This is a genomic window from Bradyrhizobium sp. cir1 (assembly GCF_014198245.1).
GTDB lineage: Bacteria > Pseudomonadota > Alphaproteobacteria > Rhizobiales > Xanthobacteraceae > Bradyrhizobium.
Map to the genome: position 1 here is coordinate 1 of NZ_JACIHE010000005.1, position 57,372 is coordinate 57,372.

The 57,372-nt window shown below is 64.5% G+C and carries 49 protein-coding genes (1 of these 49 only partly in view); 24 read left to right on the forward strand and 25 right to left on the reverse strand.

The features are described 5' to 3' along the window. Nucleotides 1-344: 344 nt before the first annotated feature. On the forward strand, nt 345-764 hold the full coding sequence (locus GGD63_RS12730) for a PaaI family thioesterase (RefSeq protein ID WP_183242375.1): 420 nt from the start codon (nt 345-347) through the stop codon (nt 762-764). A gap of 127 nt (nt 765-891) precedes the next feature. On the opposite strand, the gene GGD63_RS12735 is transcribed toward GGD63_RS12730, so the two are convergent. Beyond that, nucleotides 892-1,776, reverse strand: coding sequence for a LysR family transcriptional regulator (locus tag GGD63_RS12735; RefSeq protein ID WP_183243058.1), 885 nt, complete (start codon nt 1,774-1,776; stop codon nt 892-894). A 122-nt stretch (nt 1,777-1,898) separates the two neighbouring features. Here GGD63_RS12735 and GGD63_RS12740 point away from each other — a divergent pair, with 122 nt between their 5' ends. Continuing rightward, entirely contained in the window at nt 1,899-2,516 is a 618-nt protein-coding gene (locus GGD63_RS12740; protein WP_183242377.1) for a pyridoxamine 5'-phosphate oxidase family protein, read from the forward strand. A 294-nt stretch (nt 2,517-2,810) separates the two neighbouring features. Here the strand turns inward: GGD63_RS12740 and GGD63_RS12745 are convergent, their stop codons facing one another. From GGD63_RS12745 to GGD63_RS12755, 3 genes are read right to left on the reverse strand one after another with little or no spacing between them, the layout of a single operon-like run. Further along, complete coding sequence (locus tag GGD63_RS12745) at nt 2,811-3,542, reverse strand: ABC transporter ATP-binding protein (RefSeq protein ID WP_183242379.1); 732 nt, start codon at nt 3,540-3,542, stop codon at nt 2,811-2,813. Next, nucleotides 3,539-5,308: an ABC transporter permease subunit gene (locus GGD63_RS12750; protein ID WP_183242381.1), complete on the reverse strand. Its 1,770-nt coding sequence runs from the start codon at nt 5,306-5,308 to the stop codon at nt 3,539-3,541. Before GGD63_RS12750 ends, GGD63_RS12745 begins: the two co-directional genes overlap by 4 nt. Nucleotides 5,309-5,313: 5 nt before the next feature. After that, entirely contained in the window at nt 5,314-6,354 is a 1,041-nt protein-coding gene (locus tag GGD63_RS12755) for a branched-chain amino acid ABC transporter permease (RefSeq protein WP_183242383.1), read from the reverse strand. 177 nt (nt 6,355-6,531) lie between these two features. Between GGD63_RS12755 and GGD63_RS12760 the strand changes: the two genes are divergently transcribed. From GGD63_RS12760 to GGD63_RS12795, 8 genes are all read left to right on the forward strand, one after another. Further along, nucleotides 6,532-7,053: a MarR family winged helix-turn-helix transcriptional regulator gene (locus GGD63_RS12760; protein ID WP_183242385.1), complete on the forward strand. Its 522-nt coding sequence runs from the start codon at nt 6,532-6,534 to the stop codon at nt 7,051-7,053. A 320-nt stretch (nt 7,054-7,373) separates the two neighbouring features. Further along, on the forward strand, nt 7,374-7,649 hold the full coding sequence (locus tag GGD63_RS12765) for a transcriptional regulator (protein WP_183242387.1): 276 nt from the start codon (nt 7,374-7,376) through the stop codon (nt 7,647-7,649). A gap of 34 nt (nt 7,650-7,683) precedes the next feature. Next, nucleotides 7,684-9,684 (forward strand): hydrogenase 4 subunit B, encoded by a 2,001-nt coding sequence (gene hyfB, locus GGD63_RS12770; protein ID WP_183242389.1) that lies wholly within the window; start codon nt 7,684-7,686, stop codon nt 9,682-9,684. Next, nucleotides 9,681-10,637 carry a respiratory chain complex I subunit 1 family protein gene (locus GGD63_RS12775; protein WP_183242391.1) on the forward strand — a complete coding sequence of 319 codons (957 nt, stop codon included), beginning with the start codon at nt 9,681-9,683 and terminating at the stop codon, nt 10,635-10,637. The genes hyfB and GGD63_RS12775 overlap by 4 nt, the downstream gene beginning before the upstream one ends. 3 nt (nt 10,638-10,640) lie before the next feature. Then, a complete protein-coding gene (locus GGD63_RS12780) occupies nt 10,641-11,303 on the forward strand; it encodes a hydrogenase-4 component E (protein WP_183242393.1) in 663 nt (220 codons plus the stop codon). Then, nucleotides 11,300-12,739: a hydrogenase 4 subunit F gene (locus GGD63_RS12785; RefSeq protein ID WP_183242395.1), complete on the forward strand. Its 1,440-nt coding sequence runs from the start codon at nt 11,300-11,302 to the stop codon at nt 12,737-12,739. The genes GGD63_RS12780 and GGD63_RS12785 overlap by 4 nt, the downstream gene beginning before the upstream one ends. A 3-nt stretch (nt 12,740-12,742) precedes the next feature. Continuing rightward, nucleotides 12,743-14,251, forward strand: a complete 1,509-nt coding sequence (locus GGD63_RS12790; protein ID WP_183242397.1) for an NADH-quinone oxidoreductase subunit C — start codon at nt 12,743-12,745, stop codon at nt 14,249-14,251. A gap of 3 nt (nt 14,252-14,254) precedes the next feature. Then, complete coding sequence (locus GGD63_RS12795) at nt 14,255-14,779, forward strand: NADH-quinone oxidoreductase subunit B family protein (RefSeq protein ID WP_183242399.1); 525 nt, start codon at nt 14,255-14,257, stop codon at nt 14,777-14,779. A gap of 48 nt (nt 14,780-14,827) precedes the next feature. On the opposite strand, the gene GGD63_RS12800 is transcribed toward GGD63_RS12795, so the two are convergent. The 10 genes from GGD63_RS12800 to GGD63_RS12845 all read right to left on the reverse strand — a co-directional run bounded on the left by GGD63_RS12800 (nt 14,828) and on the right by GGD63_RS12845 (nt 26,254). Then, the gene (locus GGD63_RS12800; protein ID WP_183242401.1) at nt 14,828-16,111 is read right to left on the reverse strand and encodes a glycerate kinase; all 1,284 of its coding nucleotides are present in this window, start codon (nt 16,109-16,111) and stop codon (nt 14,828-14,830) included. Nucleotides 16,112-16,402: 291 nt separating this feature from the next. After that, nucleotides 16,403-17,632: an ABC transporter substrate-binding protein gene (locus GGD63_RS12805; RefSeq protein ID WP_183242403.1), complete on the reverse strand. Its 1,230-nt coding sequence runs from the start codon at nt 17,630-17,632 to the stop codon at nt 16,403-16,405. A gap of 166 nt (nt 17,633-17,798) precedes the next feature. Further along, nucleotides 17,799-19,028, reverse strand: a complete 1,230-nt coding sequence (locus GGD63_RS12810; RefSeq protein ID WP_183242405.1) for an ABC transporter substrate-binding protein — start codon at nt 19,026-19,028, stop codon at nt 17,799-17,801. A gap of 257 nt (nt 19,029-19,285) precedes the next feature. Next, nucleotides 19,286-20,512 (reverse strand): ABC transporter substrate-binding protein, encoded by a 1,227-nt coding sequence (locus GGD63_RS12815; protein WP_183242407.1) that lies wholly within the window; start codon nt 20,510-20,512, stop codon nt 19,286-19,288. 120 nt (nt 20,513-20,632) lie between these two features. After that, on the reverse strand, nt 20,633-21,868 hold the full coding sequence (locus GGD63_RS12820; protein WP_183242409.1) for an ABC transporter substrate-binding protein: 1,236 nt from the start codon (nt 21,866-21,868) through the stop codon (nt 20,633-20,635). A 31-nt stretch (nt 21,869-21,899) separates the two neighbouring features. Then, complete coding sequence (locus GGD63_RS12825) at nt 21,900-22,919, reverse strand: branched-chain amino acid ABC transporter permease (protein WP_183242412.1); 1,020 nt, start codon at nt 22,917-22,919, stop codon at nt 21,900-21,902. 2 nt (nt 22,920-22,921) lie between these two features. After that, nucleotides 22,922-23,800: a branched-chain amino acid ABC transporter permease gene (locus GGD63_RS12830; RefSeq protein WP_183242414.1), complete on the reverse strand. Its 879-nt coding sequence runs from the start codon at nt 23,798-23,800 to the stop codon at nt 22,922-22,924. A gap of 13 nt (nt 23,801-23,813) precedes the next feature. Then, a complete protein-coding gene (locus GGD63_RS12835; protein WP_183242416.1) occupies nt 23,814-24,527 on the reverse strand; it encodes an ABC transporter ATP-binding protein in 714 nt (237 codons plus the stop codon). Continuing rightward, nucleotides 24,524-25,321 carry an ABC transporter ATP-binding protein gene (locus tag GGD63_RS12840; protein WP_183242418.1) on the reverse strand — a complete coding sequence of 266 codons (798 nt, stop codon included), beginning with the start codon at nt 25,319-25,321 and terminating at the stop codon, nt 24,524-24,526. The genes GGD63_RS12835 and GGD63_RS12840 overlap by 4 nt, the downstream gene beginning before the upstream one ends. Before the next feature lie 66 nt (nt 25,322-25,387). Beyond that, on the reverse strand, nt 25,388-26,254 hold the full coding sequence (locus GGD63_RS12845) for an IclR family transcriptional regulator (RefSeq protein ID WP_183243060.1): 867 nt from the start codon (nt 26,252-26,254) through the stop codon (nt 25,388-25,390). Nucleotides 26,255-26,384: 130 nt separating this feature from the next. Here GGD63_RS12845 and GGD63_RS12850 point away from each other — a divergent pair, with 130 nt between their 5' ends. The 5 genes from GGD63_RS12850 to pimD all read left to right on the forward strand — a co-directional run bounded on the left by GGD63_RS12850 (nt 26,385) and on the right by pimD (nt 34,128). Continuing rightward, nucleotides 26,385-28,481 carry a 3-hydroxyacyl-CoA dehydrogenase NAD-binding domain-containing protein gene (locus tag GGD63_RS12850; protein WP_183242420.1) on the forward strand — a complete coding sequence of 699 codons (2,097 nt, stop codon included), beginning with the start codon at nt 26,385-26,387 and terminating at the stop codon, nt 28,479-28,481. A gap of 145 nt (nt 28,482-28,626) precedes the next feature. Continuing rightward, nucleotides 28,627-30,309, forward strand: a complete 1,683-nt coding sequence (gene pimA, locus GGD63_RS12855; RefSeq protein WP_183243062.1) for a dicarboxylate--CoA ligase PimA — start codon at nt 28,627-28,629, stop codon at nt 30,307-30,309. Then, complete coding sequence (locus GGD63_RS12860; protein WP_183242422.1) at nt 30,306-31,493, forward strand: acetyl-CoA C-acyltransferase; 1,188 nt, start codon at nt 30,306-30,308, stop codon at nt 31,491-31,493. Before pimA ends, GGD63_RS12860 begins: the two co-directional genes overlap by 4 nt. Nucleotides 31,494-31,631: 138 nt before the next feature. Continuing rightward, nucleotides 31,632-32,822: a pimeloyl-CoA dehydrogenase large subunit gene (gene pimC / locus GGD63_RS12865; RefSeq protein WP_183242424.1), complete on the forward strand. Its 1,191-nt coding sequence runs from the start codon at nt 31,632-31,634 to the stop codon at nt 32,820-32,822. Between the two features lie 163 nt (nt 32,823-32,985). After that, a complete protein-coding gene (gene pimD / locus GGD63_RS12870; RefSeq protein ID WP_183242430.1) occupies nt 32,986-34,128 on the forward strand; it encodes a pimeloyl-CoA dehydrogenase small subunit in 1,143 nt (380 codons plus the stop codon). 327 nt (nt 34,129-34,455) lie between these two features. On the opposite strand, the gene GGD63_RS12875 is transcribed toward pimD, so the two are convergent. The 7 genes from GGD63_RS12875 to GGD63_RS12905 form a co-directional block, all read right to left on the reverse strand. Then, the gene (locus tag GGD63_RS12875) at nt 34,456-35,547 is read right to left on the reverse strand and encodes a TRAP transporter substrate-binding protein (protein ID WP_183242432.1); all 1,092 of its coding nucleotides are present in this window, start codon (nt 35,545-35,547) and stop codon (nt 34,456-34,458) included. 348 nt (nt 35,548-35,895) lie between these two features. After that, nucleotides 35,896-36,984 carry a TRAP transporter substrate-binding protein gene (locus tag GGD63_RS12880; RefSeq protein WP_183242435.1) on the reverse strand — a complete coding sequence of 363 codons (1,089 nt, stop codon included), beginning with the start codon at nt 36,982-36,984 and terminating at the stop codon, nt 35,896-35,898. A 323-nt stretch (nt 36,985-37,307) separates the two neighbouring features. Then, nucleotides 37,308-38,618, reverse strand: a complete 1,311-nt coding sequence (locus tag GGD63_RS12885) for an NAD(P)H-dependent oxidoreductase (RefSeq protein ID WP_183242437.1) — start codon at nt 38,616-38,618, stop codon at nt 37,308-37,310. 157 nt (nt 38,619-38,775) lie between these two features. After that, the gene (locus GGD63_RS12890) at nt 38,776-39,576 is read right to left on the reverse strand and encodes a phytanoyl-CoA dioxygenase family protein (protein ID WP_183242439.1); all 801 of its coding nucleotides are present in this window, start codon (nt 39,574-39,576) and stop codon (nt 38,776-38,778) included. Nucleotides 39,577-39,719: 143 nt separating this feature from the next. Next, the gene (locus GGD63_RS12895; RefSeq protein ID WP_183242441.1) at nt 39,720-40,397 is read right to left on the reverse strand and encodes a GntR family transcriptional regulator; all 678 of its coding nucleotides are present in this window, start codon (nt 40,395-40,397) and stop codon (nt 39,720-39,722) included. Between the two features lie 189 nt (nt 40,398-40,586). Then, on the reverse strand, nt 40,587-41,855 hold the full coding sequence (locus tag GGD63_RS12900) for a M20/M25/M40 family metallo-hydrolase (RefSeq protein WP_183242443.1): 1,269 nt from the start codon (nt 41,853-41,855) through the stop codon (nt 40,587-40,589). 67 nt (nt 41,856-41,922) lie between these two features. Further along, nucleotides 41,923-42,780, reverse strand: coding sequence for a sigma-70 family RNA polymerase sigma factor (locus GGD63_RS12905; RefSeq protein ID WP_183242445.1), 858 nt, complete (start codon nt 42,778-42,780; stop codon nt 41,923-41,925). A 99-nt stretch (nt 42,781-42,879) separates the two neighbouring features. Here GGD63_RS12905 and GGD63_RS12910 point away from each other — a divergent pair, with 99 nt between their 5' ends. Further along, nucleotides 42,880-43,335: a carboxymuconolactone decarboxylase family protein gene (locus GGD63_RS12910; protein WP_183242447.1), complete on the forward strand. Its 456-nt coding sequence runs from the start codon at nt 42,880-42,882 to the stop codon at nt 43,333-43,335. A 176-nt stretch (nt 43,336-43,511) separates the two neighbouring features. Here the strand turns inward: GGD63_RS12910 and GGD63_RS12915 are convergent, their stop codons facing one another. Together GGD63_RS12915 and GGD63_RS12920 are read right to left on the reverse strand one after the other, a co-directional pair. Next, nucleotides 43,512-44,324: an alpha/beta fold hydrolase gene (locus tag GGD63_RS12915; RefSeq protein WP_183242449.1), complete on the reverse strand. Its 813-nt coding sequence runs from the start codon at nt 44,322-44,324 to the stop codon at nt 43,512-43,514. Nucleotides 44,325-44,326: 2 nt separating this feature from the next. After that, nucleotides 44,327-45,145: an alpha/beta fold hydrolase gene (locus tag GGD63_RS12920; RefSeq protein WP_183242451.1), complete on the reverse strand. Its 819-nt coding sequence runs from the start codon at nt 45,143-45,145 to the stop codon at nt 44,327-44,329. A 139-nt stretch (nt 45,146-45,284) separates the two neighbouring features. On the opposite strand from GGD63_RS12920, the gene GGD63_RS12925 reads away from it, so the two are divergent. After that, nucleotides 45,285-45,827 carry a methylated-DNA--[protein]-cysteine S-methyltransferase gene (locus GGD63_RS12925; RefSeq protein ID WP_183242453.1) on the forward strand — a complete coding sequence of 181 codons (543 nt, stop codon included), beginning with the start codon at nt 45,285-45,287 and terminating at the stop codon, nt 45,825-45,827. A 109-nt stretch (nt 45,828-45,936) separates the two neighbouring features. Here GGD63_RS12925 and GGD63_RS12930 read toward each other — a convergent pair whose 3' ends face one another. Together GGD63_RS12930 and GGD63_RS12935 are read right to left on the reverse strand one after the other, a co-directional pair. Continuing rightward, complete coding sequence (locus tag GGD63_RS12930) at nt 45,937-47,481, reverse strand: acyl-CoA synthetase (protein WP_183242455.1); 1,545 nt, start codon at nt 47,479-47,481, stop codon at nt 45,937-45,939. A 207-nt stretch (nt 47,482-47,688) separates the two neighbouring features. Next, a complete protein-coding gene (locus tag GGD63_RS12935) occupies nt 47,689-48,861 on the reverse strand; it encodes an acetyl-CoA C-acetyltransferase (RefSeq protein ID WP_183242456.1) in 1,173 nt (390 codons plus the stop codon). Nucleotides 48,862-49,074: 213 nt separating this feature from the next. On the opposite strand from GGD63_RS12935, the gene GGD63_RS12940 reads away from it, so the two are divergent. The 7 genes from GGD63_RS12940 to GGD63_RS12970 form a co-directional block, all read left to right on the forward strand. Continuing rightward, complete coding sequence (locus GGD63_RS12940; RefSeq protein ID WP_246785475.1) at nt 49,075-49,677, forward strand: TetR family transcriptional regulator; 603 nt, start codon at nt 49,075-49,077, stop codon at nt 49,675-49,677. Between the two features lie 55 nt (nt 49,678-49,732). Beyond that, entirely contained in the window at nt 49,733-50,491 is a 759-nt protein-coding gene (locus GGD63_RS12945; protein WP_145637290.1) for an SDR family NAD(P)-dependent oxidoreductase, read from the forward strand. Between the two features lie 183 nt (nt 50,492-50,674). Further along, a complete protein-coding gene (locus GGD63_RS12950; RefSeq protein WP_183242460.1) occupies nt 50,675-51,481 on the forward strand; it encodes an enoyl-CoA hydratase/isomerase family protein in 807 nt (268 codons plus the stop codon). Between the two features lie 43 nt (nt 51,482-51,524). After that, a complete protein-coding gene (locus GGD63_RS12955) occupies nt 51,525-53,396 on the forward strand; it encodes an AMP-binding protein (RefSeq protein ID WP_183242462.1) in 1,872 nt (623 codons plus the stop codon). Between the two features lie 156 nt (nt 53,397-53,552). After that, nucleotides 53,553-54,680, forward strand: a complete 1,128-nt coding sequence (locus GGD63_RS12960) for an acyl-CoA dehydrogenase family protein (protein ID WP_183242464.1) — start codon at nt 53,553-53,555, stop codon at nt 54,678-54,680. A gap of 141 nt (nt 54,681-54,821) precedes the next feature. Continuing rightward, a complete protein-coding gene (locus tag GGD63_RS12965) occupies nt 54,822-56,066 on the forward strand; it encodes an acyl-CoA dehydrogenase (RefSeq protein ID WP_183242466.1) in 1,245 nt (414 codons plus the stop codon). A 165-nt stretch (nt 56,067-56,231) separates the two neighbouring features. Then, nucleotides 56,232-57,372: the 5' portion of an acyl-CoA dehydrogenase gene (locus GGD63_RS12970; RefSeq protein ID WP_183242468.1), read on the forward strand. The gene runs 104 nt beyond the window's last position; only the first 1,141 of its 1,245 coding nucleotides appear in the window; its start codon is at nt 56,232-56,234; its stop codon lies off the right edge, out of view.

Genomic DNA, 57,372 nt, shown 5'->3' on the forward strand with positions numbered 1-57,372 from the left:
GCGCGCAGCGTCCTGGACTGCATCGAGCACGGCGCTACGATATTGCCCTATTCAAGGACGCTCCCCCTTGACCACGGGTAGGAGGTCCTACGGCACTGCCGATTTGACAAAGACTGTCATGCCCCGCGAAGGCGGGGCATCCAGTACGCTGCGGCTTCTCGGTTCAATCACTACCGTCTCTAGAATACTGGATCACCCGCTTTCGCGGGTGATGACAGTGTAGGTGAGGCGACGGGAGTGCCCATTTCAAACACCCGCGCAAATCCCGTTTAAAACTTTGTAGGCGGTGAAACTGTCATTCACATCGCGTTCAATGGCGGCAGCCAACGACACGCGAGACAGCCATGACCTCCACCGACATTCCCGCCGGCTTCGAGCCGCTCTTTCGCAAGAGCCCGCTCACCGAGCCATGGGAACCACTTTACGCGAAGAAGACCGACAAGGCCGTCATCATCGGCCTGCGGCTGGCAAAACCGCACACCAACGGCCGCGGCCTGATCCATGGCGGCCTCATCACCGCGCTCGCGGACAACGCCATGGGCTATAGCTGCGCGCAGGCGACGGGCTGGACCACGTCGTTCGTGACGGTCTCGCTCACGGTCGATTTCGCCAGCTCTGCGGAGATCGGCCAATGGTGTTCGATCGAGAGCGACGTGATCAAGACCGGCAAGACGATCTGTTTCGCGCAGTGCCTGATCAAGGCCGACGACGTTGTGATCGCGCGGGCGAGCGGCACGTTCCGCGTGGTACCAAAGAAGGGTTAGTTGTCGTTCCGGGGCGGTGCGAAGCACCGAACTATGGTGCGCAGTTGCGCACCTGAGAACCTCGAGATTCTCCGGTGCGCGAGGGCGCACCATAGTTCTTGCTTCGCGAGCCCCGGAATGACAGTGATCAACCGAACCTCCACTCCGCCGTCTCCACGACGAGATCGATGAACGCGCGTACCTTGGCCGAGAGCAGGCGCGAGGTCGGGTAGACGATGTGGATCGGCAGCGCCGGCTGCTCGTATTTCGCCAGCACGATTTTCAGGCGCCCGCGCTTCAGCCCCTCGGCGGCCTGATAGGCCAGCACCCGCGTCACGCCGCCGCCGGCCTCGGCATATTGCAGCGCAGCGTCGGCGCTGTTGCTGGTGAAGCGGGGCGATGGCGTGACCTCGATGTCGCGGCCGTCCTGCACGAAGTGCCAGCTGGCCGATGGGCCGAACTGGATGGTCTGGTGTTCGCGCAGCGCTTCCGGCGCCTTCGGCTCGCCATGGCGCTTCAAATAGCCGGGCGCGGCCACCACGATCCGCCGCATCCCGCCGACTTGGCGCGCGACGAGCGAGGAATCGGCGAGATGGCCGATCCGCACCGCGGCGTCGACGGCGTCTTCCACGAGATTGACGAGGTGGTCCGACAGCCTGAGCTCGGCGGCGACTTCGGGATAGCGCTTGAGATAGGCGGTCATGACCGGCCCGACATGCAGCCGGCCGAAGCCGACCGGGGCCGATACCACGAGGCGCCCGCTCGGCCGGTTGCGCTCCTCGCGCGCGGAGCCGTCGGCCTCCTCGACATCGGCGAGGATGCGCCGCGCGCGCTCCAGGTAGCGCGTGCCGACGTCGGTCAGCGCCACCTGCCGTGTGGTCCGCTGCAGCAGCCGCGCGCCGAGATGTTCCTCCAGCGCCGCGATCAGCCGCGTCACCGCCGAGGGCGACAGCCGCAGTTTTCGCGCGGCCGGCGCGAAGCCGCGCAGATCGGCGACGGTGACGAAGACGTGCATGGCTTCCAGGCGGTCCATAGACATTATTGCATATATCGCAACGATGAAGTGTCAAGGCGATCGATTGTTTTAAGCGCTGAAGGAGCCATCTTGGACCGCGAGAGACGCAGCAATGCGCCGGAATTTCAGGAGATGCTCCGATGACGGCAGTACACACCTATGCCAGCGATGTGGCCTTCTCGCCGGCAGTGAAGGCGATCCAGGCGCGCAAGGGCTCGCGCGAGGCCTACGCGCGTAGCGAGCAGCGCGGCTGGCGCACCGAGGTCGATGAAAACCTCGAAGCCTTCCTGGCTGACGCCAACAGCTTCTACTTCGCCACCGCCTCGGCCGACGACCAGCCCTACATCCAGCACCGCGGCGGCCCGAAGGGATTTCTCAAAGTGCTGGACAAGCAGGCGCTCGCCTTCGCCGACTATGCCGGCAACCAGCAATTCATCACCCAGGGCAATCTCTCGGAGAATCCCAAGGCGTACATCTTCGTGATGGACTACGCCCATCGCCGCCGGGTCAAGATCTGGGGCGAGGCGCGCGTGGTCGAGGACGACGAGGCGCTGACGACGTCGCTGATGCCAAAGGGTTACCGCGCTCGGCCGGAGCAGGTCATCCTGTTCAAGATCACGGCCTGGGACACCAACTGCCCGCAGCACATCCCGCAGAAGTTCGATGCGGGCGATGTCGCGGCAGCACTGGCGGCGAGGGATCAGCGCATCGCGGAGCTCGAGGCAGAGGTGGCGGTGTTGAAGGGGGAGACGACTTGAGCGGCCGTCTTCGCCTCTCCCCGCGTGCGGGGAGAGGCCGGATCGCATCGCAGATGCGATCCGGGTGAGGGGAGCCTCCGCGAATCGATCTGCTTGATATAGCGCCTGCTCTATCCACACCGTCATTGCGAGCGCAGCGAAGCAATCCAGTGTCTCCGCGGAAAGATTCTGGATTGCTTCGCTGCGCTCGCAATGACGAGGAGAGATTGCGAGCCCGGCTATCACCATCTGCGCGGAGGCAGCCCCTCACCCCGACCCTCTCCCCGTAAGAACGGGGAGAGGGAAAGGAGAGACCTAAATCACACTCGCGCCTTCATGCTGGAAGCCGAGATAGCTCGCCGCCACCCGCTCGTTCGCGGCGATGTCGCTGGCCTTGCCGCTGAGCACGAACTCGCCGAGCTCCATCACATAGGCCTGGTCCGCGATCTTCAGCGCGGCCTGTGCGTTCTGCTCGACCAGCAGCACGGAGACGCCGCCGGCGCGGAGCTCGGTGATGATGCGGAAGATGTCGGCGACGATGATCGGGGCGAGGCCGAGGCTCGGCTCGTCCAGCATCAAGAGCTTCGGCTCGCCCATCAGTGCGCGGCCCATTGCGAGCATCTGCTGCTCGCCGCCGGACAAGGTGCCGGCGAGCTGCTTGCGTCGCTCCTTCAGTCGCGGAAACAGCGTGTAGACCCGCTCGATCGAGGACTTCGCCCGGCTCCGCTCGATGCGGAAGGCACCAAGTTCGAGATTATCCTCGACATTCATGGTCACGAACAATTCGCGGTGCTCGGGGACGAGGCCGAGCCCCATCGCGACGCGGTCCTCGATGTCGAGCCGGGCGAGATCCTGCCCGGCAAAGGCGACGCGGCCTTTCAGCGGCAGGATGCCCATGATGGCCGACAAGAGCGTGGTCTTGCCGGCGCCGTTGGCGCCGACGATGGTGACGATCTGGTTGGTGCCGACCTCGAGCGAGACCGAACGTACGGCCTCGACCTTGCCATAGGCGACATGAGCATCGGTGACGGACAACAGCGCGCTCATGCCGCCACTCCGAGATAGGCCTTGATCACTTCGGGATTGGTCTTGATCGTGGCGGGCGTGCCTTCCGCGATCTTGGTGCCGAAATCGAGCACCACGATGCGGTCGGCGAGGTTCATGACGAAGCCCATGTCGTGCTCGACCAAGAGCACGCTCATGCCGCCGTCGCGCAGCTCGCGGAGCAGGGTAGCGAGGCGCTGCTTCTCCATGTGGCGGAGGCCCGCCGCCGGCTCGTCGAGCAGCAGCAGCATCGGATCGACGCACAGCGCGCGGGCGATCTCGACGATGCGCTGCTGGCCGAGCGAGAGCGAGCCCGCGAGCTGGTGCATCTGCTCGGTGAGGCCGACGCGCTCGATCTGGCGGGCGGCTTCCGCCAGCAGCCTGGCCTCGTCAGCGCGATCGAGCCGCAACATCGAGGAGATCGGGCCGGAATGGCCGCGCAGATGCGCGCCGATCGCGACATTCTCCAGCACGGTCATGTCAGGGACCAGCTTCACATGCTGGAAGGTCCTGCTGATGCCGAGCTTGACGATCTCCTGTGGCGGCGCCTTGTCGACCTTCTTGCCCAGCACCGAGATCGAGCCCGAGGTCGCCGACAGCACGCCGGTGATCAGGTTGAAGGTGGTGCTCTTGCCGGCGCCGTTCGGGCCGATCAGCGCGACGATCTCCTTTGCCTGGACGTCGAAGGAGACGTTGTTGACCGCGACCACGCCGCCGAATTGCTTGCGCGCTTTCTCGACCTGGAGCAGCACGCCGGCCTCGGCGGGCGCGCGGCTGCGCTGCTCCAGCTTCAGCGAGGTGTCCGGCTTCTTTCCGCTCGTGCGCTCGGGCAGGAAGGACATCAGCCAGGGCCAGAGGCCGCCGGGGGCGAGCTGCAGCAGCGCCACCAGCATGATGCCGAACACGATGGTCTCGACCTGGCCGGAGCCTGGCAGGATCAGCGGCAGGTAGCTTTGCAGCACCTCTTTCAGCACCACCACGATCGCCGCGCCCAGCACGCCGCCCCAGACATAGCCGGCGCCGCCGACCACCGCGATGAAGAGATATTCGATGCCGGCCTGGGCGCCGAACGGCGTCGGGTTCACCGCGCGCTGAAGGTGCGCGTAGAGCCACCCCGAAAGGCCAGCCAGCACCGCGGCATGGATGAACACCAGGAGCTTGGCCCGCGGCGTGTGTATGCCAAAAGCCTCGGCCGCGACATGGCCGCGCCGCAGCGCGCGGATGGCGCGTCCGGTGCGGGAGTCCAGGAGGTTCATCGTCAGCAGCGCCGAGAGGATCACGGCGACCCAGATCGCGTAATAGATCGAGCCGGGCGAAAGCATCTTGAACGCGCCGATCGACAGCGGCGGGATCGCCGAGATGCCGTCATTGCGGCCCAGAAACTCCAGCTTGCTGAAGAGGTAGAACAGCCCGAGCCCCCAGGCGAGCGTGCCGAGCGGCAGATAGTGGCCCGAAAGGCGGACCGTGATCAGCCCGAGCAGCACCGCCAGCGATCCGCTGACCAGCAGCGACAGCGGCAGCGTCAGCCACGGCGACAGGCCGTAGGCCGTCGACAGCACGGCGGTGGTGTAGGCGCCGAAGCCGACGAAGGCTGCCTGCCCGAACGAGGTGAGGCCGCCGACGCCGGTCAGCAGGACGAGGCCCATGGCGACCAGCGCGGCAAGGCCGATATTGTCGAGCAGCACGATCCAGAACGGCGGCATGCCCGGAACAAACGGGATCGCCGCCATGACAGCTGCGAAGATGAAGATGGGAAGCCGGCTCTGCATGCGCCTCAGTCCTTCTCTTCCTCGACCGCGGGCGCGGCGAGCGAGCGTAGCAGCAGCACGGGGATCAGCAGCATGAAGACGATCACTTCCTTGTAGTTGGAGGCATAGAAGGACGAGAACGCCTCGACGATGCCGACGACCAGCGCCGCGACGGCGGTGAGGGGATAGCTGACGAGCCCGCCGATGATGGCGGCGACGAAGCCTTTCAGGCCGATCAGGAAGCCCGAGTCGTAGTAGAGCGTCGTGATCGGCACGATCATGATGCCCGACAGCGCGCCGATGACGGAGGCCAGCAGGAAGGCGATCTGCCCCGACAGCGTGGTGCGGATGCCGGCCAGCCGCGCTCCCAACCGGTTCACGGCGGTTGCGCGCAGCGCCTTGCCGTAGAGCGTCAGGCCGAAGAACAGCCGGAGCCCGACGATGAAGGCGATGGTGATGGCGTAGACGGTGATGCTCTGTCCGGTGAAGCGCAGCGCGCCGGCGGTGAAGGCGCCGGACAGCACGGCAGGCCCGCGCTGGCCCTCGGCGCCGAAGAACAAGAGGCCGAGGCCCTGCAGCGCAAGGTGAACGCCGACGGATGCGATCAGCAGCACCAGCACGGAGGTGTGCGCCAGGGGCTGGAACGCGACGCGGTAGAGATAGAGGCCGATCATCGCTACGATCAGCAGTGACAGCGCGATGCAGACCGCCACCGGCGGCTTCTGAGCGGCGAAATAGATGGTCAGGGCCAGCACGATCGCCGGCAGCACAATGTTGGTGATGAAGCTGCGCACGACCAACCGCCCATGCAGCGCCTTGCGCGCCACGAACAGGTCGAACGCGAAGGCGCCGATGCCAAGCGCGAGCGCAAGCTTGGCCGTGCCCGGCATCTGGCCCGCGGCCAGCGAGGCGTAGGTCAGCGCGCCGTAGGTGACGAATTCGCCCTGGGGAATCAGGATCACCCGGGTGACGGCGAACACCAGCACCAGCGCCAGGCCGAGCAGCGCGTAGATTGCGCCATTGGTGATGCCGTCCTGCAGCAGGAACAGCATGATAGTGGTGTTCAAGACCGGACGCTCCCCCTCAAGATCGAGGACCGGCCTCCGCAATTGCGGTGGATGGTCCCCTCACAGCCATTGAAATACGCTGACGATATTTGATATGGTCCATAACAATTATCAAATATAACATCAAGGGCGGGGAGCGACCCGCCCCGAATTTAGCGGGATTACGAGCACGAGGCGATGACCGTTTCCAAAACCGCTGAAAAGTCTTCCGAAAAGCCTGCCGACGCGGCCAAGGGCCGCAAGGACGCGGGCGAGCCGCAGGCGGAAGCCCTCCAGCTCGGCGAACTTTCCGAGCAGCTCGGCTATGTCCTGAAGCGTGCGCAGCTCAAGGTGTTCGAGAACTTTTTGCGCTGCATGGCCTCGCTCCAGCTGACGCCGGCGCAGTTCTCGGTGCTGCTGCTGGTCGAGAAGAACCCGGGCCGTAACCAGACCGAGATCGCCTCCACGCTCGGCATCCTGCGCCCGAACTTCGTGGCCATGCTCGACAATCTCGAGAGCCGCGATCTTTGCGCGCGGATCCGCTCCACCAACGACCGCCGCTCGCATATCCTGGTGCTGACCGACAAGGGCAAGGCCGTGCTGGCGCGGGCGAAGAAGCTCGTCGCCAGCAAGCACGAGGCGCGGCTGAACGATCTGCTTGGCCAGGCCAACCGTGAAGCCCTGATCGAGATGCTCTCGAAGATCGCCAACGACTTTTGAGGCGGACAGGCATTCCTGGGTGCGCGCGAGCGCGCCCCCGGCAGCTCGAGCCGCATTTGCGCGGTCGTCATGCCCGGGCTTGACCAGGTTTTGTCCCCGGCATCCGCGTCGCTCCGTCATTCCGGGATGGCCGCAGGGCCAGATGTAGATCCGCAATTGCGCATTGGGTGGGGTTCGCGCGACACGCGCCCGGAGGGTACGAGCTCCGAGGACGTCGAGCGGTATGATGCGCCGCATATAGAAAATGATGCTTGAAACGTCATTCTGCGCACCCTAAGCTTGGTTAATCAATCACCGTAACTGCCACGGATATCCTGCCCGTGATCACCGCCGCGCAGCTTCGAGCCGCCCGTGCCTTGCTCAGGATTGACCAGCGCGAACTCGCGCAGCGCTGTTCGCTGTCATTGCCGACGATCCAGCGCATGGAGGCCTCCGAAGGGGTGATCCGCGGCAATGTCGATTCCCTGGTGAAGCTGGTTGAGGCGCTGTCGCTTGCCGGCATCGAGCTGATCGCCGAGGGGGCGGTGTCGAGCGCCGGGGGCCGCGGTGTGCGGCTGAGGTCTCCACCTCCGAGTGCGGGCGGCCAAGAGCGATGACGACGCGCGCGCAAATCATGACCCAGGAGCGGCCATGATCGCCGTGGCGCTATGGTCAGTGGCGGCTCTGCTCGCTCTGGCGCCTGCGGGGGTCGTGCTGTCGACGCGCCCGCGCGGCTCGATCATCCTTTACGGCGGATGCCTGATCGCCACATCGACGCTATGTGTCACGGCGCTGTCCGATCTGCTCTATGTCCCTCAACTGACGCCGAGCGCGACACTGCCGATCGGCCTGCCCTGGCTCGGTGCCCATTTCCGGCTCGATGCGCTGTCCGCCTTCTTCCTCGTCGTCATCAATCTTGGCGGCGTCGCTGCGAGCCTTTTCGCGCTCGGTTACGGCCGGCACGAGGACTCCCCCGGCCGCGTGCTGCCGTTCTATCCTGCCTATCTCGCAGCGATGAACATCGTCGTGCTGGCGAACGATGCCTTCAGCTTCCTGGTCGCCTGGGAATTCATGTCGCTGACCTCCTGGGCGCTGGTGGTGTCGCATCACCGGGAGGCCGAGAATATCCGCGCCGGCTACGTCTATCTTCTGATGGCGAGTTTCGGCACGCTGGCGCTGCTGCTCGCGTTCGGCCTGCTCGCGAGCGGCGCCGGTTACGATTTCGATGCGATCCGAGCCTCGCATCCTTCTGCTGCAGTGACCGGAATGGTGGTGATCCTCGCGCTGCTGGGCGCCGGCTCCAAGGCTGGCCTGGTACCGCTGCACGCCTGGCTGCCGCTCGCCCATCCCGCCGCACCCAGCCACGTCTCCGGCCTCATGAGCGGCGTCATGACCAAGGTCGCCGTCTACGGCTTCGTGCGCATCGTCTTTGACCTTCTGCCCGAACCGGTGTGGTGGTGGAGCATGGTGGTGTTGCTGGTCGGCGGTCCGACGGCGACGCTGGGCGTGCTCTATGCGCTGATGCAGCGCGATATCAAGCGCGTGCTCGCCTATTCAACGATTGAGAACATCGGCATCATCTTCACCGGCCTCGGGCTGGCACTGGCTTTCAAGGCGGAAGGGCTCGACTGGGTGGCGGCGCTGGCTTTCACCGCGGCGATGCTGCACGTCTTCAATCATGCGCTGTTCAAAAGCCTGCTGTTCTTCGGCGCCGGCGCGGTGCTGGGAGCAACAGGCGAGCGCGACATGGAGAAGCTCGGCGGGCTGATCCATCGCATGCCGAAGACGGCGTTCGCGATGCTGATCGGCTGCGTCGCGATCTCGGCATTGCCGCCGTTCAACGGCTTCGTTTCGGAATGGCTGACCTTCCAGGCGATCCTGCTCTCACCGCAACTGCCCTCCTGGGGCCTCAAGCTGGTGATTCCGGCGGTCGGCGGCTTGCTGGCGCTCGCGGCCGCCTTTGCCGCGGCCTGCTTCGTCAAGCTCTATGGCATCAGCTTCCTCGGCCGGCCGCGTTCGGATGTCGCGGCGTCAGCGCATGAGACCGACCGCTTCTCGCTGACCGCGATGCTCGTGCTTGCCGCCTTCTGCCTCATTGCCGGTATTCTGCCCGGGCTGTTCATCGATGCGCTGGCGCCGGTGAGCAAGGCTATGGTCGGCAACATCATGCCGCATCAGGTCGGATTGCAGTGGCTCACCATCGTGCCGATTGCGGAAAGCCGCAGCTCCTATAACGGCCTTCTGGTGTTCGTGTTCGCAGCACTCTGCGGCACGGCGGCGGCATCGGCCATTCACCGTCTCGCCTCCGATCGCTTGCGCCGCGCACCGGCCTGGGATTGCGGCTATCCCGATCCAAACCCGGCGATCCAGTACTCGGCTTCCAGCTTCTCGCAGCCGATCCGGCGCGTGTTCGGCAGCGTCATCTTTGCCGCGCGCGAGATCGGCGAGATGCCGCCGCCGTCCTCGCCGCGTCCTGCGCGGCTCCGGGTCGAGCTGCGCGATCTGATCTGGGATGCGCTGTACGCGCCGATTGCGATGGTCGTCGGCTTTGCGACGGACCGCATCAATATCCTCCAGTTCCTCACCATCCGCCGCTACCTGACGCTGGTCTTCGTGGCGCTGATCGTGCTGCTGCTGGTGGTGGCGCTATGAACGAGCTGCGCGACATCCTCTCCCAGGGCGCCCAGATGTCGCTGGTGCTGGGGCTCGCGCCGCTGCTGACGGGTTTCGTGCGCAAGGTGAAGGCGCGGCTGCTGCGCCGGCGCGGGCCGCCGCTGCTTCAGCCCTATCGCGACCTCATTCGCCTGATGCGCAAGGACGTCGTGCTCGCGGACAATGCATCATGGCTGTTCCGCGTCATTCCCTATCTGATCTTCTCGGGCACCTGGGTCGCCGCCTCGCTGGTGCCGACTTTCGGCAATGGTCTGTTGTTTTCCTGGACCGCCGACCTCATCGCCATCATTGCGCTGCTCGGCAGCGCCCGTTTCTTCCAGGCGCTCGCCGGCATGGATGTCGGCACCGCCTTCGGCGGCATCGGCTCCAGCCGCGAGGTCATGATCGCCTCCCTCGCCGAGCCCGCGATGCTGATTACGGTATTCTCGGTTGCGATGATCGCCGGCTCGACCCAACTCGCCAACGTGGCCGAGTTCATGGGCTCGGACGCGGTCGGCTTGCGCGTGTCGCTGGGCATGGCATTCGTGGCACTGACTATCATGGCGCTGGCGGAGAATGCCCGTATTCCCGTCGACAACCCCGCCACCCATCTCGAGCTGACCATGGTGCACGAGGCCATGGTGCTGGAATATTCGGGGCGGCATCTCGCGCTGATCGATCTGTCGTCACAGCTCAAGCTCCTGCTCTATGTCTCGCTGATCGCCTGCGTGTTCCTGCCATGGGGGATGGCGACCGCGGACGCGAGCGTTGCGAGGCTGGTCTTTGGCGCGCTGCTCTATCTCGGCAAGCTGACGCTTCTTGGCTTTTTGCTCGCCGTGTTCGAGACGTCGATCGCCAAGATGCGCGTGTTCCGGATTCCCGAGTTCCTGGGCGCGGCGCTGATGCTGGCGTTGCTCGCCACCCTGGTGCGCTTCGTGTCGGGGAGCCTCTGACAGATGAGCAGCCTGCAATTCGATATCGCCCACCTGCTCGCCGGCTCCCTCGTGCTGGCGAGCTTCATGATGCTCTACCAGGACCGGCTCTATGCGCTGCTCAACGTCTATGCGGTGCATGCCGGCGTGCTGGCGCTGTCGGTGGCCTGGCAGGCCTATGTGCAACAGGCGCCGCATCTCTATGTCACGGCGCTGATCGCGCTGGTGTTCAAGGCCATCATCATCCCGGTGGCGCTGCACCGGATCATCAAGCGGCTCGGTATCCACCGCGAGATCGAGAACGTGATCGGGATCGGGCTGACCATGATGGCCGGCATCGGCCTCGTCGCACTGTCGATGGTGGTGATGCTGCGGGTGACGCCGGGCGCAGATGCGCTCGCGCGCGAGGACCTCGCCTTCGCGCTGTCGGTGGTGCTGCTGGGGCTCCTGATCATGGTGACGCGGCGCAACGCGGTGAGCCAGGTCGTCGGCTTCATGTCGCTGGAGAACGGGCTGGTGCTGGCGGCAACCGGCGCCAAGGGCATGCCGCTGGTGGTCGAGATCAGCGTCGCCTTCTCGGTGCTGATCGCCTTCATCGTGATCGGCATCTTCCTGTTCCGCATCCGCGAGCGCTTTGACAGCGTGGACATGCAGGCGCTCGATCGTTTCCGCGGAGAGCGGCGATGAGCATCGACGTCCTCAGCGCCATCCTCGTGATCCCGGCCGTCTCGGCGGCGCTGCTGGTGATTTTGCCGGGCTATAGGCAGACGGCGAAGCTGAACGTGGTGGCAGCGTTCGCGACCTTCCTGACCTCGCTCTCGCTGTTCGTGGTCGAGCCGGTGTCAGGGCAGTATCTGCTGGTGGACGACCTCAACAAGGTCTTCATCGTATTGACCACCTTCGTCAGCTTCACCACATCGGTGTTCAGCGCGAGCTATATCCAGCACGAGATCGAGATCGGACGCCTGACGCCGACGTTCCTGCGCTTCTATCACGCGATGTATCAGACGCTGATGTTCGCGATGAACCTCGCGCTCGTCGCCAACAATATCGGCCTGATGTGGGTGGCAGTTGAAGTGGCGACGCTGACGACCGTGCTGATGGTCGGCATCTACCGCACCCACGAGGCGCTGGAAGCGGCCTGGAAATACTTCATCCTCGGCAGCGTCGGCATCGCGCTGGCGCTGTTCGGAACCATCCTGGTCTACATGGCGGCGCGCCCCGTGGTCGGCGAGGGGCTCGATGGCATGGTGTGGACGGTACTGGTGAAGCACGCCGCACAGTTCGACCCGGCGCTGCTCAACGTCGCCTTCGTCTTCCTGCTGCTCGGCTACGGCACCAAGGTCGGCCTCGCGCCGCTGCACGCCTGGCTGCCCGATGCCCATGCGGAGGGCCCGACGCCGATCTCGGCGGTGCTCTCGGGCCTCCTGCTCAACGTGGCGCTCTACGCGCTGTTGCGCTTCAAGATGATGCTCGCGGTCAATCTCGCGGCCATCGCGCCGGGGCCGTTGATGGTGACGATGGGCCTGATCTCGGTGATCTTCGCTTCGCTGATGCTCTACCGCCGCCGCGACATCAAGCGGATGTTCGCCTACTCCTCGATCGAGCATATGGGCATCATCGTCTTCGCCTTCGGCATGGGCGGGCCGCTCGCGAATTTTGCCGGCCTGCTGCACATGACCATGCATTCCCTGACCAAGTCGGCGATCTTCTTCGCCGTCGGTCACATCGCGCAGGTCAAGGGCACGCAGAAGATCGCCGACATCGGTGGACTTACGGTGACCAATCCCGTGCTCGGCTGGGGATTGATGCTCGGCGTCATCGCCATCGTCGGGTTGCCGCCGCTCGGCATCTTCATGAGCGAGTTCCTGGTGGTGAGCTCGACTTTCGCCCGCGCGCCCTGGCTGACGGTGATCCTGGTGCTCGGCATCATCATCGCGCTCGGCGGCCTCCTGCTGCGCATCGGCTCTGTGATGTTCGGCGAACCCAAGGGACCTACCGCGCCGGCGGAGGCGTCCTATGTGCCAATGTTTACGCATCTCGCGCTGGTGCTGATGGCCGGCCTTTATCTGCCGCCGGTGCTGGTCACCGGCTTCCAGAACGTCGCGAAGCTGCTGGGGTAGGCCATGGGCATCCTCGACGGCATCCCCCATGTCAATGCGGTGCTGTCGCACCGGCCCTGGCCGCGCGCGGTCGTGACGGAGGCGGGCTGGCAGGCGGCGATCGATCGACTGGTCGAGGGAGGCCTCACACTGCTTGGCTTCTGGGGCGAGCCGGCGGCGGTGCATATGGCGCTGTTCGACGGAGGCTCGGCCGAGATCGTGGTCGTCACCTACGCGTGTACCGCCGGCACGTTTCCAAGCGTCGCCAGCCGTCATCCGCCCGCGCTTCGGCTGGAACGGACCATCCATGATCTCTTCGGGCTTGTTCCAACTGCCGCTGACGATCTGCGGCCATGGCTCGATCACTACGTCTGGGGCAAATCCTATCCGCTCTCGGGCCGCAATGCATCGCGCGACGTGCAGCCGTACCAGTTCCTTCCGGCCGAGGGCGAGGCGTTGCATCAGGTGGCGGTCGGCCCCGTCCATGCCGGGATCATCGAGCCCGGCCATTTCCGCTTCACCGCCAATGGCGAGCATGTGGTGCGACTGGAGCAGTGGCTCGGCTACACCCACAAGGGCATCGAGTCGCTGATGCAGGGCGCGAGCCTCGAGGCGGCGGCAAAGCTCGCCAACCGCACCTCCGGCGACAGCGCGGTGGCCTACGCTTTCGCCTTTGCCCGCGCGGCGGAAGCCGCGCTCGACATCGAGGTGCCGCGGCGCGCGACGTACTTGCGGGCGCTGATGGCGGAATTGGAGCGGCTCGCCAATCATTTCGGCGACATCGGCGCGATCTGCAACGATGCGTCGTTCGCGCTGATGCATGCCCAGACCGGCATTTTGCGCGAGCGGACCCTGCGCGCTGCGGATGCTGCGTTCGGCCATCGCCTGATGATGGACGTCGTCGTGCCCGGTGGCGTGGCGCGCGACATCGCGCCGGACGGTATCCCGGCGCTGCGAACGCTGCTTGCTGAAATCAAGAAGGTATTCCCGCGCCTGATCGAGCTTTACGACAACACCGCATCCTTGCAGGACCGCACCGTCACCACGGGCATCGTGAAGGCGGACTATGTGCGGCAGTTCGGCGCCGGCGGCTATGTCGGCCGCGCCTCGGGCCGCAATTTCGATGCACGACGCACGCTCGCTTACGCGCCGTACGATCAATTGTCGTTCGAGGTGCCGGTGCTGGAAGGCGGCGATGTCAACGCACGGGTCTGGATCCGCATCCGCGAGGTCGAGCAGAGCGTCGAGCTGATCGCGCAGATCCTCGACCTGATGGAGCCGGGCGAGATCAGGAGCGCGCCGCCGGCCGGGCGGGGCGCATGCGAAGGCCTGGCGCTGACGGAAGCGTTCCGCGGCGACGTGCTGGTCTGGCTGCGGCTCGATGGTGAGTTGCGCGTCGAACGCTGCCACCTGCGCGACGCCTCGTGGTTCCAGTGGCCGCTGCTGGAAACTGCGATCGAGGGCAACATTATTGCCGATTTCCCGCTCTGCAATAAATCGTTCAATTGTTCCTATTCGGGCGCGGACCTCTAAGCCATGCGCAAGACCCTGCTCGAAAGCCTCACCCATGGCTCGCTGACGGAGCCCGCGCCGGCGCCGGACGAGGCGGCGCTGGCGGAGCTTGCAGCCAAAGTCGACCGCGCCGCCCAGGCCAGGCTTGGGCGTTCTCTCGCCATTCGCGAGGTCGATGCCGGGTCCTGCAACGGCTGCGAGCTCGAGATCCACGCGCTGTCCAACGCCTTCTACGACATCGAACGTTTCGGCCTGCGCTTCGTCGCCTCGCCGCGGCACGCCGACGTGCTGCTGGTCACGGGTCCGGTGACGAAGAACATGCGAGAGGCGCTGGAGCGGACCTACAACGCGACGCCCGATCCGAAATGGGTCGTCGCGGTCGGCGGCTGCGCGATCGATGGCGGTATTTTCAGAGGCAGCTACGCCTGCGTCGGCGGCGTGTCCGAGACCGTTCCGGTGGATATGCACATCAAGGGCTGCCCGCCGTCGCCGACGGACTTGTTGAAGGGCCTGCTCGCGCTGCTGGAGCACGTCAGCGGCAAGCGGTAAGCCGCGTACTGGAATCCGCGCCCGCGATGGCATCGAACAAAGCGAGTCCTAATCCACCAGGATCACCCTGATGTCGTTGACGTTCGTCAGCGTCGGGCCCGGCTGCAGCAGATCGCCCGTCGCTTCGAAGAACGTCGTCGCGTCGTTGTTGTCCAGATACGCCTGCGGCTGCAGCCCTTGCGCCTTCATCTTCGCGAAGGTCGCAGCATCGATCAGCGCGCCGGCGGGGTCGGTCGGGTTGCCGGCGCCGCCGTCGGCGCCGTCGGTGTCGCCGGCGAGCGCCGAAATGTTCGGCGTGTCCTTGAACAAGGAGGCGAGCGCCAGCGCGTATTCCTGGTTCGGACCACCGCGCCCGTTGCCGCGCACGGTGACCGTGAGCTCGCCGCCGGAGAGGATCGCGATGCGCTTGCCTTGCGCGCGCGCCTCAAGCGCCAGCTTCGCATGATTGGCCGCGACCTCGCGCGCCTCGCCCTCGAGATCGGCGCCGAGATCGATGGTCTCGTAGCCGGCGTCCTCGGCCAGCTTCACCGCGGCGTCCAGCGATTGCTTGGGCCGCGCGATCAGCTCGAACGACGCGTGTGCGAAGGCGGCATCGCCGGGCTTGCAGCTTTCGTTGTTGGGGTCGTCGAGCGCGCGGCGCACGGCGTCGTCGATATTGAGCCTGTACTTCGCGACGATCGCGCGCGCGTCCGCCAGCGTGGTCGGATCCGGCACGGTGGGGCCGGAGGCGATGGCGGAGGGATCGTCATGCGGCACGTCGGAGATCGCGAGCGTGACGATCTCGGCCGCGTTCCTGCCGGCGCGCGCGAGCCGCCCGCCCTTGATGCGCGACAGATGTTTCCTGACGACGTTCATCTCGCCGATCGGCGCGCCTGAGCGCAGCAGCGCCTTGTTGACCGCCTGCTTCTGCGCAAAGCTGATGCCGTCCACGGGCGCGATCCAGTTCGCCGAGCCGCCGCCGGTGAGCAGCACCAGCAGCAGATCGTCGGGTCCGGCCTCGCCTGCGAGCGCGAGCGTGTCGGCCGCGCCCTTCAGCCCCGCCTCGTCAGGTACGGGGTGGCCGGCCTCGACCACGCGGATGCGGCGCGTCGGCACGCCATAGCCGTGTCGCGTGGTGGCGATGCCGACCAGCCGCTCCGGCGCGAGTTTTAACGTGTCGAGATAGTGCCGTTCCGCCGCCGCGGCCATCGCGCCGGCACCCTTGCCGGCGGCAAGGCAGATCACGCGTCCTCGGGGCACGGGCCGTAAGTGCGGCGCCAGAATAGTGTTCGGATGGGCGGCGGCAACGGCGGCGTCGTAGAGCGCGCGGAGCAGCGGACGTCGGTCGGTCATGACGATGGCCTCAAGCAGACTCTTGGCGGCGACGGAGCCGCCGGTCATATGCCTAGCGCATCGGGCGCGAAAGCGTAAGCAGGCTTTACCATCATTCGATTGTGCAATCGCGTGATCATAATCGCTGCGCAAGCAAAAGCCCCCTGCGATCGTCTCGCAGGGGGCCCGTGCCGGCGTTGTCTATTTCGGCCTAAGGCATGATCCGGAAAAGTGCGAAGCGGTTTTCCGGAAAGATCATGCGCAAACAACAACCTAAAGCGCGATGACGATTCATCCAAATCTCATCGCGCTTTAGCCGCTGACATCGCCGTTGATGACGTCCCCAAATCGCTCCCAGCTCTCGCCCTTGAAGCGCATCAGCTGGAGCTGCGAGATCGGAGCGAAGTCGCTCGGACTGGTATTGACCTTGACTCCCGGCAGCAGGCCGATGATTTCGACGTCCTTCAAGCTGGCCGCCTGCTTCATGACGTTCTGGCGCGTCAGGTCGTCACCACAAGCCTTCAAGACGCGCACGAGTCCTTGCGAGGCGATGTAGGCGTACATCACATTGAAGTCGGCGCGATTGGCCTCTGGATAGTATTTGTCGAGAAACCCGTTCCAGGCCTTGACCGCGGCATCGTCTTTCCATTGCGGATCAGTGGGGTCCTTGAGGTAGATGGATGAGATGATGTCTTGCGCGTTTTCGAAGCCGGCAGGCTTGAGCACGCTTCCGATCTGGGCCGAGACGTTGTTGAGGAAGTGCAGCGGCTTCCAGCCGATCTCGGCATTCTTCTTGATCGCCTGTGCCGCGAATTTCGGCGTGCTGATGTTGAAGAACACGTCGGCGCCGGTCGCCTTGAGCTTGACGATGTGGGAGTCGATGGTCGGCTCCGAGACCTCATAGCTTTCCTCGACAAGGATCATCGAGGCGGCCTTGCTGCCGAGCCCGTCCTTGAAGCCTTTCAGATAGTCCTTGCCGTAATCGTCGTTCTGATAGAGCACGGCGATCTTGGCGTTCGGGTGGTTCTTCAGGATGTATTTGGCGTAGATGATGGATTCGCTCTGGTAGTTGGGCTGCCAGCCCATGGTCCAGGGAAACTCCTTCGGATCGTTCCACTTGGTGGCGCCGGTGGCGACGAACAGTTGCGGCACCTTCTTCGAATTCATGTACTTGTGGATCGCCGAATTCGGCGGCGTGCCGAGCGAGTTGAAGATCAACAGCACCTCGTCGCTCTCGACCAGCTTGCGCGCCTGCTCCACCGTCTTCGGCGGCGAGTAGCCGTCGTCATAGGAAATGAAGTTGATCTTGCGGCCGTTGATGCCGCCTTCCGCGTTGACCATGCGGAAATACGCTTCCTCCGTCTTGCCGATCACGCCGTAGGCGGAAGCCGGTCCGCTGTAGGGCATGATGTTGCCGATCTTGATCTCGGTGTCGGTCGCGCCGGTATCGTACTTCTTCTGGGCCGATGCAGTGGAGGCCGAGGCCGCAATGAGCGCGAGCGCCAGTGACGCGGCCGCAAGTTTGCCGGTGACAGCGGGCATTCCAATCTCCCTATTTTCTTGATGAGTGTGCGTCATTTTCTTTTTGGGCTTCTTGGCGACGCGGCGGCGATTGAATACGATTTGCGTTGCAGCATCAAGGAAAAGCCCCTGCGAGGAGATCGCAGGGGCTGCTTCTTTAGTAGTCATGGTCGGCCATGCCGGCCTTTCAGCCGCTGACGTCGCCACTGAGGACGTCACCGAACAGCTCCCAGCTTTCGCCCTTGAAGCGCATGAGCTGCACCTGGGACAGTGGAGCAAAGTCGGTGGGGCTGGTATTGGCCTTGATGCCCGGCAGCAGGCCGGCGGGTTCGAAGGCCTTGATGCTGGCTGCCTGCTTCATGACATTGGCGCGCGTCAGATCGTCGCCACATGCCTTCAAGACGTGCTCGAGGGCCTGGGCCACGATGTAGCCGTACATCACCGCCGAATCCGTTCGGTTGGCTTCGGGATAGTACTTGTCGAGGAACGCATTCCAGGCCTTCATCGCCGGATCGTCCTTCCATTGCGGATCGGTCGGATCCTTGTAGTAGTTCGAGGAGATGATGCCTTGCGAGGCCTCGAAGCCGGCCGGCTTCATGACGCTGCCGATGGAGACCGAGACGTTGTTGAGGAAGTGCATTGGCTTCCAGCCGATCTCGTGCATCTTCTTGATCGACTGAGCCGCAAATTTCGGCGTGGTGACGTTGAAGAATACGTCGGCATCCGTTGACTTCAGCTTGACGATGCTGGAGTCGATGGTCGGCTGCGCCACCTCGTAGCTTTCCTCGACCACGATCATCGACTCTGCCTTGGCGCCTAGGCCGTCCTTCAGGCCTTTGACATAGTCTTTGCCGTAGTCGTCATTCTGATAGAGGATGGCTATCTTGGCGTTCGGCTTCTCCTTCAGAATGTACTTTGCATAGATGCGGGCCTCCGTCTGGTAGTTCGGCTGCCAGCCCATAGTCCACGGGAAATTCTTGGGATCATCCCATTTGGTGGCGCCGGTGGCGACGAACAGTTGCGGTACCTTCTTCGAGTTCATGTATTTCTGGATCGCCGTGTTGGGCGGCGTGCCGAGCGATTGGAAGATCAGCAGCGCCTCGTCGCTCTCGACCAGCTTGCGCGCCTGCTCCACCGTCTTCGGCGGGGAATAGGCGTCGTCATAGCTGATGAAGTTGATCTTGCGGCCGTTGATGCCGCCCTCGGCGTTGATCTTGCGGAAATAGGCCTCCTCGGTCTTGCCGATCACGCCGTAGGCGGAGGCTGGTCCGCTGTAGGGCATGATGTTGCCGATCTTGATTTCGGTGTCGGATGCGCCGGTGTCGTACTTCTTCTGCGCGAACGCGGTCGTGGACAGGGTGGCAGCGAGCACGAGGGCAGCCGAGAAGGCCCCCAATCGCACATGCATTGCAGGCATCTTGATCTCCCTAGGTAGGTTTGAATGTGCCGTTTTCTTGATCGGAAGCGATCGTTGCGCGTCGCTCCGGCACATATTGAATACCCTTCCCGGACGGCCAGCAAGGAGAACGCCCCGCCCGAGCTGTCGCAGCGGGACCCTCTTTTTTCGAGACGATGTGGAATATTCCGACGCGCGAGATGGGATGCGCCGTCAATCCGCTGCGCAGAAGTTGTCCTGTGAAATTTGAGCTATTTTGAATTGCGCGCTTGCAGCGCTCAGTGGTTCATCTCGCTCGAGATGACGTCGCCGAATAGCTCCCATTTCTTGCCCTTGAAGCGCATCATCTGGAGCTGCTCGATCGGGGCGAAATTATCAGATGCGGTGTTGATCTTGATGCCGGGCAGCAGCGTGTCGGGCTCGAAATCCCTGATGCTGGCGGCCTGCTTCATGACGTTCTCGCGGGTGAGATCGTCGCCGCACATCTGCAGCACCTTCACCATGGTCTGGGCCGCGGCATAGCCGAACACCACGCCCGCATCGAGCTTGTTGGCCTTGGGCTCGTACTGCGCGAGGAAACTGTAGAACTTCTTCATGCCGTCATCGGCGTTCCACTGCGGGTCGGAGCCGTCCTTGGTGTAGGTGGCCGACAGGACGCCTTGCGAGATCTCGAGGCCCGCCGGCTCCAGCACGCCGCCGACCGAGGCCGAGACATTGGAGATGATGTGGAGCGGATGCCAGCTGATCTCGGCCGCCTTCTTGATCGCCTGTGCTGCAAATTTCGGGGTGGTGATGCTGATGAAGACGTCGGCGCCCGAGGCCTTCAGTTTCACGACGTGGTCGTCGATCGCGGGCTCCGAGGTGTCGTAGCTCTCCTCCAGCACGATCATCGAGGCCTTGGGCCCGAGGCCCTCCTTCAGTCCTTTCAGATAGTCCTTGCCGAAATCGTCGTTCTGATAGAGCAGGCCGATCTTGGCGTCCGGCTTCTCCTTCATGATGTATTTTGCGTAGATGCGTGCCTCGCTCGCGTAGCTCGGCTGCCAGCCCATGGTCCAGGGATATTGCCTGGGGTCGTTCCACTTCGAGGCGCCGCTCGCCACGAACAATTGCGGCACCTTCTTCTCGTTCATGTATTTGCGGATCGCGCCATTGGTCGAGGTGCCGAGCGAGCCGAAGATCAGCAGCACCCCGTCGCTCTCGACCAGCTTGCGCGCCTGCTCCGCCGTCTTCGGCGGCGAATAGCCGTCGTCGTAGGAGATGAACTTGATCTTGCGGCCGTTGATGCCGCCCTCGGCATTGATCTTGTTGAAATAGGCTTCCTCGGTCCTGCCGATCGCGGCATAGGCGGAGGCCGGCCCGCTATAGGGCATGATGTTGCCTATTCTGATCTCGGTATCGGAAGCGCCGCTGTCGTATTTCTTCTGCGCCTGTGCCGGGCTGCTCATTGCAGTGCACAACGCGAATGCGGCCAGGAGGGCCGCAACCTGAAATCGAACGGCAGTCATTGTTCTCCCACCCCGGCTGGATCGGCGCCGCATTGAACAAGATTGGCGCCGGACGTCAACAAAAAGCCCCCGCGATCGCTCGCGGGGGCCTATCGATGCCAGGACTATGACGTCAGCGTGTCACTCGGAGGCGACGTCGCCGCTGATGATCTCGCCGAACAGTTCCCACTTCTCGCCCTTGAAGCGCTGCATTTGCAGCTGCGCGATCGGGGCGAAGTCGGTGGCGCTGGTGTTGAGCTTGACGCCGGGCAGCATGGTGTCCGGGGCAAAATCCTTCAGCGAGGCCGCCTGCTTCATCAGGTTGGGGCGGGTGAGGTCGTCACCGCACATCTCCAGGACCTTGGCCAGGGTCGACGCTGCACCATAGCCGTAGACCATGGCGGTGTCGGTCTTGTCGGCGCCCGGCATGTACTTGTCGACGAACTCGTTCCACTTCTTCATGCCGGGGTCGTTGGCCCACTGCGGATCCGTCGAATCCTTGGCGTAGGCCGCCGACAGCACGCCCTGGGCGTTCTCGAAGCCAGCCGGCTTCATCACGCTGCCCACCGAGATCGAGACGTTGGTCAGGATCTGGAGCGGCTTCCAGCTGAGCTCGGCAGTCTTCTTGATGGTCTGCGCCGCGAACTTCGGGGTCGCATAGATCAGCAGCACGTCGGGATTGGCGGCCTTGATCTTGACGATGTGGCCGTCGATCGACGGCTCGGAGACCTCATAGCTCTCTTCCATGATGATCATGGAGGAGGCCTTGGCGCCGAGGCCGTCCTTGGTGCCCTTGAGGTAGTCTTTGCCGAAATCGTCGTTCTGGTAGAGGATCGCGACCTTGGCGTCCGGCTTCTCCTTCATCAGCCATTTCGCGTAGATCTGCGCTTCGCTCTGGTAGGAGGGCTGCCAGCCCATGGTCCAGGGGAAGTTCTTCGGATCGTTCCACTTGGTGGCGCCGGTGGCGACGAACAGCTGCGGGATCTTCTTGGCGTTCAGGTACTTCTGGATCGCAGAGTTCGAGGGCGTGCCGAGCGGGTTGAACACGGCCAGCACCTCGTCGCTCTCGACCAGCTTGCGGACCTGCTCGACCGCCTTGGGCGGCGAATAGGCGTCGTCATAGGTGACGAAGTTGACCTTGCGGCCGTTGATGCCGCCCTTGTCGTTGATCATCTTGAAATAGGCTTCTTCGGTCTTGCCGATGATGCCGTAAGCCGACGCCGGACCGCTGTACGGCATGATGTTGCCGATCTTGATCTCGGTATCGGAAGCGCCGGTATCATATTTCTTTTGAGCAAATGCCGTGCCGGAGTTGAAAGTGATGGCCGCCGTTGCCGTGACCAGCGCGGCGGCTCGCAGTGTTCTTCCAAAAGACAATTCGGGTCTCCTTTGTACGATTAAACGGGGTTCAATTCTTTCTGAGCTTTCCAGCGAGTTGCTGGCCCAGGATTGCGACCTGCCTTGCGCCATGCGGCACGAGGTAGATGACGAGGAACAGGAGCACGCCGAACACGGCGCCGGAGAGGCCCTTGGAGATGCTCTCCGCCATGTTCGGCACGAAGATGATGAAGGCCGCACCGACGAACGAGCCGGGCAGCCAGCCGACGCCGCCAACCACCATGCCGAGGAACAGCGAGATCGCGAGCGTGATGGTGTAGCTGTCGGGCGCGACGAACTGCACCGCGATGGCGCCGAGCGAGCCGGCGATACCAGTGATCGCCGCGGACACGCCGAAGGCCAGCGTCTTGTAGAGCGCGACGTTGACACCCATCGAGGAGGCCGCGATCTCGTTGTCGCGGATCGCCATGAAGGCGCGGCCCGAGCGGGAGCGCAGCAGGTTCACCGCGAAGATGTAGATCGCAATCGTCACGACGAGCGTGAAGTAATACAGCCACATGTCCTGCGACATCGGCAAGCCGAACGGCGCGTCGGGCTTGGTGACGACAAGGCCCTGCACGCCGCCGGTCCAGTGCTCGAGGAAGTTCAGCTTCAGGAGCTGCGGCATCGCGGTGGCGAGCGCGAAGGTCGCGAGCGCGAGATAGACGCCCGACAGCCGCAGGGCCGGTTTGCCGAAAAGGTAACCGAATCCGAAGCAGACCACGGCGGAAATCGGAATGGTAAGTGCGTAGTTGATGTTGGCGTGCTCCATCAGCACTGCCGAAGTGTAGGCGCCGACCGCGTAGAACGCGCTCTGGCCGAGCGAGAACTGACCCGAGCCGCCGGTCAGGATGTTCAGCGCCAGCACGGCGAGCCCGTAGATCAGGAGCATCGTCATCTGGAAGATGACGAAGTTCTTGACGAAGACGGGCGCGATCACAAGCGCGGCGAGCACCACCAGCGAGGTGCCGGTGCCCAGCGTCATGGCCCGCTTCGGAACGGCCTCAACCGCCTGGTGGCCTTCTGCAACGACTTCTTCTGCAGCGCTCATGATCAAACTCGCTTGACGATGTGCCGGCCGAACAGGCCAGCGGGTTTGACGACCAGGACCGAGATGATCAGCGCAAGCGCGATCGGAAGCTTCAGCTCGTTGCCCACGCCGGGGATGTAGGTGCCGGCGAGGTTTTCGAAGATGCCGACCAGGAAGCCGCCGACCACCGCGCCGAACGGGCTGGTGAGGCCGCCGAGCACCGCGGCGGCGAAGCCGTAGATCAGCACGCCGCCCATCATGTTGGGCTCCAGGAACACCACGGGAGCAATCAGCATGCCGGCGATCGAGCCGATCGCCGAGGCCATGCCCCAGCCCAGCGCGATCATCCAGCTCGTGTTGATGCCGACGAGGCGAGCCGATTCAGGCACCGAGGCGGCCGCGCGCATCGCAAGGCCGATGCGGGTGTACTGGAAAAAGAAGTAGAGGCCGAACAGCAGCAGCACGGTGACGCCGATCATGCCGGCCTGGTGGGTCGAGATCAGCTGGCTGCCCAGGAACGGTGCGGAGCCGAACGGGGTCGGGTATTGCTTGATGGTGAAGTCCCAGATCAGGCCGGCCGATGAGTTGATGATCGCGAACAGCGCGATGAAGCCGGCGACGTTGGTCAGGATCGGCGCCTTGGCGAGCGGCTTGAACAGGATGCGCTCGATCGCGATGCCACCGATGAAGGAGAACGCCAGCGTGATCACGAACGCGGCCCAGTAGGGGATGCCCCACTGCATCAGCTGCCAGGAGATGAAGGTCGAGAACATCGCCATCTCGCCCTGCGCGAAGTTGAGATGGTCGATGGCCTGGTAGATCATCACCACGGCGAGCGCCATGCAGGCGTAGATCGCGCCCGTGGCGATGCCGGCCAGGACCTGGTTGGTAAACAGCTCCATTGTCCCGGCTCCCTCAGTAACCCAGATAGGATTTGCGGATTTCTTCGTTGTTCGCGATGTCCTTGGCATTGCCCGACATCACGATGCGGCCGGTTTCGATCACATAGGCATGGTCGGCGAGCTCGAGCGCGAGCTGGGCGTTCTGCTCGACCACCAGGATCGACACCTTGTCCTCGCGGTTGATCTTGCCGAGGATGCCGAACAGGTCGCGCACCACCAGCGGCGCGAGGCCGAAGGAGGGCTCGTCCAGCAGCATCAGTCGCGGCCGCAGCATCAGGGCACGGGCGACCGCGAGCATCTGCTGCTCGCCGCCGGAGAGCGTGCCGGCCTGCTGGGTGTGGCGCTGCTTCAACACCGGGAAATGTGCATACATGCGCTCGATGTCGGAGACGATGCCGGCGCTGTCCTTGCGGGTGATGGCCCCGAGCTGGAGGTTCTCCTCCACCGTCATGGTGGTGAAGGTGCCGCGGCCCTGCGGTACATGGGCGATGCCGAACCGCACGATGCTCTCGGTGGAACGGTTGTTGAGCGGCTTGCCGTCGAACTCGATGCCGCCGGTGGAGCGCACCATGTTGCAGATCGCGCGCAGCGTCGTGGTCTTGCCGGCGCCGTTGGCACCGAGCAGCGTCGTCAGCGAGCCCTCGTTCAGCGAGAACGACAGGCCATGGAGCGCCTGGACCTGGCCGTAATAGGCGCGCAGGTCCTTGACGTTGAGCAGTGTCGTCATTGGTCCTTGCTCCCGAGATAGGCCTTGATGACGTCGGGGTCCGCCTGCACCTGGGCGGGCGTGCCTTCCGCGAGCTTCTTGCCGAAATTCAGCGCGACGACGTGGTCGGCGATCGACATCACGAGGCCCATGTGATGCTCGACCAGCAGTACCGTCATGTGGCGCTCGTCACGGATTTTGCGGATGAGGTCGCCGAGCACATAGACTTCCTCATGGTTGAGGCCGCCGGCGGGCTCGTCGAGCAGCAGGATTTTCGGATCGGCCGCCAATGCGCGCGCCAGCTCGACGCGCTTCTGCGTGCCGAAGGGCAGGCCTGACACCATGGTGTGGGCGACGTCCTCGAGATCGAGATAGGCGAGGATCTCGTGCACCTTCTTGTTGACGCTGGTCTCGCTGCGCCGGACCCACGCCAGTTTCAGGGAGTCGCTGATGATGTCGCTGGAGGTCTTCGAATGGGCGCCGACGCGGACGTTGTCCATCACCGAGAGGTTCGGAAACAGCGCGACGTTCTGGAAGGTGCGGCCGATGCCGATCTCGGCGATCCGGTGCGGCGGGCGCGACAGGATGCTGACACCCTCCATCAGGATGTCGCCGGACGACGGCTGATACAGCCGCGAGAGGCAGTTGAAGAGCGTTGTCTTGCCGGCGCCGTTGGGGCCGATCAATCCGAGGATCTGGCCCTTGTGCATGTTGAAGGACACGCCGTTGAGCGCGATGATGCCGCCGAACACGACGCTGACGTCGCGAACCGCGAGCAGGGGCGATGTACCCTGCGCGAGCTGTGCCTGCGTCATCTCGTCTCGCCCACAACGTTCAGTGGGCGAAGGGGCGATGCGAACCGCTCCCTGCAACGACAAAGGCTATCTGAACCCCTCGGCCACACGCGCAACTTTTCCTCCTGATTTCAGCTTTTTGCTGACTTCTTTTTTGGAATGCGGCATCAGACCCCCGAGTGCCGCTTCGATGTTCCTTACCATCGCAAGCAGACGCGGTCCAATGTCGTTGATCAAACGCTCTTCCGTGAAACGGAATGCGGGCGCACCGCAATTGAATGCGTAAGGTCCGGTTCCGTCATTGAGCTTGAGCGCGACGCCGGCGGCGCCGATGTCGTCGTGCCAATCGCCGACGGAAATCGCAAAACCGTATTTCGCGACGGTCTCGCCGGAACGTTCGAGGCCGTCGCGCATCTTGGGCCAGCGGCTGCCGTAATGTTCGCGCAGGATGCGCGACACCTCGGCGCGATTGTCTTCGTCGAGCGCCCAGAAATAGGCCCGGCCCATCGCGCTGGTTGCAATCGGCACGCGCGAGCCGACGTCAAGTTGAACGCCGACCGTCTCGCTGCCGCGGCTCTGTCCGAAATAGATCATGCTGTGACGGTCGCGGCCGCCGACCGCGACGGCGCCGCCGGTGGCGCGCATCACTTCCTCGCGAAACGGCTCGGACAAATGCCGAACGCCGAGATTGGCGAGCGCGGCGTAGCCGAGCGACATCGCGGCGGGCGCGAGCTGGTATTTCTCGAAACGGGGAACCGGCGTCAGGTAGCCGAGCTTGGTCAGCGTATAGGTCAGCCTCGATACCGTTGGCTTCGGCAGGTTGGTGCGGGCCGCAATCTCCTGATTGCCGAGCAGGCCGTCATTGGGTTGGAATGCGCGCAATACGTCCAGTCCGCGGGAAAGCGCGACGACGAAATTCCGATCGGTCGCAGTCTTCTTTCCTGTACGCTTCATCCCTGATCTGCTTCTTGCGCGGAGTCGTTGACAACGTCCGTGCTTCAAAATAACCCTGCCGTCAAGATGCGGAATTAAATTCCGCACCGCGAAATCGAACAAAAGTAAATCCCCACCAAGGAGGGACACCGTGAGCGAAGTGGTCAAGCTTGAGCGTCATGACGAAGTCGGGATCGTCACGGTCAATAGCCCTCCGGTCAATGCGCTGAGTGCCGCGGTCCGCGGCGGCATCCTGGAATGCATCAAGGCTGCGGTCGCCGATCCCGCCATCAAGGGCATCGTGCTGACCTGCGCCGGCCGCACCTTCATTGCCGGCGCCGACATCACCGAATTCGGCAAGCCGCCGAAGCCGCCGGCCCTCAACGACGTGCTGTCCGAGATCGAGAATTCGCCCAAGCCGGTGGTTGCCGCGATCCACGGCACCGCGCTCGGCGGCGGCCTCGAGGTTGCGCTGGCCTGTCATTTCCGCGTCGCGGTGAAAGAGGCCAAGCTCGGCCTGCCCGAGGTGAAACTCGGCCTGTTGCCCGGCGCCGGCGGAACCCAGCGCCTGCCGCGCGCGGTCGGGCCGGAACTCGCCGTCAAGATGATCGTAGGCGGCGACCCGATCGGAGCGGCGGAAGCGCTCAAGAACGGCCTGATCGAGGAGATCATCGAGGGGCCGGCCTCCGGCGGCGAGGCTTTCGTCCGCAAGCTCATCGCCGAGAAGCGTCCGCTGCGCCGCTTGCGCGACGACGATTCCAAGATCGCGGCCGCCAAGGCCGACCGTTCGATCTTCACCAATGCGGTCGCCGCCATGACCAAGAAGTCGCGCGGCCTGGAGGCGCCGTTCGCGGCGGCCGACGCGGTCGGCTACGCCATCGATTTCCCGTTCGACGAAGGGCTGAAGAAGGAGCGCGAGGGTTTTCTCAAGCTCGTCGCCAGCGACCAGTCCAAGGCGCAGCGCTATGCCTTCTTCGCCGAGCGCGAGGCCGCCAAGATCGCGGGCGTCCCTGAGGGCACCAAGTCGCGCCCAGTCAACCGCGTTGCCATTCTCGGCGCCGGCACCATGGGCGGCGGTATCGCGATGTCCTTTGCCAATGCCGGCGTGCCCGTCACGCTGATCGAGACCGGCGAGGAGCAGCTCAAGCGCGGCATGGGCATCATGCAGAAGAACTGGGAAGCGACCGCCGCGCGCGGCGGCATCCCGGCCGATGCGCCCGCCAAGCGCATGGCGCTGATCAACGGCGTCGTCGGCATCGAGAACGTCGGCGATGCCGACCTCGTCATCGAAGCCGTGTTCGAGACCATGGCGGTGAAGAAAGAGGTGTTCAGCAAGCTCGACCAGTACGTCAAGCCCGGCGCCGTGCTCGCTTCCAACACCTCGTACCTCAACATCGACGAGATCGCGAAGTCGACCAAGCGTCCGCAGGACGTGCTCGGCATGCACTTCTTCTCGCCCGCCAACGTCATGAAGCTGTGCGAGATCGTGCGCGCCGACAAGACCGCGCCGGATGCGCTCGCGACCGCCGTGTCCATCGCGCGCAAAATTGCAAAAGTGCCGGCCGTGGTCGGTGTCTGCGACGGCTTTGTCGGCAACCGCATGCTGGCCCAGCGCGGCAAGCAGTCGGAGAAGCTCTTGTTTGAAGGCGCGCTGCCGCAGCAGGTCGACGCCGTCGTGACCAAGTTCGGCATGCCGATGGGGCCGTTCGCGATGGGCGACCTTGCCGGCCTCGACATCGGCTGGCGTTCGCGGAAAGACCGCGGTATCAAGTCGGAGATCGCGGACGCGCTGTGCGAAGCCGGTCGCTTCGGCCAGAAGACCGGCAAGGGCTATTACAAGTACGAGCAGGGTTCTCGCGCGCCGCTGCCCGACCCTGATGTCGAGAAGCTGATCGACGAGACGCTGCTCCGCCTCGGCCGCAAGAAGCGCATCGTCAGCGACGACGAGATCCTCGAGCGCATGATGTACCCGATGATCAACGAGGGCGCGAAGATCCTCGAAGAGGGCATCGCGGCGCGTCCGTCCGACATCGACGTGGTCTGGCTCTACGGCTACGGCTGGCCGATCTATCGCGGCGGCCCGATGTTCTGGGCCGACAGCGTCGGCCTCAAGCACATTGCCGATCGGCTGGCTTTCTACGCCAAGGAGACCAACGACCCCAGCCTCGAGCCCGCGCCGCTGTTGAAGAAGCTCGCGGCGGAAGGCAAGACCTTCGCCTCGCTCGCGGCCGCGTCGAAAGCGGCGTGATGGGGGCTTGCACTCTCGGCGTCATTCCGGGATGGCCCGTAGGGCCAGGCCCGGAATCCATTTCGCCTCTGAGTGCGCGGCCTGATGGATTCCGGGCTCGCGACTTTGTCGCGCCCCGGAATGACCACTGAGTGTGATGCAGAAAATGACCCATCCCGGCGAACAGTTTTACCCTGAGGGCGTGCATTGGGGCGACACCATCGTCCAGGGCACGCTCCCCGACCTCTTGGCGAAAGCCGCCGCCGATTACGGCCCGCGCACCGCGCTGGAATTCCGCGATCGTGCGATCAGCTACACCGAGCTCGCCGCGATGGCCGAGCGCGCGGCCGCCGCGTTCCTGCGCGCCGGCTGCGGCAAGGGCAGCTCGGTCGCGCTGTTTCTCGGCAACACGCCGGACCACCCCGTCAATTTCTTCGGCGCGCTGAAGGCGGGCGCCCGCGTTGCGCATCTCTCCCCGCTCGACGGCGAGATCGCGCTGACGCATAAGGTCTCCGACTCCGGCTCGCGCCTGCTCGTCACCTCGAACCTCCAGGCGCTGCTGCCGACCGCGCTGAAATTCCTGGAGAAAGGTCTGATCGACCGCCTCGTCGTCTGCGAGGACGACAATTGGGGCAAGGTCGGCACGCCGCAGGCGCCGATCCCCGACGATCCCCGCATCGTCACCTTCAAGACTTTTGTGGAGGGCGCGACCGCGCCGGCACAGTGGCCGCAAGTCGCGGCCGACGACGTCGCTCTGCTGCAATATACCGGCGGTACCACCGGCCTGCCCAAGGGCGCGATGCTGACGCACGGCAATCTCACCTCCGCGGTGTCGATCTACGACGTCTGGGGCAAGCCGGCGCGCGCCGCGCGCGGCGATGTCATCGAGCGCGTGATCTGCGTGTTGCCGCTGTTCCATATCTACGCGCTCACCGTGGTGCTCTTGTCCTCGCTCCGCCGCGGCAATCTGATCTCGCTGCATCAGCGCTTCGACGTCGAAGCCGTGATGCGCGATATCGAAGTGAAGCGCGCGACCTATTTCCCGGGCGTTCCGACGATGTGGATCGCCATCGCTGCGCTCCCTGACCTGGACAAGCGCGACTTCTCCTCGCTGGCGACGATCGGGTCCGGCGGCGCGCCGCTGCCGGTGGAGATCGCAAATTTCTTCGAGCGCAAGGTCGGCAAGAAGCTGCGCAGCGGCTGGGGCATGACCGAGACCTGTTCGCCCGGCACCGGCCATCCGCCCACGGGCCCGGACAAGCCCGGCTCGATCGGCCTGATGTTGCCCGGCATCGAGCTCGACGTCGTCGCGCTCGACGATCCCAAACGCGTGCTGCCGCCGGGCGAAGTCGGCGAGATCCGCATCAAGGGCCCGAACGTCACCAGGGGCTACTGGAACAAGCCGGAGGGATCCGCGGATGCCTTCGTCGACGGCCGCTTCCTCACCGGCGACATCGGCTATGTCGACACCGACGGCTATTTCTTCCTGGTCGACCGCAAGAAAGACATGATCATCTCCGGCGGCTTCAATGTTTATCCGCAGATGATCGAGCAGGCGATCTACACCATTCCAGGCGTGCACGAGGTGATCGTGCTCGGCATCCCCGACCAGTATCGGGGCGAAGCCGCAAAAGCCTTCATCAAGCTCAAGCCCGACGCAAAGCCGTTCTCGCTCGACGAGCTGCGCGCGCAGCTCGCCGGCAAGGTCGGCAAGCACGAGCTGCCGGCCGAGGTCGAATTCGTCGCCGATCTGCCGCGCACGCCGGTCGGAAAATTGTCGCGCCACGAATTGCGCCAGCAGCAGAAACCGTCACAATCCACCCAAACCGCATCAGGAGGTCGCTCTTGACCGACGCCGTCATCGTTTCCACCGCCCGCACCCCGATCGGCAAGGCCTATCGCGGCGCGCTCAACGCCACCGAGGGCGCAACCCTGCTCGGCCACGCCATCGGCGAAGCCGTCGCGCGTGCCAAGGTCGATCCGAAGGAAATCGAGGACGTCGTGATGGGCGCGGCGCTCCAGCAGGGCGCCACCGGCGGCAACATCGCGCGCAAGGCGCTGCTCCGCGCCGGCCTGCCCGTCACCGTCGCCGGCACCACCATCGACCGGCAATGCGCCTCGGGCCTGCAGGCGATCGCGCTCGCCGCGCGCTCGGTGATCTTCGACGGCGTCGAGATCGCCGTCGGCGGCGGCGGCGAGTCGATCTCGCTTGTGCAGAACGACAAGATGAACGGCTTCCACGCCCAGGACCCGGCGCTGCTCAAGATCAAGGGCGAGGTCTACATGCCCATGATCGACACCGCCGAAATCGTCGCCAAGCGCTACGGCATCTCGCGCGAGAAGCAGGACGAATATTCGCTGGAGAGCCAGCGTCGCACCGCCGCTGCCCAGCAGGGCGGCAAGTTCAAGGACGAGATCGCGCCGATCACGACGCAGATGGCGGTCACCGACAAGGCGACCGGTGCCGTCTCGATGAAAGAGGTCACGCTATCGCAGGACGAGGGCCCGCGCCCCGAGACCACCGCTGAAGGCCTTGCCGGCCTCAAGCCCGTGCGCGGCGAAGGTTTTTCGATCACCGCCGGCAATGCCAGCCAGCTCTCCGATGGCGCCAGCGCCACCGTGATCATGAGCGACAAGGAGGCTTCAAAGCGCGGCCTCAAGCCGCTCGGCATCTTCCGCGGTTTCGTCTCCGCCGGCTGCGAGCCGGACGAGATGGGCATCGGCCCGGTCTTCGCCGTGCCGCGCCTCCTCAAGCGCCACGGCCTCACCGTCGATGACATCGGCCTCTGGGAGCTGAACGAAGCCTTCGCCGTGCAGGTGCTCTATTGCCGCGACAAGCTCGGCATCGACCCCGACAAGATCAACGTCGACGGCGGCGCGATCGCGGTCGGCCATCCCTACGGCATGTCGGGCGCGCGCCTCACCGGCCACGCTTTGATCGAAGGCCGCCGCCGCAAGGCGAAATACGCGGTCGTCACCATGTGCGTCGGCGGCGGCATGGGCGCGGCAGGACTGTTCGAGGTGTTGCAGTAACTGTCGTCCCGGCGAAAGCCGGGACCCATACTCCGCGCCCGGGGTAAGGGGCACAGACGGCAATTGCCTTCGCAAAACGAAGGCCGGTGGTAATGGGTCCTGGCTTTCGCCAGGACGACGAGGAAACAGGAGGATCCGATGGATCTCGCATTCACGAAAGAAGAGCAGGCGTTTCGCGAGGAAGTGCGGTCGTTCTTCCGCGACAACGTGCCGCCGGATACGCGGCGCAAGCTGGTCGAGGGCCGTCATCTCACCAAGGACGAGATGGTGACGTGGTGGCGCATCCTCAACAAGAAGGGCTGGGGCGTCAGCCACTGGCCGACGCAGTATGGCGGCACGGGGTGGACCTCGGTGCAGCATTACATCTTCAACGAGGAGCTGCAGTCCTATCCGGCGCCGCAGCCGCTCGCCTTCGGCGTCAGCATGGTCGGCCCTGTGATCTACACCTTCGGCAACGAGGAGCAGAAGAAGAAATACCTGCCCCGCATCGCCAATGTCGACGACTGGTGGTGCCAGGGTTTTTCGGAGCCCGGCTCCGGCTCCGACCTCGCCTCGCTCAAGACCAAGGCCGAGCGCAAAGGCGACAAGTGGATCATCAACGGCCAGAAGACCTGGACCACGCTGGCACAGCACGCCGACATGATCTTCTGCCTCTGCCGCACCGACAACAACGCCAAGAAGCAGATGGGCATCTCCTTCATCGTGTTCTCGATGAAGTCGAAGGGCGTCACCGTGCGTCCGATCCAGACCATCGACGGCGGCCATGAGGTCAACGAGGTCTTCTTCGACGACGTGGAAGTCCCGATCGAAAACCTGATCGGCGAGGAGAACAAGGGTTGGGATTACGCAAAATTTCTGCTCGGCAATGAGCGTACCGGCATCGCCCGCGTCGGCGTCTCCAAGGAGCGGCTCCGCCGCATCCGCGATCTCGCCGGCAAGGTCGAATCCGCAGGTAAGCCGATCATCCAGGATGCCGCCTTCCGCGAGAAGCTGGCGGCGTGCGAGATCGAGCTGAAGGCGCTCGAGCTGACCCAGCTGCGCGTCGTCGCCGACGAGGGCAAGCACGGCAAGGGCAAGCCCAATCCGGCCTCCTCCGTGCTGAAGATCAAGGGCTCCGAGATCCAGCAGACCACCACCGAGCTGCTCATGGAAGTGATCGGCCCGTTCGCCGCGCCCTACGACGTGCATGGCGACGACGGCTCGAACGAAGCCATGGACTGGACCGCCCAGATCGCGCCGAGCTACTTCAACAACCGCAAGGTCTCGATCTACGGCGGCTCCAACGAGATCCAGCGCAACATCATCGCCAAGGCGGTGCTGGGGCTGTGAGTCAACAATGACGCTGTCGTCCCCCGCGAAGGCGGGGGACCCAGTACGCCGCGGCGGTCGTGAGTACAGCCGGCGGCTGCGTTTACTGGATCCCCGCCTTCGCGGGGATGACGTCCGAGGGTGAGGCGACGGCAGGGCAATTCCCGCCGATTTGGAGAAAAACATGGATTTTGATCTGTCCGAGGAGCAGCGGCTTCTCAAGGAAAGCATCGACGGCCTGCTGACCGATTCCTACGATTTCGAGCAGCGCAAGAAGTACATGAAGGAGAAGGGCGGCTGGAGCAAAACGGTCTGGCTCAAGCTTGCTGAGCAGGGCTTGCTCGGCCTGCCCTTCAGCGAGGCCGATGGCGGCTTCGGCGGCGGCGGTGTCGAGACCATGATCGTGATGGAAGCGCTCGGCAAGGCTCTGGTGCTGGAGCCGTATCTCGCCACGGTCGTGATCGGCGGCGGCTTCCTGCGCCATGCCGGCAGCGATGCGCAGAAGGCCGCGCACGTTCCCGGGATCATCGACGGCAGCAAGACGCTCGCCTTCGCCCAGCTCGAGAAGAACTCTCGCTATGATCTCTTCGACGTCTCGACGACTGCGAAGAAGAAGGGCGACGGCTGGATCATCGATGGCGAGAAGTTCGTCGTGCTCAACGGCGAGAACGCGGACACGCTTCTAGTCACCGCCCGCACCAAGGGCGACCGCCGCGACAAGACCGGCATCGGCGTGTTCCTGGTCCCCGCGAATGCCAAGGGCGTCGCGAAGAAGTCCTATCCGACCCAGGACGGCCTGCACGCCGCCGACATCACCCTCACCGGCGTCGAGGTCGGCCCGGACGCCGTGATCGGCAACCCCGAGGATTCGCTCGCGCTGATCGAGCGCGTGGTCGATGAGGCCCGCGTCGCGCTCTGCGCCGAAGCGGTCGGCCTGATGGACGAGTCGCTCAAGACCACGGTCGAGTACATCAAGACGCGAAAGCAGTTCGGCGTCGCGATCGGCTCGTTCCAGTCGCTGCAGCACCGCGCCTCCGACATGTTCGTCGCCACTGAGCAGGCGCGCTCGATGTCGATGTTCGCGACCATGGCTGGCGATTTCGAGGACGCCAAGGAGCGTTCCAATGCGATTGCCGCGGCCAAGGTGCAGATCGGCAAGTCGCTGAAATTCGTCGGCCAGCAGTCGATCCAGCTCCACGGCGGCATCGGCATGACCATGGAGGCGAAGATCGGCCACTACTTCAAGCGCCTCACCATGATCGAGAACACCTTTGGCGACACCGACTACCACCAGCGCCGCGTCGCCGACGCCGGCGGGTTGATCTAGCCCTGCGAACGACTGCCATCTCCGCGAAAGCGGAAAGACCAAAGCAAAAGCCCCGGAGACATCTCCGGGGCTTTTGCCGTTTGATCTTGCCCCTTCCGCCACAGCCACCGCTGTCATGCCCGCGAAGGCGGGCATCCAGTACGCCGCAGCGGATGTGGCGAGAGCGTGCTCTCCAACGCCGGCCTCTGGGATACTGGATCGCCCGGTCCCGGCTCCGCCAAGGCTACGCCGAGGCCCGCGGGGGTGCTCGGCCCGCCGAAGCTTTAGCGAAGGCGGCGAGCCGGGCGATGACACCTTCAGCGTGGTTCGACCTACCGGTTCACCGCCTCACGTCCGCGTGCGCATCCGCATCATGAAGCTGTCGTAGCTGAGCTCGGCGACCTGCATCCAGGCCAGCGATTCGTTCCGGAATGCCGACAGGCTGGTGTACATCTTTTTGAAATGCGGGTTGGTCTTGCTGAGTTCGGCATAGATCTCGTTGGCGGCGCTGTAGCAGGCCTCGAGCACCTCCTGCGGGAACGGCTTGAGGATCGCGCCGGCCACCAGCAGGCGCTTCAGCGCCGGCGGGTTGACGTAATCGTATTTGCCGGTGACCCATGTGAAGGTGTCGCGCGAGGCCATCTCGATCGCGGCCTGGTAGTGCTTGGGCAACGCGTTCCACTTGTCGAGATTCATGATGTTGTGGCCCTGGCCGGTGCCTTCCCACCAGCCCGGATAGTAATAGAACTTCGCGACCTTCACGAAGCCGAGCTTCTCGTCGTCATAGGGGCCGACCCATTCGGCCGCGTCGATCGTGCCCTTCTCCAGCGCCGGATAGATGTCGCCGCCCGCGATCTGCTGCGGCACGCCGCCGACCTTGGCGATGATCGAGCCGGCGAAGCCGCCGATGCGGAATTTCAATCCCTTGAAATCCTCCATCGACTTGATCTCCTTCCGGAACCAGCCGCCCATCTGGGCGCCGGTCGAGCCGGTCGGAAGTCCGACGGCGTTGTATTCCTTCAGGAGGTCGTTGAGCATGTCCTGTCCGCCGCCGAACAGCAGCCAGGAAATATGCGCGCGCGTGTTCAGCCCGAACGGCAGCGACGTGCCGAAGGTGAAGGCGGGGTTCTTGCCCCAATAATAATACAGCGCGGTGTTGCCCATCTCGACGGTGCCGTTCGATACGGCATCCAGCACCTGCAGGCCCGGGACGATCTCGCCGGATGCGAACGGCTGGATCTGGAATTTGTTGTCGGTGACCTCGGCGACGCGCTTGCAGAAATATTCGCAGCCGCCATAGAGCGTATCGAGCGCCTTGGGCCAGCTCGCGGCGAGCCGCCATCTCATCTCCGGCGACGACTGCGCAATCGCCGGTGCGGCAATCGCGGTGCTTGCCGCCAGCCCGGCACCTGTCACTTTCAGGAATTCACGACGTTTCATGCGTACCCTCCGTTGCGCCGATGTCCTCGACTAAGGGGACGATCTTGCTGTCGTCTTGGCTTCGTCGATAACCGACGTGGGTGTTGTGACGATTGATTTTGGCGTTTCCGAAGGCCCTTCAGGGCTCTTTGTAGATCCCGCGCATCGCGGTTAGGAGGTCAGGATGACTGCTCGTCTTGCGATAAGCAAGCGCTGTCGGCATGCTCGCAGTTGCGAAGGCTGCGGCGCACTCGTGCACCTTCTCCCGCATGGGAGAAGGGAAGAACACTTGCCCGAAAATGCGAAGCCCCGGAGACGTCGCCATCTCCGGGGCTTCTCATTCTTTCGTCGTATGAGCCGCTCAGCGCCTCACGTCTTGGTTCGCATCCGCATCATGAAGCTGTCGAAGCTCAGCTCGGCGACCTGGAACCAGGGCAGGGCTTCGCCGCGATAGGCGGTCAGGCTCGCGTACATCTTGCCGAAATGCGGATTGCTCTTGGAGAGATCGGCATAGATCTCGTTGGCGGCGCCGTAGCAGGCCTCGAGCACTTCCTGCGGGAACGCCTTCAGGATCGCGCCCGACACCAGGAGCCGCTTCAGCGCCGGCGCGTTCAGCGCGTCGTACTTGCCGGTGATCCAGGTGTAGGTGTCGCGCGAGGCCGCATCGACCGCCGCCTGATAGTGCTTCGGCAATGCGTTCCACTTGTCGAGGTTGAAGATGTTGTGGCCCTGGCTCGTGCCCTCCCACCAGCCCGGGTAGTAGTAGTACTTGGCAACCTTCACGAAGCCGAGCTTCTCGTCGTCGTAAGGGCCGACCCATTCGGCGGCGTCGATCGTGCCTTTTTCCAGCGCCGGATAGATGTCGCCGCCGGCGATCTGCTGCGGCACCGCGCCGAGCTTGGCCATGATCGTGCCGGCAAAGCCGCCGATGCGGACCTTGAGGCCCTTCATGTCCTCCACCGACTTGATCTCCTTCCGGAACCAGCCGCCCATCTGGGCGCCGGTGGAGCCGGTCGGAATGCCGTAGGCGTTGTGCTCCTTCAGGAGGTCGTTGACGAGATCCTGTCCGCCGCCCCACAGCAGCCACGAGATCTGCTGGCGCGTGTTCAATCCGAACGGTAGCGCGGTGCCGAAGGTGAAGGCGGGATTCTTGCCCCAGTAATAGTAGAGCGCGGTGTTGCCCATCTCGACGGTGCCGTTCGAGACCGCATCCAGCACCTGCAGGCCCGGCACGATCTCGCCCGCGGCGAACGGCTGGATCTGGAAGCGGTTGTCGGTGATCTCGGCGACGCGCTTGCAGAAATATTCGCAGCCGCCATAGAGCGTATCGAGCGCCTTCGGCCAGCTCGCGGCGAGCCGCCATCTGACTTCGGGCGCCGATTGCGCGATAGCCGGCGCAGCAACCGCGCTTGCGGCCAGGCCCAATCCGCCTGCCGTCAGGAATTTACGACGTTCCATGCACTTCCCTCCGTTATGCCGATGCTTCGACCTAAGGGACTTTGGTGTCGTCTTGTCTTGGTCGAGATCGACGTTGTTTTGTTGAGACTTGTGAGGCGTTTCCGAGGGCCCTGACGGGCTCTTGTTGTTGGAATTCCGATCATTGCGGTTCCGTCAGCAAGGATGACCGTTCGACCAGCGATAATCAAGCCTCATGCCGCCCTCGCAATTGCGAACGCGGGACAGACGAAAGTCGGGGATTGGCGAACTGCTGCTTGATTGGGCAGCAGCGGAAGGGGGAGGGAACGGAGAGAGCGCTGCCATCGGCCGAAACCATCGCGCCGCTACCCCTTCGCGAACGCCGCCTCCATCGCCTTTCTTGTCCGGATCGTCTCGTTGTTGGCGTCGAACTCGACATCGCTCCAGCGCACGATCTCGCCATGGGCAACGTCGTGCTTCAGCTTGAGGCGATGCGCGAGGCCGATCGGCAGGGCGCTCGCTTTCAGGCTCGCGGCGGCCGGCACCAGCTTGCCCCACACCGTGTAGCCGCCTTCGCCGTCGAGCATCTCGCCGGCGCGCAAATTGCGCTTGGCCACGGCGGCGACGTCGCCGCGGAAGCCGAAAGCCTGGCCGGTCGCCTCGCCCCGCAGTGCGGCCGACAGGATCGAGACGTTCAGCTCGAGCCCGATCAGATGATAGGGCTTGTACATCGCGGCGAAGCGCCCGCTGGAATCGGTCTTCAGGCCATACTGCTTGAAGCAGTCGGCGGCATAGTCGTTCGGCGCCTCCAGCACGACATAGACGCCCCAGCGCAGGTCGCGAAACACCGGTCGCCCGTCGCGTTCGAGCGAGGAGACGACTTCGACCACGCCGGACCGTTCCAGGACGCCGCCGCGCGAGCGCGGCCGCATGATGTGCGGCAAATCGTCGACGCCGCAGGGCGGAAACAACAATCCCTCCGCGGGCACGTCGAGGCCGCAGGCGTTGGCAATCGCAGCCATCTCGATGGCCGATTTGGTGCCGTCGAGGAAGGAGTTGAACATCTGCGGGTTCATGCCGGCCGACTGCGCTTCGCCCGCGGTCAATCCGTAATGCTGCCAGACGCCGTCGGGCGTCACGTCGTGATAGGCCGGCAGGTATTTTGTCCCCTTGCCGGCGGCGACGACGCGAAAGCCGGTGGCGCGGGCCCAGTCGACCATCTCGGCCGTCAAGGCCGGCTGGTCGCCATAGGCGAGCGAATAGACCACGCCCGCCTTCCGCGCTTCCTCGGCGAGCAGCGGGCCCGCCAGCACGTCCGCTTCGACATTGACCATCACGATATGCTTGCCCGCCGCGATCGCGGCGCGCGCATGGCGGATGCCGACGGCGGGATTGCCGGTCGCCTCCACCACCACATCCATCGCGCCGCCGGCGATCGCGCGCGCGCCGTCATCGGTGAAGACGGTCGCGGCGATCCGCTCGGCGCTCCAGCCGACGGTACGGCACGCCTCGCGCGCGCGCTCGCGGTCGATGTCGACGATGATGGGCACCTCGAGCCCCGGCGTATGCGGCACCTGCGCGAGGAACATCGAGCCGAATTTTCCCGCGCCGATCAGCGCCACGCGAACGGGCTTGCCGGCGGATGCGCGGGCTTGCAGGAGGCGAAAGAGGTTCATGGGGATGTCCTGGTGCAACAATCAAAGCTCGTCATTCCGGGGCGCGACGAAGTCGCGAGCTTTGATGCGCGATTGCGCATCAGAGAATCCATTGATCGATCGTCTCTGCGGCTCGATGGATTCCGGGCTCGCGCTTCGCGCGCCCCGGAATGACAGGTTACTCCGCGGCCTGCCTTGGCGCACGCGCAAGCCGCAGCAGCGCATCATCATCCACCGTCTTGATCGGCGTGAAATCGCGATGCGCGATGTACTCCGGCCGCGTCGGGGTGCGGATGTAGTTCGAGACCGCGTTCAGCGTCAGGTACACGATCTTGCGCGGGTAGGGCGTGATGTTGCCGCTTGATCCGTGCACCAGATTGCCGTGGAACATCAGCATGCCGCCGGGCTTGCCTGTGGGCGCGACGATGCCGCCCTGCTTGACGAGGCGCGTCACGGTGTCCTCGTCCAGCGTCCACAGCGGATAGGAGGTGGTGGCGAGGTCATGCGCGGCTTCGAGGTCGCCGGCGTTCTGGCTGCGCGGCACCAGCATCAGGGGGCCGTTGATCGGCATCACCTCGTCGAGGAAGATCGCGATGTTCATCGCGCGCGGCTCCGGCATGCCGTCGTCGCGCTTCCAGGTGCCGTAATCCTGGTGCCACTGCCAAACGTCGCCGGTAAAGGCCGATTTCGCGTTGATCTTGAACTGGTGCATGTAGACGGGCTCGCCGAACAATTGCTCGACCGGCTCGATCATGCGCGGATGCGCGCCGAGGATGCGGAAGGCCTCGTTGTAGAGATGCGCGGCAAAGGCCGTGCGCGGCGCGCCGCTCTTCTCGCGCCAGACCTCGGGCCGGTTGGCGTCGTAGATGCCGACCGCCTCGCGCGCAAGCAGATCGACCTCCTCCTGGCTGAACAATTCGGGCAAGAACAGCCAACCCTCACGGTGGAAGAACTCCAATTGCGCCTCGGACAGTTTCATGGGTCGTCCTCCTGTTTGATTGTTATTGTCATTCCGGGGCGCGACGAAGTCGCGAGCCCGGAATCCATTCATCTACCGTCTCTGCCGCTCGATGGATTCCGGGCTCGACGCTACGCGTCGCCCCGGAATGACGGCGTCAGTCGCTACGCCGCCGCCTCTTCGCCGGCCCTCAATCTCTCCTCAGTCATCCGTCCCGCCGTCTGCGCGTGCGCAAGCGCAGCGCGTTCGGCCGCCTTCGCGTTGCCGCTGAGAATGTGGCCGGCAATATCGGCATGCTCCGCCCAGGCGCTGCCGCGATAGTCGAGCTCCGACAGCACGGCCGCCATCGAACGGCGCATATGCGGCCATTGCGGCGCCATCGTCTCCTCGATCACGGGATTGCCGGAGAGCTGGTAGATCGCGCGGTGAAATTCGACGTCGAGCGCAATGAGCTCGCTGAGCGACGTATTGCGGTCGATGCCGCGTCCGGCGGCGAACGCCGTCTCCAGCCTCGTCCGCCCCGCGGCATCGCTCGCTGCGCGCGCGGCGGCGAGCCGGGCGGCCAGCGCGTCGATGGCGCCGCGCACCTCGTAGAGCTGGCGGATGCGCGCGGGATCGAGCTGGGTGACTTCAAAGCCGCGCCGGCCGCTTTCGGCGACGAGGCCCTGACGGTGCAACAGATGCAGCGCGTGCGACACCGGCTGGCGCGACACGCCGAGCTTGTCGGCAAGCTCGTTCTGCCGGATGCGCTGGCCGGGCTGCAGCGTGCGGTCGGAGATCGCCTCCAGGATCCGCGCATAGACCTGGTCGATCAGGTTCGGAAGCGGGTCGAGAGGGATCACGCCAGCAGCTCCAAAATGGAATACGGAATTCCGTATGCGAAAATAGAGCCGGATGACCCTGGCGTCAAGCCAGGTTGCGAGGCCCCTTGAGCCGTCCGAGGGGCGTCTTGCTAAGCCATTGATATTGCTCGGGCCGTCTACTGTGCATGGGGTTGTTTTCGAACAACGGACCCCGGCGGGGCTCCGCGCCTACTTCTTCTTGCCCTGCTCGATCAGCATCCGGCTCATCAGATAGAGCCGCGGCACGATCGAGTTGGTGTCGATGAACTCGTCGCGGGCGTGATAGCCGAAGCCGGCAAGGCCAAAGCTCTCGACCACCACAGCCTTGCCGCTGCGATTGGCATAGCCGGCGTCGGTGGCACCGCCGGTCATTTCGACGATGTCGAGCTTGCGGTCGATCTCGGCATAGATCGCCTGTCCCACCTCGGCCAGCGCGCGGCCGCGATCGCTGGCGACGAAGGGCGGCCGCCCCGCCACGATCTTCACGCTCGTCTCGGTGTCGGGCACGAGCTTGGTCTTCAGCTTCTCGTCGATCGCCGCCTGCAATCTGGCGATGCCGTCGGGAATGGTGAGGCGGATGTCGGCGCCAGCCTCGGCATCCTCCGGAATCTGATTGCGCACCGTGCCGGCCTTCGCCGTCGTCCAATTGAGCTGGGTGCCCGGGATCGACTTGGCGACGTCCTGCGTCTGGAGCAGTTGATGCGAGAGTTCGATCAGCGCGTTGCGGCCGCGATCGGGTGCCGCGCCGGCATGCGCCGCGCGGCCCTTCACCTTCATGATGCCCGTCGCGGTGCCGCTGGCACCCAATAGCAGCGAGTCGTTCTTCGCCGGCGGCGAGGCCGCCGTCGGCTCGCAGGAGAGCACGACGTCGTGCTGATCGGCGAGCTCGGCGATGATCTCGCCCGACCCGATCGAGCCGACCTCCTCGTCCGGATTGAACGAGACGGTGAGCGTGGCGTAGTCCGTCCAGCCGGCGTCCTTGAGGATCTTGAGCGCATGCAGCACCACGGCGATACCGCCCTTGTCGTCGGCGATGCCGGGGCCGTAGATGCGGTTGCCGTCGACACGGTATGGCTCGCTTGCGAGGATGCCGCGCTGATAGACCGTGTCCATATGCGCGATCAGCATGAGCTTTCGCGTGCCCGTGCCCTTGAACGTCGCGATCACCATGTCGGCGCCGGCGCCGGCCGTGGTCTTGCGCCGCTCCGTGGCGGCGCCGAGCGCCTTCAGGCGTCCTTCCGTGAAGTCGGCCATCTTCTTCAGGCCTTCGACGTCGCTGCTGCCGCTCTCGATCATCACCATCTCGCGCAAGGTGTCGATCAGCGGCGCCTTCTCCTGCTCGGCCGCGGCCTTCAGCTTCTCGTCAGTGGCCGCGAAGACGACGTAGCGGCAAAGCTGAGCAGCGACAAAGCGAGCAGGGGCGTGAGGCGGAAGGTCATGACTTGCGTCCTTTTGCATCTTGCGCGCGGGCACCGCGCGATTATGCGGAAAGCCTAGCATCCGCAACGCCACGATGCCACGCGGCCTAGCGCTCCAGCACCTCCACCTCCATCGCGGTGATCTCTTCCGCATCGGCCACCGCCTCGATTGCTGCGATCCGGTCGCCGTCGAAGGTCACGCGCAGCACGATTCGCAACTGTCCGCCGAGGACGACGGCAACGCCCATCTCGCCGTCGACCAGCGCCGTGCGCGCGGCCTGGGCGCGACCCTTGTAGAGCTGCGCGACCGCATCGGCGCCGCGGATCTCGGCCAGCGTGCCGAGCCGCACCGCGGCCTGGTCGGCGCGAAACACCACGTCGGGATCGAGCACGGCGAGCAGGCCCTCGAAATCGCCTTCGCGCGACGCCTTGAGGAAGACATCGACGATCCTGCGTTGATGCGACAGGTTTGCGTCGGGCACCGGCGCGCCCTGCACGCGCCGCCGCGCGCGGCTCGCCAGCTGGCGCGAGGCATCGACCGAGCGGCCGACGATCGGCGCGATCTCCTCGAACGGCACGGCGAACATGTCGTGCAGCACGAAGGCCAGCCGCTCGGCCGGCTGCAATGTCTGCAGCACAACCAGCAGTGCCGCGCCGACCGAATCGGCCATCTCGACCTCGCGCTCCCGGGTCTCGTCGATCGGCTCCGGCACGTGCGGGCCCATCGGGCCTTCCCGGCGCGACTTACGGGCGCGCAGCATGTCGAGGCAGATGCGCGCGACCACGGTCGTCAGCCAGCCGCGCAAATTCGTAACATCTGACATGTCGTAGCGGCTGACCCGCAGCCAGGCTTCCTGCACGGCATCGTCGACCTCGGCACGGGACCCCAGCATCCGGTAGGCGACCGCGCGCAAATGGTCCCTGCTGGCCTCGAACTGGTGGCTGAGAAAATTCTGTTCGGTCATCGGTCACATTCCCTCATCGCGATCCGTCATGCCCATGACGAAGCCAATCCGGCGGATGTGACCGGAACCTTCGAGATTTGTGAGATGGAGACGAAAACGATGCACGCCCGCATGAATCACCCTGTCATGGTCCTGCCGGAGGCCATGAATGTCCTGCAGTCCCTCGGTAATCTGACCAAGCAGGGCCTTCCGGAAAAGCTCCTGGAACTGGTGCACCTGCGCGCCAGCCAGATCAATGGCTGCAGCGTCTGTGTCGACATGCATCCCAAGATCGCCCGCAAGCTGGGCGAGACCGACGAGCGCCTGTTCGCCGTGTCGGCCTGGCGCGATGCGCCCTATTTCACCGAAGCCGAGCGCGCCGCGCTGGCGCTGACCGAAGCCGTCACGCGCATCGCCGATCGCTCGGACCCGGTGCCCGATGCGATCTGGAACGAGGCCGCCAAGCATTTCGACGAGCGCGAGCTGGCAACGCTGATCCTCTCGATTGCGATCATCAACGTCTGGAACCGGCTGAACGCGACGATCAAGATGCCGGTGGGTGTTTGGAAGGTGTGAGTTTCTTCGCCTCTCCCCGCGTGCGGGGAGAGGCCGGAATTTGCATCGCAAATTCCGGGTGAGGGGGAGTCTCCGCTAGTCTCACTCTCACCGACTTCGCGGAGGCTCCCCCTCACCCCACCCTCTCCCCGCAAGCGGGCGAGGGAGATCACCGGCGCCGCCCGCCTCACATGTGCTCACTCCGCCAGGAACCCGCTCACCACCTCGCCGAACTCCAGCGGCGCCTGCTCGAACATCCAGTGGCCGGCATTGGCGATCACCGCTGTCCTAGCTCCTGCAATGTGCGCGGCCAGCACGCGCCACATCACCGACAGGCTTCCGGTCGTCGCGCCGCCGCCGATCAGCAGTGTTGGTGTCCTGATCGCCTGCGCATCGCTGAGCGTGTAGGGCCGGCGCCGCTCGTTGATCTGGCCGAGGAAGGTCAGCGCGTTGTCGCGCAATTGCTGCTTCGCCGCCGCCGGCACCCGCCGCCAGGAGCCGTCACCTTCGATGCCTTCGTAGAAATTCTGCAGCGCACCTTCGAGGTCGCCGGCGCGGATCATCTCGACCGAGCGCGCCGTGCGTGCGGCGAGCGGCGGGTGCGCGGGCGTGCCGTCAGGCACCGGCAGGCTGGCGTCGAGATCGCCTCCGGGCTCGACCAGCACCAGCTTGCGCAGCAGATCAGGCCGCTCCTGCGCCACGCGAAAGGCGATGTGGCCGCCGCGCGAATGGCCCATCAGGTCGACCGGACCTGGCTTCACTTGCTCGACGAAGGCGATCGTGTCAGCGACGTGCTGGGCCATCTTGTAATCGTCGCCGACGGCGTCCCAATGCTCGGGAAAGAAATGCCGCAGACTCACCACGATCACGCGATGATGCTTCGACAGCGGGCCGAGCACCGAATACCAGGTGCGAAAATCCCCGAGCGTGCCGTGCACGCAGACCAGCGGCGGTCCCTCTCCCACCTCGAGGTAGGCCATGTCATAACCGTTGACGCGAAAGCTCTGCATGATCAGCTCGCCAGAAAATCCAGGACCACTTCGGAGTATTTCTGCGGCGCCTGCTCGAACATCGGATGCGTCGCGTTCGGGATGATCGCCGTCTTGGAATAGGGCACATGCGCGGCGAGCGCATGCAGCACTTTCGGCAGCAGGCCCTTGGTCCGCGCGCCCAGGATGAACAGCGTCGGCATCGAGATCGCCTCCGCATCCGCCTTCGAGAACGGCGGGCGGTTGTCGCGGACCTGGCCGATCAGCGTAGTGGCGTTGTCGCGCAAATTCTGCTTCACCATCGCCGGCAATCGCGGCCAGGTGCCGGCGCCTTCCAGCGTGTCGACGAACACGGCAAGGCCGCCGTCAACATCGCCGGCCGCGATCTTCTCGGCTGAGGCCGTGAAGCGCGCCAGCAGCGGCGAGGGGCCGCCGACATAGTCAGGGTCGAGGCTCGCATCGAGCTCGCCGCCGGGTTCCGCCAGGATCAGCCGGCGCAGCAGATCCGGCCGGCGCTGCGCGACGCGGAAGCAGATATGCCCGCCGCGGGAATGGCCCATCAGGTCGACCGGGCCGAGGTCGAGCTTTTCGATGAAGGCGATGACGTCGTCGACATGCTGGGCGATCGAATAGGTGTCGCCAACCCCGTCCCATCTTTCCGGGAAGAAGTGCCGCAAGCTGACGGCGATCACCCGATGCCGCTGCGTCAGCGGGCCCAGCACACAGCCCCAGACGCGGAAGTCATTCAGCGATCCATGCACGCAGACCAGCGGCGCGCGGCCTCTGTCCTCGCCCACGTCGAGATAGGGCATGTCGTATCCGTTGACGTGGAGGCTTTGCATTCGGGGGCTCGCGAGAGGACTGGAACTCCTGTGCAAGATTCCCGGAAACCGGGTGGATCGCAACTATTTCCAAGCCTAGATTTAGGCCGAGATCACATTGGGGGCATGCGACAAGGAACGCTAGCTCAGGAACCAAGCCATGACCGACCAGCATTTTGCCCTGTTCGACACCAGGATCGGCCTCTGTGCCATCACCTGGGGCCCGCGCGGCATCAACGGCACGCAATTGCCGATGGGCGGCGAGCAGAAGATCCGCACCCGCATCAGCCAGCGCCATGCCGACGCCACCGAAGCCGAGCCAACCACCGAGGTGCAGCAGGCGATCGACCGCATCGTCAAGCTGCTCGCCGGTGAGCCCGACGATCTCACCGACATCCCGCTCGATCTCGATGGCGTGCCTGACTTCAACCGCGGCGTCTACGAGATCGCCCGCGCCATTCCGCCCGGCAAGACCATCACCTATGGCGACATCGCCAAGCAGCTCGGCGGCGTCCAGCTGTCGCGCGACGTCGGCCAGGCGCTCGGCCGCAATCCGTGCCCGATCGTCGTGCCCTGCCATCGCGTGCTCGCGGCCGGCAACAAGCCCGGCGGCTTCTCGGCCAATGGCGGCGTGGTGACCAAGCTGAAGATGCTGGAGATCGAAGGCGCGCTGGTGAACCACACGCCGAGCTTGTTTGATTGAGATTGAGGAAGCGTAGGGTGGGTTAGCCGAAGGCGTAACCCACCTCTTCTGTTTCCGCGGATAAAGACAGTGGTGGGTTACGCTTCGCTAACCCACCCTACGAATCCCACTAAACTGTCGCCGCCGTCTTTGGCCAATACCGGTCGCGCAAATGCCGCTTCACCAGCTTGCCGGTCGGTGTGCGCGGCAGCTCGGCTTCGAAATCGATCGAGCGGGGGCACTTGATGGCGGAGAGGCGCGTCTTGCAGTAGGCGATCAGTTCGGCCTCGAGGGCCTTGCCGGCGCGCGTCATGTCGTGCGGCTGCACCACGGCCTTCACCTCTTCGCCCATCTCCTCGTTTGGCACGCCGAACACGGCAACGTCGGCGACTTCGGGGTGAGTGATGAGGACGTCCTCAGTCTCCTGTGGATAAATGTTCACCCCGCCCGAGATGATCATGTAGGACTTGCGGTCGGTGAGGAAGAGAAAGCCGTCCTTGTCGAGATAGCCGACATCGCCGAGCGTCGACCAGCCCTTGGCGTTGTAGGCCTTCTTCGTCTTCTCGGGGTCGTTGTGATAGGTGAACGCGGGCGCATCGGCGAAATAGACCGTGCCGATCTCGCCTGTCGGCTGCTCCTCGTCGTTCTCGTCCAGAATCTTGATCTTGCCGACCACGGCGCGACCGACGCTGCCACGATGCTCGAGCCATTGTTGCGAGTTGCAGACGGTGACGCCGTTGCCTTCCGAGCCCGCGTAATACTCAATCAGGATCGGCCCCCACCATTCGATCATCTTCGCTTTCACATCGACCGGGCAGGGCGCGGCGGCGTGGATGGCGCCCTTCAGCGTCGAGACGCTGTATCGGTTGCGCACCTCGTCCGGCAGCTTCAGCATGCGCACGAACATGGTCGGCACCAGCTGGGACTGGGTTACCTTGTACTTCTCGACCAGCTTCAAAAACTCTTCGGCGTCAAAATGCTCCATGATGATGGAGGTGCCGCCGAGCACGATCGCCATCATGTTGAAGCGCAGGGGCGCCGCGTGATAGAGCGGCGCCGGCGAGAGATAGGTGTTCTCGGCGTTCATGCCGCACATGTCGGCGCAGAGCACGCGCAGGAACGCGTTCGGCACGTCGATCCTGTTGCCCTCGAACGCCTTCTTGATGCCCTTGGGCCGGCCGGTCGTGCCGGACGAGTAAAGCATGTCGTAGCCGGCGACCTCGTCCGCGATCGGCGTGGTCGGCTGTGCGGCCGCTTCCTTGTCATAGGAGCGGAAGCCGGGCAGCGGCTCGTCCATCATGTAGAAGATCGGCTCGCCGGGGGTGCCCTTGATCAGGGCCTTGATCTGGTCGGCGCATTTCGGCGTGGTGATCACGACCTTGGCGCCGCAATCCTTGATGATGTAGTCGATCTCGTCCTGCTTCAGGTAGCGGCTGATCGCGGTGTAGTAGAGCCCGCTGCGTTGCGCGGCCCAGCAGAGCTCCATGAAGGCGAGGCGGTTCTCCATCAGCAGCGCGATGTGATCGCCGGCCTTCAGCCCCAGCGAGCGGAACAGGTTTGCGCCCTGGTTCGAGAGCTCATCGAGCTCGCGATAGGTGATCGCCTTGCCGGTCCCGGCCATCTGGTAGGCGATCTTGTCGGGCGTGGTGCGGGCGTAGATGGAGGGGTGAGTCATGGTCGAGATCCGCAACAAGAAAGGTGTCATCCCGGCCTAGTGCGCAATTGCGCACGGGGGCCGGGATCCATAACCACAGGGCGCGGTTGTTGAAACGAGATGGAGCTCCGGCGCAGCACAACCACAGTCTGCTGTGGCTATGGGTCCCGGATCGGCGCGCGCTTGAGGCGCGCTGGTCCGGGACGACGCCATCTGTGCGGAAGAAGCCTACAGCCGCTCCACGATCGTCACGTTCGCCATGCCGCCGCCCTCGCACATGGTCTGCAGGCCATAGCGCTTGCCGCGCTGGTGCAGGGCGTGGATCAGCGTCGTCATCAGCTTGGTGCCGGAGCCACCGAGGGGATGGCCGAGCGCGATCGCGCCGCCGTTGACGTTGAGGCGCTCGGGATCGGCGCCGGTGGTCTTCAGCCAGGCGGTCGGCACCGAGGCGAAGGCCTCGTTGACTTCGAACAGGTCGATGTCACCGATCTTCATGCCGGCCTTGTCCAGCGCGCGCTTGGTGGCGTGCAGCGGAGCATCCAGCATGATGACGGGATCGCCGCCCATCATGGTCATGTGATGGATGCGGGCGAGCGGCTTGACGCCGAGCTGCTTCAGGCCCTTCTCGTTCACCACCATGACGCCGGAGGCGCCGTCGCAGATCTGGCTGGCGCTGGCCGCTGTCAGCTTGCCGTTCTCGGCGATCAGCTTGACGCCCCTGATACCTTCGATCGTAGCGTCGAACCGGATGCCTTCGTCGATGTGGTGGGTGTCCTTGCTGCCGTCGGCGCGGGTGATCTCGAGCGGCACGATCTCCTTCTTGAAGTGACCGGCTTGCGTCGCCGCGATCGCGCGCTGATGGCTGTTGTAGGAGAATTCGTCGAGCTCATCCTTGGAGAGGCCGTATCGCTCCGCCATCATCTCCGCGCCGGTGAACTGGCTGAACACGATGTTGGGATATCTCGCCTCGATGCCGGGGCTCTTGTAATTGCCAAAGCCGTTCTTGGCCGGCAGCTGCGAGGACAGGCCCATCGGCACGCGCGTCATGGATTCCACGCCCGCCGCGATCACCACGTCCATGCTGCCGGACATCACGGCCTGCGCGGCGAAGTGCAGCGCCTGCTGCGAGGAGCCGCACTGACGGTCGATCGAGGTGCCCGGCACGCTCTCCGGCAGCTTCGAGGCCATGATCGCGTTGCGCGCGACGTTGTTGGACTGCTCGCCGACCTGCATCACGCAGCCCATGATCACGTCCTCGACCTGGGCGGGATCGACCTTGGTGCGGTCGACCAGCTCGTCCAGCACTTTGGCGGCGAGGTCGGCCGGATGCCAGCCGGCGAGGCGGCCCCCCTTGCGCCCGCCGGCGGTACGCGCAGCGGCGACGATGTAAGCCTCGGCCATGTCGGTTTCTCCCTGGATTCTTCTGAATGGGTTTGGTTGTCGGGGGCGGATTAAACGGGCGCGAGATCATTTAGTCAATCGATCAATTAACTCTTGTGATGAGGCGCTGCTTGGGCTTATCTGCGCCCCGCTTCCAGCGGCCAAACAGGGATCTCCGTGGCTACCAGCGTACCGAACAGGCTCACCGGCGGAAAAAATTCCACGGCAGAGAAATTGCTCGTGGCCGCGAGCGAGCTGATGATCGAGCGCTCCTCGATCGAGATCTCGCTCTCCGACATCGCCCAGAAGTCCGGCGCCAACGCCGCGCTGGTCAAATATCATTTCGGCAACAAGGACGGCCTGCTGCTGGCGCTGCTCGCGCGGGACGCTGCGACCGAGATGTCCAATCTCGAATATCTCCTGGCGCAGCCGATCACGTCGACGGCAAAGCTGAAGCTGCATATCGCCGGCATCATCCGCGCTTATCACCGGTTCCCCTATATGAACCGGCTGATCCACTATCTCCTGCACGAAACCAGTGCTGGCTCCGCCGATGAGGTCTCGAAATTCTTCGTCGCACCGCTGCTGGATTTCCATCGCCGCCTGCTTGCGGAAGGCGTCAGCCGTGGCGAATTCCGCGACACCGATCCGGTGCTGTTCTACACCAGCCTGATCGGCGCCTGCGATCACCTGTTCTTCGGCCGGCACGCGATGTCCCGCGCGACCGGCGTCGGCCCGGTCACCGGCGAAGTCTGCCGGCAATACATCAAGCACATGGAAACGCTGATCTGCGGCGGCATCCTCACGCAAGTCGGGGAAGCTGCCGCTGCCGGATGATCCGGCCAACACGTCACAAGTCTAGAGAAGAAACGTCCAAGGAAAGGTGCAAGCGATGCAGTTGAAAGACGTAGCCGTTCTCATCACCGGCGGTGGTTCTGGCCTTGGTGCCGCGACCGCCCGCGCCATGGCTGCCAAGGGCGCCAAGATCGGCGTGATCGATCAGAGCAAGGAAAACGCCGAGAAGGTCGCCGCCGAAGTGAAGGGCGTCGCGCTGCATGCGGACGTCACCAGCGAGGAGCAGATCAAGGCGGCGATCGCGAAAGCAGAAGCCGCGCATGGCGTCGCCCGCGTCCTGATGAATTGCGCCGGCATCGGCGGCTCGCAACGCATCGTCGGCCGTGACGGCGTCTATCCGCTCGAAAAGTTCGCGCGCATCATCAACGTCAATCTGATCGGCACCTTCAACTGCTTGCGGCTGTTCGCCGAGCGCCTCGTCACGATCGAGCCGGTCGGCGAAGAGCGCGGCGTCATCATCAACACCGCCTCGGTCGCGGCTTACGAAGGCCAAATCGGCCAGATCGCCTATTCGGCCTCGAAGGGCGGCGTCGTCGGCCTCACTTTGCCGGCCGCGCGCGACCTCGCCAGCCAGAAGATCCGCGTCAACACCATCGCGCCCGGCCTGTTCTTCACACCGCTCTTGATGGGTCTGAACGAAGAGGCCCGCAAGAGCCTCGGTGCCCAGGTGCCGCATCCTTCGCGTCTCGGCGATGCCAATGAATATGGCATGCTCGCGGTGCACATCGTCGAGAACCCGATGCTGAACGGCGAGACCATCCGTCTCGATGGCGCGATCCGCATGGCTCCAAGGTAGACGACGTTCTTTTTACCCTCCCCTGGAGGGTCGGCGCGAAGCGCCGGGGTGGGGTGATCTCTCCACTCGGGCAGTGTTGGTCGGGGAGAGACCGTCACCCCACCCCGCTCGCGCTGCGCGCGATCGACCCTCCCCCTTCAGGGGAGGGTGGCAGTCCGGCCCATGACTGATGTGCGAGGCCCCATGTCTCAACCGCTGCTGATCGAGCACAACGACGGCGTCGATCGGGTGACACTCAATCGCCCTGAAAGCCTCAACGCACTCGATCCTGCGCTGATCGACGCGCTCAACGTCTACTTCCAGGGCCTGCAGCGCAACCGCGATACGCGCGTCGTGGTGCTGAAGGGCGCCGGCAGGAATTTTTGCGCGGGGCTCGACCTCAAGGCCGCGATGGCGCGTCGTGCCGGGCAGCAGGAGCCGCCCGGCGTCACGGAGTCATTGGACTCACAGCGCCGCATCGCCGACATCGTGATGCTGATGCGGCGCTGCCCACAGCCGATCCTTGCGCTGGTGCAGGGCGCGGCGGCCGGCGGCGGGTTTGCGCTGGCGCTGGCGTCCGACATCCGCATTGCCGCGAAGTCGGCGCGGATGAACTGCGCTTTCATCAAGCTTGGGCTCGGTGGCTGCGATATCGGCACCAGCTATTTCCTGCCGCGCCTCGTCGGTGTCTCCGTCGCGTCCGAGTTGATCCTCACTGGGCGCTTCATCGGCGCCGAGCGCGCGCTTGCAGTTGGCCTGGTCTCGGAGGTCGTGGAGGAGGATAAGCTCGACGAAGCGGCCGAGCCCTATGTCGATGCGATGATGACGGCCTCGCCCGTGGGCCTGCGCCTGTCGAAGGAATGTCTCAACATGAGCGTCGATGCCGGATCGCTGGAAGCTGCGATCGCGATGGAGGACCGCAACCAGGTCCTGTGCAGCCGCTCCGAGGAATTTTCGGAAGGCATCAGGGCCTTCCTTGAGAAGCGAAAGCCTGTCTATATCAAGCGCTGAACGACGAAGATCCGCAAAGGACAGTAATTCCGGGAGACGCAAAATGAGTGGGAGCGCGGCGGCGGTGATGACGAAGCCCGCCTTTCGCAAGGTCGAGTGGCTCGCGCGCGACATCGACGTCGAGCGCCGTGCCGACGGCACGGTGGTGCTGAAGTCGCGCGTTCCGCTGCAAGCCTACGAGACGCACATCCCGGCATCGCTGGCGAAATGGGCAAGGGAAGCGCCCGAGCGCATCTGGCTTGCCCAGCGAGGCGGCCCCAATCGCGAATGGCGAAGAGTTTCCTATGGTGAAGCCAAGCGCACGGTCGATGCGCTGACGCAAGGCTTGCTGAATCTCAAGCTGGAGGGACGTCCGGTCGCGATCCTCTCGGGCAATTCGATCGAGCATGCGCTGATGACGCAGGCCGCGATGCAGGCGCGCGTCCCGGCTGCGCCAGTGTCGCCGGCCTACTCGCTGATGAGCCACGATCACGTCAAGCTGAAATATCTGTTCGACCTGATCAAGCCGGCCGTGGTGATGGTGCAGGACGGCCCGACCTTCGAGAAGGCGCTCAAGGCGCTCGATCTCAGCGGCGTCACCGTGGTTCACGTCGCGCGGCCCTGCGACGGCATCAAGAGCGTCAGCTTTGCCGAGCTCGCGGCAACGCCGGTGATGACGGACGTCGAGGAGTCGATCGCAAAAATCACGCCGCAGACCGTCGGCAAGCTGCTGTTCACGTCGGGCTCGACCGGCATGCCCAAGGCTGTCATCAACACGCAGGAGATGATGTGCGCCAATGCGGCGATGATGATGCAGGTGCGGCCGCGCTCGCCCGATGGCCCTGTTACGACCATGCTGGACTGGATGCCGTGGAACCACACCATGGGCGGCAATGCAGCGTTCCATCCCGTCCTGGTCGACGGTGGCACGCTCTATATCGATGACGGCCGACCGATGCCGGGCCAATTCGAGGAGACGCTGCGAAATCTGCACGAGATCTCGCCGACCTATTACGCCAACGTTCCCGCCGGCTATGCCGCGCTTGCGGCCGCGATGGAGAAGGACGACGCGCTCTGCCGCTCCTTCTTCAAGAACCTCTCGATCATGGCCTATGGTGGCGCGCGGCTGCCGGACGATCTCTACGAGCGCATGCAGGCGCTGGCGGTGAAGACCACGGGCGAGCGTATCGTGTTCTACACCGGCTGGGGCTCGACCGAGACCGCGCCGACCTCGACCGGCACCTATTGGGACACCGAGCGCGTCGGCCTGATCGGTCTGCCGTTCCCCGGGGTCGAATTGAAGATGGTGCCGTGCGGCTCGAAATACGAGCTGCGCCTGCGCGGCGTCAACGTCACGCCCGGCTATTTCGGCCAGCCTGACCTGACCAGGAAGATGTTCGACGAGGAAGGATTTTACTGCATCGGTGATGCCGGCATTTTCGTTGACGATGCCGATCCGGTGCAAGGCATCATCTTTGCCGGCCGCGTGGTGGAAGACTTCAAGCTCACCACCGGCACCTTCGTCCATGTCGGCTCGCTCCGCACCGACACGATCGCGGCGGCGACGCCCGTCGTGCATGATGCGCTGGTCGCGGGACAGGATCGCGCCTTCATCGGCCTGCTGGCCTGGCCGAACCTGCATGCCTGCCGCCAACTCGTCGGCAATCCCGATTTGAGCTTTGCCGATGCGGTGAAGCACCCTGACGTGCTCGCCTGCTTCAGGCGCGGGCTGGAAGCCCACAACCGGGAGTGCGAGGGCGCCAGCAGCCGCATCATTGCGCGTGCCATGCTGATGGTGGACCCGCCCTCGATCGACGGCAACGAGCTCACCGACAAGGGTTACATCAACCAGCGCGCCGGCCTCGAGCGCCGCGCGGCGGTGGTGGAGCGGCTCTATGCCGAGAGGCCGGATGAAGATGTGATCGTGCTGCGATGAGTGCACAAATCTCTCACCTCGTCATTCCGGGGCGCGCGCAGCGCGAACCCGGAATCCATCGGGCCGCATTAACGCGGTGGAATGGATTCCGGGCTCGCGACTTCGTCGCGCCCCGGAATGACGGTCTCAATGATACTGAATAAGAGGTAGCCCGCCATGAACTTCGATTTCTCCGACGACCAGAAACAGCTCCGCGATCAGGCGCGCAAATTCCTCGCTGAGAAGTGTTCGCCCAAGGCGGTGCGCGTCGTGCTCGACGGCAAGGCGCCTTACGACAAGGAGCTGTGGAAAGGTCTTGCCGAGATGGGCTTTCTCGGCGTCGCGATCCCGGAAGACTTCGGCGGCGCCGGTGCCGGCCATCTCGAGCTCTGTGTGATCGCAGAGGAGATGGGCCGGGCCAATGCGCCGGTGCCGTTTTCCTCGACCGTCTATCTTGCCGCCGAAGCGCTGCTGATCGCAGGCAGCGACGCGCAGAAGAAGAAATGGCTGCCGACGATCGCCGCGGGCGAAGCGATCGGCACGCTGGCGCTGTTCGAGGGCAAGGGCAATCCGTCGCCCAAGAATGTCAAGCTCACCGCTGCGAACGGCGTGCTCAACGGCGTCAAGAAGCCGGTCGCCGATGGCGCGATCGCCGACTTCGCGGTGGTTGCCGCGCGCACCGGGTCGAGCGGGCGCGAGAACGACATCTCGCTGTTCCTCGTCGATCTCAAGGCCGGCGGCGTCGAGATCAAAAGCCTCACCAATCTCGATCCGACCCGCGGGCAGGCCGAGCTCACCTTCAAAGACTGCAAGGCCGAGCCGCTCGGCGCTGCCGGCGATGGCTGGAGCATTTTGACTCAGGTGCTCGACCGCGCCGCGGTGCTGTGCGCCTTCGAGCAGGTCGGCGGCTCCGACCGCGCGCTGGAGATGGGCCGCGACTACGCGCTCGACCGCATCGCCTTTGGCCGCCAGATCGGCTCGTTCCAGGCAGTCAAGCACATGCTCGCCGACATGTATGTCTCGGCGACGCTGGCGCGCTCCAACAGCTATTACGGTGCCTGGGCGCTCTCGACCAATGCGGCCGAGTTGCCGGAAGCCGCCGCGGCTGCGCGCATCAGCGCGACGCAGGCGTTCCAGCACTGCGCCAAGAACAACATCCAGGTTCACGGCGGCATGGGTTTTACCTGGGAGTTCGACTGTCACATGTACTACCGCCGCGCCAACGCGATGGCGCTTGGCCTCGGCAGCCTGTCCTATTGGGAGGACCAGTTGATCGATCGCATGCGGAAGAAGAACGCGGCGTAGTGAAGTCGTCATTCCGGGGCGCGCAAAGCGCTAACCCGGAATCTCGAAATGGCTAGGTAACCTCTGGATTCTCAGGTGCGCAATTGCGCACCATAGTTCGCGCGGTGCGCGCCCCGGAATGACGGAAGAGAAGGCAAGGCCATGAACTTCGACGATACCCCGCAGGAAGCCGAATTCCGCGCCACCGCGCGTGCCTGGATATCGGCGAATGCGCCCAGGCAATACGAAGACGAGCTGCGCAAATCCTCGCTCGGCCGCACCGCGCTCAAGAACGCCAATATCCTGGAGGTCGCAAAGACCTGGCAGAAGAAGAAGGCCGATGCGGGCTGGGCCTGCCTGCACTGGCCGAAGGAGTATGGCGGCCGCGGTTCATCGCCGATCGAGCGCGTGATCTGGCAGCAGGAAGAAGGGCCGTTCGGCCAGCTGTCCCGCATGTTCATCATCGGCCACGGCATGTGCGGACCGACCATGATGGCGTTCGCGCGCGAGGAGCATAAGCGCACCTATCTGCCGCCGCTCGCGTCCGGCGAGAAGGTCTGGTGCCAGCTGTTCTCCGAGCCGGCCGGCGGCTCCGATGTCGCGGGCCTGCGCACGCGCGCCGAGAAGGACGGCGACGACTGGATAGTCAACGGCCAGAAGATCTGGACCTCGGGCGCGCATTATTCCGACTACGGCATCTTGCTCACCCGCACAGATCCGACCGTGCCCAAGCACAAGGGCCTCACCATGTTCTTCCTGGACATGAAGAGCCCCGGCGTCGAGGTGCGGCCGATCAAGCAGGCCAGCGGCGCCTCCGACTTCAACGAGGTCTATTTCACCAACGTCCGCATTCCCGATTATCAGCGCCTCGGAGAGGTCGGCGACGGCTGGAACGTCTCGCTGACCACGCTGATGAACGAGCGCAGCGCGATCGGCGCGGCCGTCTCGACCGGTTTCCCGGAGTTGTTCGAGTACTGCTCCAGCCTGATGCTCGATGACGGCCCGGCGATCGAGGATCGTGCGGTGCGCTCGAAGCTGGCGAACTGGGCGGTGAAGGCGAGCGGGCTGAAATACACCAGCATGCGCGCGATCTCGGCGCTGTCGAAGGGCGAGCGACCGGGGCCGGAAAATTCCATCGGCAAGCTGGTGGCGGGCTCGATGATCCAGGATGTCGCGACCTACGCGCTCGATCTGCAAGGTGCGGCTGGCGTCGTCAGCGGCCCGGAAGACGCTGAGGTCGCCGGCCGTTTCCAGGCGATGCTGCTGCGTGCGCCGGGCACGCGCGTCGAAGGCGGCACCGACGAGATCATGCGCAACATCATCGCCGAGCGGGTGCTGGGCCTGCCCGGCGATATCAGGGTCGACAAGGACGTGCCGTTCAACAAGATCCCGACGAAGGGAAGATGAGTCCGGAATTTGTAGGGTCGGTTAGCTCGCGGCTGTGCGAAGCACAGTCCGCTAGCGTAACCCACCTCTTTCGTCTCCGCGTCAGCAGAAGTGGTGGGTTACGCCGAGCAGATACGCTTCGCGCATCTGCAGGGCTAACCCACCCTACGAAGATAGAGGTCCGCCATGAATTTCGACGACACCCCGCAGGAAGCCGCATTCCGCGACACAGCGCGCAAATGGATCGAGGCCAATGCGCCGAAGGAGCTGCATGCCGAGCTGTCAAAGTCCTCGCTTGGCCGCATTCGGCTTGCCAAGCACGACATCGTCGATGTCGGCAAGGCCTGGCAGAAGAAGAAGTTCGAGGGCAACTGGGCCTGCCTGCACTGGCCGAGGGAATATGGCGGCCGCGGCGCGAGCCCGATCGAGCGCGTGATCTGGCAGCAGGAGGAGGGCGTTTACGGCAAGCTGACGCAGCCGTTCCAGATCGGCGAGGGCATGTGCGGGCCGACCGTGATGGCCTTCGGCAGCGAAGACGCCAAGCGCCGCTATTTGCCGAAGCTCGCCTCGGGCGAGGAGATCTGGTGCCAGCTGTTCTCCGAGCCGTCTGCGGGCTCGGATGTCGCGGGCCTGCGCACCCGCGCGGAGAAGAAGGGCGACAATTGGATCGTCAACGGTCAGAAGATCTGGACCTCGGGCGCGCATTATTCCGACTATGGGCTCCTGATCGCGCGCACCGATCCCAACGTGCCCAAGCACAAGGGGCTCACCATGTTCTTCCTGGACATGAAGAGCCCGGGCGTCGAGGTCCGCCCGATCAAGCAGGCCAACGGCATGCAGGAGTTCAACGAGGTCTATTTCACCGATGTCGTTATCCCCGACAGCCAGCGTCTCGGCGCCGTCGGCGAAGGCTGGAGCGTCTCGCTGACCACGCTGATGAACGAGCGCATGTCGATCGGCGCGCGGCTTGCGACCGGCGTGCCTGAAATGTTCGAGTTCTGCTTCAACCTGATGCTGGAGGACGGGCTCGCGATCGACGATCCCGCCGTGCGCTCGAAGCTTGCGAGCTGGGCGGCGAAGTCGAGCGGGCTGAAATACACCAGCATGCGCGCGATCTCGGCGCTGTCGAAGGGCGAGCGGCCGGGCCCGGAGAACTCCATCGGCAAGCTGGTCTCGGGCATGATGCTGCAGGACATCGCCACCTACGCCATGGACCTGCAGGGCGCGGCCGGTGTTCTCACCGGCACGGACGAAGAGACGGTGCAGGGCCAGTTCCAGCAGATGCTGCTGTCCTCGCCCTCGATGCGCATCGCCGGAGGTACCGACG

What these genes read in the sequence shown, in the direction of transcription:
- GGD63_RS12810 (WP_183242405.1), bottom strand. Translation starts at nt 19,028, where the DNA reads ATGCCTGCAATGCATGTGCGATTGGGGGCCTTCTCGGCTGCCCTCGTG.
- GGD63_RS12745 (WP_183242379.1), bottom strand. Translation starts at nt 3,542, where the DNA reads ATGAGCGCGCTGTTGTCCGTCACCGATGCTCATGTCGCCTATGGCAAG.
- GGD63_RS12930 (WP_183242455.1), bottom strand. Translation starts at nt 47,481, where the DNA reads ATGACTCACCCCTCCATCTACGCCCGCACCACGCCCGACAAGATCGCC.
- GGD63_RS12760 (WP_183242385.1), top strand. Translation starts at nt 6,532, where the DNA reads ATGACCGTTTCCAAAACCGCTGAAAAGTCTTCCGAAAAGCCTGCCGAC.
- GGD63_RS12740 (WP_183242377.1), top strand. Translation starts at nt 1,899, where the DNA reads ATGACGGCAGTACACACCTATGCCAGCGATGTGGCCTTCTCGCCGGCA.
- GGD63_RS12885 (WP_183242437.1), bottom strand. Translation starts at nt 38,618, where the DNA reads ATGAACCTCTTTCGCCTCCTGCAAGCCCGCGCATCCGCCGGCAAGCCC.
- GGD63_RS12805 (WP_183242403.1), bottom strand. Translation starts at nt 17,632, where the DNA reads ATGCCCGCTGTCACCGGCAAACTTGCGGCCGCGTCACTGGCGCTCGCG.
- GGD63_RS12900 (WP_183242443.1), bottom strand. Translation starts at nt 41,855, where the DNA reads ATGCAAAAGGACGCAAGTCATGACCTTCCGCCTCACGCCCCTGCTCGC.
- pimA (WP_183243062.1), top strand. Translation starts at nt 28,627, where the DNA reads ATGACCCATCCCGGCGAACAGTTTTACCCTGAGGGCGTGCATTGGGGC.
- GGD63_RS12840 (WP_183242418.1), bottom strand. Translation starts at nt 25,321, where the DNA reads ATGACGCAGGCACAGCTCGCGCAGGGTACATCGCCCCTGCTCGCGGTT.
- GGD63_RS12915 (WP_183242449.1), bottom strand. Translation starts at nt 44,324, where the DNA reads ATGCAGAGCTTTCGCGTCAACGGTTATGACATGGCCTACCTCGAGGTG.
- GGD63_RS12815 (WP_183242407.1), bottom strand. Translation starts at nt 20,512, where the DNA reads ATGACTGCCGTTCGATTTCAGGTTGCGGCCCTCCTGGCCGCATTCGCG.
- GGD63_RS12880 (WP_183242435.1), bottom strand. Translation starts at nt 36,984, where the DNA reads ATGGAACGTCGTAAATTCCTGACGGCAGGCGGATTGGGCCTGGCCGCA.
- pimD (WP_183242430.1), top strand. Translation starts at nt 32,986, where the DNA reads ATGGATTTTGATCTGTCCGAGGAGCAGCGGCTTCTCAAGGAAAGCATC.
- GGD63_RS12955 (WP_183242462.1), top strand. Translation starts at nt 51,525, where the DNA reads ATGAGTGGGAGCGCGGCGGCGGTGATGACGAAGCCCGCCTTTCGCAAG.
- GGD63_RS12845 (WP_183243060.1), bottom strand. Translation starts at nt 26,254, where the DNA reads ATGAAGCGTACAGGAAAGAAGACTGCGACCGATCGGAATTTCGTCGTC.
- GGD63_RS12780 (WP_183242393.1), top strand. Translation starts at nt 10,641, where the DNA reads ATGAGCAGCCTGCAATTCGATATCGCCCACCTGCTCGCCGGCTCCCTC.
- GGD63_RS12750 (WP_183242381.1), bottom strand. Translation starts at nt 5,308, where the DNA reads ATGCAGAGCCGGCTTCCCATCTTCATCTTCGCAGCTGTCATGGCGGCG.
- GGD63_RS12935 (WP_183242456.1), bottom strand. Translation starts at nt 48,861, where the DNA reads ATGGCCGAGGCTTACATCGTCGCCGCTGCGCGTACCGCCGGCGGGCGC.
- hyfB (WP_183242389.1), top strand. Translation starts at nt 7,684, where the DNA reads ATGATCGCCGTGGCGCTATGGTCAGTGGCGGCTCTGCTCGCTCTGGCG.
- GGD63_RS12790 (WP_183242397.1), top strand. Translation starts at nt 12,743, where the DNA reads ATGGGCATCCTCGACGGCATCCCCCATGTCAATGCGGTGCTGTCGCAC.
- GGD63_RS12905 (WP_183242445.1), bottom strand. Translation starts at nt 42,780, where the DNA reads ATGACCGAACAGAATTTTCTCAGCCACCAGTTCGAGGCCAGCAGGGAC.
- GGD63_RS12965 (WP_183242466.1), top strand. Translation starts at nt 54,822, where the DNA reads ATGAACTTCGACGATACCCCGCAGGAAGCCGAATTCCGCGCCACCGCG.
- GGD63_RS12925 (WP_183242453.1), top strand. Translation starts at nt 45,285, where the DNA reads ATGACCGACCAGCATTTTGCCCTGTTCGACACCAGGATCGGCCTCTGT.
- GGD63_RS12920 (WP_183242451.1), bottom strand. Translation starts at nt 45,145, where the DNA reads ATGCAAAGCCTCCACGTCAACGGATACGACATGCCCTATCTCGACGTG.
- GGD63_RS12825 (WP_183242412.1), bottom strand. Translation starts at nt 22,919, where the DNA reads ATGAGCGCTGCAGAAGAAGTCGTTGCAGAAGGCCACCAGGCGGTTGAG.
- GGD63_RS12950 (WP_183242460.1), top strand. Translation starts at nt 50,675, where the DNA reads ATGTCTCAACCGCTGCTGATCGAGCACAACGACGGCGTCGATCGGGTG.
- GGD63_RS12890 (WP_183242439.1), bottom strand. Translation starts at nt 39,576, where the DNA reads ATGAAACTGTCCGAGGCGCAATTGGAGTTCTTCCACCGTGAGGGTTGG.
- GGD63_RS12960 (WP_183242464.1), top strand. Translation starts at nt 53,553, where the DNA reads ATGAACTTCGATTTCTCCGACGACCAGAAACAGCTCCGCGATCAGGCG.
- GGD63_RS12735 (WP_183243058.1), bottom strand. Translation starts at nt 1,776, where the DNA reads ATGGACCGCCTGGAAGCCATGCACGTCTTCGTCACCGTCGCCGATCTG.
- GGD63_RS12775 (WP_183242391.1), top strand. Translation starts at nt 9,681, where the DNA reads ATGAACGAGCTGCGCGACATCCTCTCCCAGGGCGCCCAGATGTCGCTG.
- GGD63_RS12785 (WP_183242395.1), top strand. Translation starts at nt 11,300, where the DNA reads ATGAGCATCGACGTCCTCAGCGCCATCCTCGTGATCCCGGCCGTCTCG.
- GGD63_RS12830 (WP_183242414.1), bottom strand. Translation starts at nt 23,800, where the DNA reads ATGGAGCTGTTTACCAACCAGGTCCTGGCCGGCATCGCCACGGGCGCG.
- GGD63_RS12835 (WP_183242416.1), bottom strand. Translation starts at nt 24,527, where the DNA reads ATGACGACACTGCTCAACGTCAAGGACCTGCGCGCCTATTACGGCCAG.
- GGD63_RS12730 (WP_183242375.1), top strand. Translation starts at nt 345, where the DNA reads ATGACCTCCACCGACATTCCCGCCGGCTTCGAGCCGCTCTTTCGCAAG.
- GGD63_RS12795 (WP_183242399.1), top strand. Translation starts at nt 14,255, where the DNA reads ATGCGCAAGACCCTGCTCGAAAGCCTCACCCATGGCTCGCTGACGGAG.
- pimC (WP_183242424.1), top strand. Translation starts at nt 31,632, where the DNA reads ATGGATCTCGCATTCACGAAAGAAGAGCAGGCGTTTCGCGAGGAAGTG.
- GGD63_RS12875 (WP_183242432.1), bottom strand. Translation starts at nt 35,547, where the DNA reads ATGAAACGTCGTGAATTCCTGAAAGTGACAGGTGCCGGGCTGGCGGCA.
- GGD63_RS12945 (WP_145637290.1), top strand. Translation starts at nt 49,733, where the DNA reads ATGCAGTTGAAAGACGTAGCCGTTCTCATCACCGGCGGTGGTTCTGGC.
- GGD63_RS12910 (WP_183242447.1), top strand. Translation starts at nt 42,880, where the DNA reads ATGCACGCCCGCATGAATCACCCTGTCATGGTCCTGCCGGAGGCCATG.
- GGD63_RS12800 (WP_183242401.1), bottom strand. Translation starts at nt 16,111, where the DNA reads ATGACCGACCGACGTCCGCTGCTCCGCGCGCTCTACGACGCCGCCGTT.